Source organism: Microbacterium sp. NPDC055665 (assembly GCF_053618035.1).
Genome location: NZ_JBSHGY010000003.1, coordinates 9,381 through 63,643, shown reverse-complemented (window position 1 = coordinate 63,643; position 54,263 = coordinate 9,381). Strand labels below are relative to the sequence as shown.

59 protein-coding genes and 2 tRNA genes (1 of these 61 only partly in view) are annotated in these 54,263 nt (G+C 68.3%); 29 read left to right on the top strand and 32 right to left on the bottom strand.

The features are described 5' to 3' along the window. Positions 1–191, bottom strand: the 5' end (the start) of a protein-coding gene (locus ACWGO6_RS09535) for a winged helix-turn-helix transcriptional regulator (protein WP_136041176.1). 493 nt of this gene lie to the left of the window's left edge; 191 of the gene's 684 nt are visible here — the first part of the coding sequence; it begins with the start codon at positions 189–191; its stop codon lies off the left edge, out of view. 74 nt (positions 192–265) lie between these two features. Between ACWGO6_RS09535 and ACWGO6_RS09530 the strand changes: the two genes are divergently transcribed. The 3 genes from ACWGO6_RS09530 to ygfZ all read left to right on the top strand — a co-directional run bounded on the left by ACWGO6_RS09530 (position 266) and on the right by ygfZ (position 2,441). Next, a complete protein-coding gene (locus tag ACWGO6_RS09530) occupies positions 266–556 on the top strand; it encodes a hypothetical protein (RefSeq protein ID WP_136041175.1) in 291 nt (96 codons plus the stop codon). A gap of 150 nt (positions 557–706) precedes the next feature. Then, the gene (locus ACWGO6_RS09525; RefSeq protein WP_452326562.1) at positions 707–1,309 is read left to right on the top strand and encodes an FABP family protein; all 603 of its coding nucleotides are present in this window, start codon (positions 707–709) and stop codon (positions 1,307–1,309) included. A gap of 1 nt (position 1,310) precedes the next feature. Then, entirely contained in the window at positions 1,311–2,441 is a 1,131-nt protein-coding gene (gene ygfZ / locus ACWGO6_RS09520; RefSeq protein ID WP_452326561.1) for a CAF17-like 4Fe-4S cluster assembly/insertion protein YgfZ, read from the top strand. Between the two features lie 2 nt (positions 2,442–2,443). Here ygfZ and ACWGO6_RS09515 read toward each other — a convergent pair whose 3' ends face one another. Beyond that, complete coding sequence (locus ACWGO6_RS09515) at positions 2,444–3,271, bottom strand: class I SAM-dependent methyltransferase (RefSeq protein WP_452326560.1); 828 nt, start codon at positions 3,269–3,271, stop codon at positions 2,444–2,446. A gap of 58 nt (positions 3,272–3,329) precedes the next feature. On the opposite strand from ACWGO6_RS09515, the gene ACWGO6_RS09510 reads away from it, so the two are divergent. Continuing rightward, on the top strand, positions 3,330–4,079 hold the full coding sequence (locus ACWGO6_RS09510; RefSeq protein ID WP_136041171.1) for a phosphoglyceromutase: 750 nt from the start codon (positions 3,330–3,332) through the stop codon (positions 4,077–4,079). 92 nt (positions 4,080–4,171) lie between these two features. Here the strand turns inward: ACWGO6_RS09510 and phoU are convergent, their stop codons facing one another. Then, positions 4,172–4,882: a phosphate signaling complex protein PhoU gene (gene phoU, locus ACWGO6_RS09505; protein WP_136041170.1), complete on the bottom strand. Its 711-nt coding sequence runs from the start codon at positions 4,880–4,882 to the stop codon at positions 4,172–4,174. 216 nt (positions 4,883–5,098) lie between these two features. On the opposite strand from phoU, the gene ACWGO6_RS09500 reads away from it, so the two are divergent. Both ACWGO6_RS09500 and ACWGO6_RS09495 read left to right on the top strand, forming a co-directional pair. Further along, positions 5,099–6,322 (top strand): sensor histidine kinase, encoded by a 1,224-nt coding sequence (locus tag ACWGO6_RS09500; protein WP_452326559.1) that lies wholly within the window; start codon positions 5,099–5,101, stop codon positions 6,320–6,322. Next, complete coding sequence (locus tag ACWGO6_RS09495) at positions 6,319–7,002, top strand: response regulator transcription factor (protein WP_029262768.1); 684 nt, start codon at positions 6,319–6,321, stop codon at positions 7,000–7,002. The genes ACWGO6_RS09500 and ACWGO6_RS09495 overlap by 4 nt, the downstream gene beginning before the upstream one ends. A 57-nt stretch (positions 7,003–7,059) precedes the next feature. Here ACWGO6_RS09495 and ACWGO6_RS09490 read toward each other — a convergent pair whose 3' ends face one another. Beyond that, positions 7,060–7,587 (bottom strand): DNA modification methylase, encoded by a 528-nt coding sequence (locus tag ACWGO6_RS09490; RefSeq protein WP_452326558.1) that lies wholly within the window; start codon positions 7,585–7,587, stop codon positions 7,060–7,062. 135 nt (positions 7,588–7,722) lie between these two features. On the opposite strand from ACWGO6_RS09490, the gene ACWGO6_RS09485 reads away from it, so the two are divergent. The 5 genes from ACWGO6_RS09485 (at position 7,723) to ACWGO6_RS09465 (ending at position 12,668) form a co-directional block, all read left to right on the top strand. After that, complete coding sequence (locus tag ACWGO6_RS09485; RefSeq protein ID WP_017201416.1) at positions 7,723–8,205, top strand: CarD family transcriptional regulator; 483 nt, start codon at positions 7,723–7,725, stop codon at positions 8,203–8,205. A gap of 71 nt (positions 8,206–8,276) precedes the next feature. Then, a complete protein-coding gene (gene ispD, locus ACWGO6_RS09480; protein WP_452326557.1) occupies positions 8,277–9,497 on the top strand; it encodes a 2-C-methyl-D-erythritol 4-phosphate cytidylyltransferase in 1,221 nt (406 codons plus the stop codon). 103 nt (positions 9,498–9,600) lie between these two features. Continuing rightward, positions 9,601–11,001 (top strand): cysteine--tRNA ligase, encoded by a 1,401-nt coding sequence (gene cysS, locus ACWGO6_RS09475; RefSeq protein ID WP_452326556.1) that lies wholly within the window; start codon positions 9,601–9,603, stop codon positions 10,999–11,001. Further along, the gene (gene rlmB, locus ACWGO6_RS09470) at positions 10,994–12,004 is read left to right on the top strand and encodes a 23S rRNA (guanosine(2251)-2'-O)-methyltransferase RlmB (protein WP_136041165.1); all 1,011 of its coding nucleotides are present in this window, start codon (positions 10,994–10,996) and stop codon (positions 12,002–12,004) included. Before cysS ends, rlmB begins: the two co-directional genes overlap by 8 nt. A 22-nt stretch (positions 12,005–12,026) precedes the next feature. Beyond that, entirely contained in the window at positions 12,027–12,668 is a 642-nt protein-coding gene (locus ACWGO6_RS09465) for an NAD(P)-dependent oxidoreductase (protein ID WP_452326555.1), read from the top strand. Between the two features lie 108 nt (positions 12,669–12,776). Here the strand turns inward: ACWGO6_RS09465 and ACWGO6_RS09460 are convergent, their stop codons facing one another. Together ACWGO6_RS09460 and ACWGO6_RS09455 are read right to left on the bottom strand one after the other, a co-directional pair. Then, the gene (locus tag ACWGO6_RS09460; RefSeq protein ID WP_452326554.1) at positions 12,777–14,081 is read right to left on the bottom strand and encodes a DUF4032 domain-containing protein; all 1,305 of its coding nucleotides are present in this window, start codon (positions 14,079–14,081) and stop codon (positions 12,777–12,779) included. Between the two features lie 82 nt (positions 14,082–14,163). Continuing rightward, a complete protein-coding gene (locus ACWGO6_RS09455; RefSeq protein WP_029262761.1) occupies positions 14,164–15,267 on the bottom strand; it encodes an ABC transporter ATP-binding protein in 1,104 nt (367 codons plus the stop codon). Between the two features lie 231 nt (positions 15,268–15,498). Here ACWGO6_RS09455 and ACWGO6_RS09450 point away from each other — a divergent pair, with 231 nt between their 5' ends. After that, on the top strand, positions 15,499–16,431 hold the full coding sequence (locus ACWGO6_RS09450; protein WP_136041162.1) for a DsbA family protein: 933 nt from the start codon (positions 15,499–15,501) through the stop codon (positions 16,429–16,431). Between the two features lie 41 nt (positions 16,432–16,472). Further along, a tRNA-Thr gene (locus ACWGO6_RS09445) sits at positions 16,473–16,545 on the top strand. 33 nt (positions 16,546–16,578) lie between these two features. Here ACWGO6_RS09445 and ACWGO6_RS09440 read toward each other — a convergent pair. Continuing rightward, entirely contained in the window at positions 16,579–16,902 is a 324-nt protein-coding gene (locus ACWGO6_RS09440) for a DUF7882 family protein (RefSeq protein ID WP_136041161.1), read from the bottom strand. 202 nt (positions 16,903–17,104) lie between these two features. Between ACWGO6_RS09440 and ppk2 the strand changes: the two genes are divergently transcribed. Together ppk2 and ACWGO6_RS09430 are read left to right on the top strand one after the other, a co-directional pair. After that, on the top strand, positions 17,105–17,962 hold the full coding sequence (ppk2, locus tag ACWGO6_RS09435) for a polyphosphate kinase 2 (RefSeq protein ID WP_452326553.1): 858 nt from the start codon (positions 17,105–17,107) through the stop codon (positions 17,960–17,962). A 45-nt stretch (positions 17,963–18,007) separates the two neighbouring features. Next, entirely contained in the window at positions 18,008–18,961 is a 954-nt protein-coding gene (locus ACWGO6_RS09430; protein ID WP_452326552.1) for an aldo/keto reductase, read from the top strand. A 4-nt stretch (positions 18,962–18,965) separates the two neighbouring features. Here ACWGO6_RS09430 and ACWGO6_RS09425 read toward each other — a convergent pair whose 3' ends face one another. The 5 genes from ACWGO6_RS09425 to ACWGO6_RS09405 all read right to left on the bottom strand — a co-directional run bounded on the left by ACWGO6_RS09425 (position 18,966) and on the right by ACWGO6_RS09405 (position 23,377). Continuing rightward, on the bottom strand, positions 18,966–19,649 hold the full coding sequence (locus ACWGO6_RS09425; protein ID WP_452326551.1) for a response regulator: 684 nt from the start codon (positions 19,647–19,649) through the stop codon (positions 18,966–18,968). After that, positions 19,646–20,923: a sensor histidine kinase gene (locus ACWGO6_RS09420; RefSeq protein ID WP_452326550.1), complete on the bottom strand. Its 1,278-nt coding sequence runs from the start codon at positions 20,921–20,923 to the stop codon at positions 19,646–19,648. The genes ACWGO6_RS09425 and ACWGO6_RS09420 overlap by 4 nt, the downstream gene beginning before the upstream one ends. Before the next feature lie 9 nt (positions 20,924–20,932). Further along, a complete protein-coding gene (locus ACWGO6_RS09415) occupies positions 20,933–21,748 on the bottom strand; it encodes an ABC transporter permease (protein ID WP_452326549.1) in 816 nt (271 codons plus the stop codon). After that, positions 21,745–22,656, bottom strand: coding sequence for an ABC transporter ATP-binding protein (locus ACWGO6_RS09410; protein ID WP_136041155.1), 912 nt, complete (start codon positions 22,654–22,656; stop codon positions 21,745–21,747). The genes ACWGO6_RS09415 and ACWGO6_RS09410 overlap by 4 nt, the downstream gene beginning before the upstream one ends. Positions 22,657–22,750: 94 nt before the next feature. After that, positions 22,751–23,377, bottom strand: coding sequence for an SOS response-associated peptidase family protein (locus ACWGO6_RS09405; RefSeq protein ID WP_136041154.1), 627 nt, complete (start codon positions 23,375–23,377; stop codon positions 22,751–22,753). A 102-nt stretch (positions 23,378–23,479) separates the two neighbouring features. Here ACWGO6_RS09405 and ACWGO6_RS09400 point away from each other — a divergent pair, with 102 nt between their 5' ends. After that, complete coding sequence (locus ACWGO6_RS09400) at positions 23,480–24,391, top strand: DMT family transporter (protein WP_452326792.1); 912 nt, start codon at positions 23,480–23,482, stop codon at positions 24,389–24,391. Between the two features lie 4 nt (positions 24,392–24,395). On the opposite strand, the gene ACWGO6_RS09395 is transcribed toward ACWGO6_RS09400, so the two are convergent. Together ACWGO6_RS09395 and msrB are read right to left on the bottom strand one after the other, a co-directional pair. Then, positions 24,396–24,959: a nitroreductase family protein gene (locus ACWGO6_RS09395; protein ID WP_452326548.1), complete on the bottom strand. Its 564-nt coding sequence runs from the start codon at positions 24,957–24,959 to the stop codon at positions 24,396–24,398. Beyond that, a complete protein-coding gene (msrB, locus tag ACWGO6_RS09390) occupies positions 24,956–25,360 on the bottom strand; it encodes a peptide-methionine (R)-S-oxide reductase MsrB (protein WP_136041152.1) in 405 nt (134 codons plus the stop codon). The genes ACWGO6_RS09395 and msrB overlap by 4 nt, the downstream gene beginning before the upstream one ends. A gap of 71 nt (positions 25,361–25,431) precedes the next feature. Here msrB and ACWGO6_RS09385 point away from each other — a divergent pair, with 71 nt between their 5' ends. The 4 genes from ACWGO6_RS09385 (at position 25,432) to groL (ending at position 29,100) form a co-directional block, all read left to right on the top strand. Further along, positions 25,432–26,424: a DUF2332 family protein gene (locus ACWGO6_RS09385; RefSeq protein WP_452326547.1), complete on the top strand. Its 993-nt coding sequence runs from the start codon at positions 25,432–25,434 to the stop codon at positions 26,422–26,424. A gap of 9 nt (positions 26,425–26,433) precedes the next feature. Beyond that, a complete protein-coding gene (locus ACWGO6_RS09380; protein WP_136041150.1) occupies positions 26,434–26,691 on the top strand; it encodes a DUF3263 domain-containing protein in 258 nt (85 codons plus the stop codon). 87 nt (positions 26,692–26,778) lie between these two features. Beyond that, positions 26,779–27,357, top strand: a complete 579-nt coding sequence (locus tag ACWGO6_RS09375; RefSeq protein ID WP_342589073.1) for a LytR C-terminal domain-containing protein — start codon at positions 26,779–26,781, stop codon at positions 27,355–27,357. 123 nt (positions 27,358–27,480) lie between these two features. Continuing rightward, the gene (gene groL / locus ACWGO6_RS09370; RefSeq protein ID WP_376100369.1) at positions 27,481–29,100 is read left to right on the top strand and encodes a chaperonin GroEL; all 1,620 of its coding nucleotides are present in this window, start codon (positions 27,481–27,483) and stop codon (positions 29,098–29,100) included. A gap of 66 nt (positions 29,101–29,166) precedes the next feature. On the opposite strand, the gene ACWGO6_RS09365 is transcribed toward groL, so the two are convergent. The 3 genes from ACWGO6_RS09365 to ACWGO6_RS09355 all read right to left on the bottom strand — a co-directional run bounded on the left by ACWGO6_RS09365 (position 29,167) and on the right by ACWGO6_RS09355 (position 32,026). Next, complete coding sequence (locus tag ACWGO6_RS09365) at positions 29,167–29,454, bottom strand: WXG100 family type VII secretion target (RefSeq protein WP_136041148.1); 288 nt, start codon at positions 29,452–29,454, stop codon at positions 29,167–29,169. Positions 29,455–29,573: 119 nt separating this feature from the next. Then, complete coding sequence (locus ACWGO6_RS09360) at positions 29,574–31,274, bottom strand: sensor histidine kinase (protein WP_452326546.1); 1,701 nt, start codon at positions 31,272–31,274, stop codon at positions 29,574–29,576. 59 nt (positions 31,275–31,333) lie between these two features. Beyond that, on the bottom strand, positions 31,334–32,026 hold the full coding sequence (locus ACWGO6_RS09355; RefSeq protein WP_136041146.1) for a response regulator transcription factor: 693 nt from the start codon (positions 32,024–32,026) through the stop codon (positions 31,334–31,336). A gap of 94 nt (positions 32,027–32,120) precedes the next feature. Here ACWGO6_RS09355 and ACWGO6_RS09350 point away from each other — a divergent pair, with 94 nt between their 5' ends. Next, on the top strand, positions 32,121–33,137 hold the full coding sequence (locus ACWGO6_RS09350; RefSeq protein WP_452326545.1) for a CPBP family intramembrane glutamic endopeptidase: 1,017 nt from the start codon (positions 32,121–32,123) through the stop codon (positions 33,135–33,137). Between the two features lie 24 nt (positions 33,138–33,161). On the opposite strand, the gene ACWGO6_RS09345 is transcribed toward ACWGO6_RS09350, so the two are convergent. Genes ACWGO6_RS09345 through ACWGO6_RS09335 form a run of 3 tightly spaced genes read right to left on the bottom strand, consistent with a single transcriptional unit; the run spans position 33,162 to position 36,837 of the window. Next, entirely contained in the window at positions 33,162–34,802 is a 1,641-nt protein-coding gene (locus tag ACWGO6_RS09345) for a DNA repair helicase XPB (RefSeq protein ID WP_136041144.1), read from the bottom strand. Positions 34,803–34,838: 36 nt separating this feature from the next. Then, on the bottom strand, positions 34,839–36,551 hold the full coding sequence (locus ACWGO6_RS09340) for a helicase-associated domain-containing protein (RefSeq protein ID WP_452326544.1): 1,713 nt from the start codon (positions 36,549–36,551) through the stop codon (positions 34,839–34,841). Between the two features lie 10 nt (positions 36,552–36,561). Then, positions 36,562–36,837 (bottom strand): multidrug ABC transporter ATPase, encoded by a 276-nt coding sequence (locus ACWGO6_RS09335; protein ID WP_136041142.1) that lies wholly within the window; start codon positions 36,835–36,837, stop codon positions 36,562–36,564. Positions 36,838–36,955: 118 nt separating this feature from the next. Between ACWGO6_RS09335 and ACWGO6_RS09330 the strand changes: the two genes are divergently transcribed. Together ACWGO6_RS09330 and ACWGO6_RS09325 are read left to right on the top strand one after the other, a co-directional pair. Beyond that, entirely contained in the window at positions 36,956–37,336 is a 381-nt protein-coding gene (locus ACWGO6_RS09330; RefSeq protein ID WP_029262737.1) for a cold-shock protein, read from the top strand. After that, positions 37,320–37,916: a DUF3027 domain-containing protein gene (locus tag ACWGO6_RS09325; RefSeq protein ID WP_452326543.1), complete on the top strand. Its 597-nt coding sequence runs from the start codon at positions 37,320–37,322 to the stop codon at positions 37,914–37,916. Before ACWGO6_RS09330 ends, ACWGO6_RS09325 begins: the two co-directional genes overlap by 17 nt. An 11-nt stretch (positions 37,917–37,927) precedes the next feature. Here the strand turns inward: ACWGO6_RS09325 and serC are convergent, their stop codons facing one another. Beyond that, entirely contained in the window at positions 37,928–39,040 is a 1,113-nt protein-coding gene (serC, locus tag ACWGO6_RS09320; protein WP_452326542.1) for a phosphoserine transaminase, read from the bottom strand. Positions 39,041–39,140: 100 nt separating this feature from the next. On the opposite strand from serC, the gene ACWGO6_RS09315 reads away from it, so the two are divergent. The 3 genes from ACWGO6_RS09315 (at position 39,141) to ACWGO6_RS09305 (ending at position 41,759) form a co-directional block, all read left to right on the top strand. Next, positions 39,141–39,842: a metal-dependent transcriptional regulator gene (locus tag ACWGO6_RS09315; RefSeq protein ID WP_029262734.1), complete on the top strand. Its 702-nt coding sequence runs from the start codon at positions 39,141–39,143 to the stop codon at positions 39,840–39,842. Positions 39,843–40,127: 285 nt separating this feature from the next. After that, the gene (locus ACWGO6_RS09310; protein WP_136041139.1) at positions 40,128–40,952 is read left to right on the top strand and encodes a M23 family metallopeptidase; all 825 of its coding nucleotides are present in this window, start codon (positions 40,128–40,130) and stop codon (positions 40,950–40,952) included. Positions 40,953–41,261: 309 nt separating this feature from the next. Next, positions 41,262–41,759, top strand: coding sequence for an HNH endonuclease (locus tag ACWGO6_RS09305; protein ID WP_136041138.1), 498 nt, complete (start codon positions 41,262–41,264; stop codon positions 41,757–41,759). A gap of 168 nt (positions 41,760–41,927) precedes the next feature. Here ACWGO6_RS09305 and ACWGO6_RS09300 read toward each other — a convergent pair. The 9 genes from ACWGO6_RS09300 to idi all read right to left on the bottom strand — a co-directional run bounded on the left by ACWGO6_RS09300 (position 41,928) and on the right by idi (position 49,962). Beyond that, positions 41,928–42,000 (bottom strand) — tRNA-Arg (locus tag ACWGO6_RS09300). 42 nt (positions 42,001–42,042) lie between these two features. Then, complete coding sequence (locus ACWGO6_RS09295; protein ID WP_452326541.1) at positions 42,043–44,229, bottom strand: MMPL family transporter; 2,187 nt, start codon at positions 44,227–44,229, stop codon at positions 42,043–42,045. A gap of 44 nt (positions 44,230–44,273) precedes the next feature. Beyond that, on the bottom strand, positions 44,274–45,167 hold the full coding sequence (locus ACWGO6_RS09290; protein ID WP_452326540.1) for a prenyltransferase: 894 nt from the start codon (positions 45,165–45,167) through the stop codon (positions 44,274–44,276). Next, on the bottom strand, positions 45,164–45,508 hold the full coding sequence (locus ACWGO6_RS09285; protein ID WP_136041135.1) for a lycopene cyclase domain-containing protein: 345 nt from the start codon (positions 45,506–45,508) through the stop codon (positions 45,164–45,166). Before ACWGO6_RS09285 ends, ACWGO6_RS09290 begins: the two co-directional genes overlap by 4 nt. After that, on the bottom strand, positions 45,505–45,852 hold the full coding sequence (locus ACWGO6_RS09280; protein ID WP_136041134.1) for a lycopene cyclase domain-containing protein: 348 nt from the start codon (positions 45,850–45,852) through the stop codon (positions 45,505–45,507). The genes ACWGO6_RS09285 and ACWGO6_RS09280 overlap by 4 nt, the downstream gene beginning before the upstream one ends. Continuing rightward, positions 45,852–47,453 carry a phytoene desaturase family protein gene (gene crtI, locus ACWGO6_RS09275; protein WP_452326539.1) on the bottom strand — a complete coding sequence of 534 codons (1,602 nt, stop codon included), beginning with the start codon at positions 47,451–47,453 and terminating at the stop codon, positions 45,852–45,854. The genes ACWGO6_RS09280 and crtI overlap by 1 nt, the downstream gene beginning before the upstream one ends. After that, positions 47,450–48,358: a phytoene/squalene synthase family protein gene (locus ACWGO6_RS09270; RefSeq protein WP_452326538.1), complete on the bottom strand. Its 909-nt coding sequence runs from the start codon at positions 48,356–48,358 to the stop codon at positions 47,450–47,452. The genes crtI and ACWGO6_RS09270 overlap by 4 nt, the downstream gene beginning before the upstream one ends. Beyond that, positions 48,355–49,437: a polyprenyl synthetase family protein gene (locus ACWGO6_RS09265; RefSeq protein WP_452326537.1), complete on the bottom strand. Its 1,083-nt coding sequence runs from the start codon at positions 49,435–49,437 to the stop codon at positions 48,355–48,357. Before ACWGO6_RS09265 ends, ACWGO6_RS09270 begins: the two co-directional genes overlap by 4 nt. 3 nt (positions 49,438–49,440) lie before the next feature. Continuing rightward, entirely contained in the window at positions 49,441–49,962 is a 522-nt protein-coding gene (gene idi, locus ACWGO6_RS09260) for an isopentenyl-diphosphate Delta-isomerase (RefSeq protein ID WP_136041130.1), read from the bottom strand. An 87-nt stretch (positions 49,963–50,049) separates the two neighbouring features. Between idi and ACWGO6_RS09255 the strand changes: the two genes are divergently transcribed. Continuing rightward, a complete protein-coding gene (locus tag ACWGO6_RS09255) occupies positions 50,050–50,700 on the top strand; it encodes a MarR family winged helix-turn-helix transcriptional regulator (protein WP_136041129.1) in 651 nt (216 codons plus the stop codon). A 27-nt stretch (positions 50,701–50,727) separates the two neighbouring features. Here ACWGO6_RS09255 and ACWGO6_RS09250 read toward each other — a convergent pair whose 3' ends face one another. Beyond that, positions 50,728–51,075, bottom strand: a complete 348-nt coding sequence (locus tag ACWGO6_RS09250; RefSeq protein WP_136041128.1) for a histone-like nucleoid-structuring protein Lsr2 — start codon at positions 51,073–51,075, stop codon at positions 50,728–50,730. A 78-nt stretch (positions 51,076–51,153) separates the two neighbouring features. Then, positions 51,154–52,011: a LuxR C-terminal-related transcriptional regulator gene (locus ACWGO6_RS09245; RefSeq protein WP_136041127.1), complete on the bottom strand. Its 858-nt coding sequence runs from the start codon at positions 52,009–52,011 to the stop codon at positions 51,154–51,156. 108 nt (positions 52,012–52,119) lie between these two features. On the opposite strand from ACWGO6_RS09245, the gene ACWGO6_RS09240 reads away from it, so the two are divergent. Together ACWGO6_RS09240 and ACWGO6_RS09235 are read left to right on the top strand one after the other, a co-directional pair. Then, entirely contained in the window at positions 52,120–52,467 is a 348-nt protein-coding gene (locus ACWGO6_RS09240; protein WP_452326536.1) for a DUF485 domain-containing protein, read from the top strand. Further along, positions 52,464–54,101, top strand: coding sequence for a solute symporter family protein (locus tag ACWGO6_RS09235; protein ID WP_136041125.1), 1,638 nt, complete (start codon positions 52,464–52,466; stop codon positions 54,099–54,101). Before ACWGO6_RS09240 ends, ACWGO6_RS09235 begins: the two co-directional genes overlap by 4 nt. Positions 54,102–54,263: the final 162 nt, after the last annotated feature.

Below are 54,263 nucleotides of genomic sequence, written 5' to 3'. Positions count from 1 at the left end.
AGCAGGCGGCACAGCGACTTCGCCGCCACCAGGTCATGACGACCGTCGACGATCACGACGTCGTACTCCGGGGCGTTGACCAGCTGTGCGGTTTCCGCCGGAATCTGGCGCGCTTTATGGCTCAGCAACTCGAGAGCGGGCAGGACCTGCTCCGAGAGCGGAGCGTTGGTCAGAACCAGGACCAGGGCCACGCGCACTCCTCACCGACGGGGGGATCGACGTCGTGCCGCCATGATACCGGGAGGCGATGCGCAACAATGGTGTCATGACGGATCCAGCACTCGCACCGCGCAACGCGTTCGTCGGCGTGATCGTCGTGTGGGCGGCGGCGTTCGTCGCCACGGTGGCGATCGGCATCTTCGTGCCCGAGGAGTGGCGCGTGCCGTGGATGCTGGTCGGCTTCGGCGGCGTCGTGCTGCTGTCGTTCGCCGTGCAGCTCTGGTACGGGCGCACGCAGGGTTTCATCTTCCGGGTGGCGAGCAGTGTCACGGGCGCCCTGCTGCTGATGGGGCTCATCTCGATCGGGTTCGGCCTGGCGGCGTTGATCCCGTCCTGACGCCGGCGCGGCGCGGTAAGGTGGAGCACATGGACCTCATGGCGCTCGAAATCTTCTTCATCGGCCTGCTGGGCCTCGCGAGCCTCGCTATCGTCTTCGTCTCGGCAGTGGTGCTGCGCAACCTCTTCCGCGGCCAGCGCTGACGCGATCGTGATCGAACTCCCCACCGACCTTCCCGCCGACCTCGCGCCTCTCGCGTGGCTCATCGGCGTGTGGGAGGGCACGGGCGTCATCGACTATCCGGTGGGTGACGAACGTCTGCAGGGCGAGTTCACGCACCGGGTCAGCTTCAGCCACGACGGCGGCCCCTTCCTGAACTACTCCGGTACCGCGACTTTCCTCTCGGAAGACGGCGCACCGGCGGCGGCTCTCCTTGCCGAGACCGGCTTCTGGCGGCTCGCCCGCCCGGCCACGGCGGCAGATCCGGGGCCCGCACTGCTCCCGCCGATGGCCCCCGCCGTCGCACGCACGGTCGACGACGTCGAGGAACTGCGCGCTCCCAGCGGCGGATTCCCGATCGAGGTCTCCGTCGCCCACTCCGACGGTGCGCTCGAGCTCTACCTCGGCGAGATCAACGGACCCCGCGTCGACATCGGCACGGATGCCGTCGTCCGCAGCTCCGGAGCGAAGGTGCACACCGCTTCTTCCCGCATGTACGGCCTGGTCGACGGTCACCTGCTGTGGGCATGGGATGTCGCGGCCCTCGGCACCCCGCTCCGCGCGCACGCCTCGGCGCGACTGGCCAAGGTCTGACATGCCGGGCTTCGGTGAACTCGACGGTGTCGTGTCCGATGGCGACCGGATCATGCATTTCGGTGACGCCTTCCGTGAGCAGCGGCGTCTCGCCGACGGCGCGGCCCTGGCCCCTCTCGGCGACCGGACGATCATCGAGGTGTCGGGGCCGGAGCGTCTGACCTGGCTCGACTCGATCACCTCGCAGTCGGTGGGCCGTCTCGCCGCCGGCGAGAGCACGGAGCTGTTGGTGCTCGACCCGCAGGGGCGCGTCGAGCACGCGGCCGGCGTCCTCGACGACGGCACATCGACCTGGCTCATCGCCGACGCGGGCGATGCCGATGCACTCGCGGGCTGGTTGACGCGCATGAAGTTCCGCACTCAGGCGACGGTCGACGTGCGCTCCGACCTCGAGCTCATCGGCTACATCGACGGGGGTGCGGTGGCCGCGACGGCATCCGCCGCCGCCCTCGCGCCGAACGGCAGCCCCCTGATCTGGGCCGACCCGTGGCAGCGGATCAGCAGCGGAGGGCATCAGTACGCCGAGGTCGCCGAGCATCCTGCCGCGGACTACGCATGGCGGGTCGCGATCCTGAGCGCGGACGCGGCGGATGCGCTCGCCGCATCGCTCGACCGCGATGCCCTCGCCGGACTCCTCGCCGCCGAGGCCTTGCGCATCGCCGCCTGGCGCCCGCGCTGGAGCACCGAGGTCGACGAGCGCTCGCTGCCCCACGAGTCCGACTGGATCCGCAGTGCGGTGCACCTGAACAAGGGCTGCTACCGCGGACAGGAGACCGTCGCCAAGGTGCACAACCTCGGACATCCTCCGCGCCGTCTGGCTGCGCTGCACCTCGACGGCAGCGACGCCGTGCTTCCCGAGCCCGGAGACGCGGTCCTCGCGGGAGACGATGAGGTCGGGCACATCACCTCGGTGGCCCGGCACCATGAAGACGGGCCGATCGCGCTCGCAATCCTCTCCCGTCGCGCGCCGATCGGCGATTTGGTGGTGCGTGCCGACGGCATCGACATCGCCGCGTCTCAGCAGGTGATCGTGCCGGCCGATGCCGGTGCCGTCGCAGACATCCCGCGCCTCACACGACTGTCTCGTCGTCCGTCCGCCCCGGACCCGCGCAGCACCGGCGTCGGCAGCTGACCTCAGCCCGGTAGGGGAGCGACGGCCGCCCAGGGCAGCGTGAGCTCGCCCAGCCGCCAGCGTGTCCGTCCGCCAAGCACCGGCCACCCCTGAGCGCGAAGAGCGCCCACGGCGGCGAGGAAGCGCTGTGTGGCACCGAACGTCGACAGGGGCGCGGCCCGCTCCCACTCGCGGTCGAGCTCGACGAGGAGTGCGTGGATCCGTTCGCCGGGCACGTTGCGGTGGATGAGCGCCTTCGGCAGCCTTTCGGCGACGATGCTCGGCCACTCCAGATCGGCGAGCCGGAGAGAGATCGTGAAGCGCAGCGGCACAGCGTGCGCGTCGACGTCGATCCAGCTCGAGACGCGGCCGATCTCGTCGCAGGTCCCCTCGAACAGCAGGCCGTCCGGTGCGAGGCGCGACGCCATACGCGCCCACGCGGTCGGCACGTCTGGCTCGTCGTACTGGCGCAGCACGTTCATGGCGCGTATCACCGCAGCCTTGCGACCGTCGGGCAGGGGAACCTCGAAGCCGCCGCGCGCGAATGAGACCGGGAGGTCGGGGGCGAAGGAGGTGCGTCCCGCTCGCACCTCGGCGAGCTGGGCGTCGGCCGTCGCGACGCGTGCCGGGTCGATCTCCAGACCTCGCACCTCGACGTCGTCGCGCACCCGGACCAGGCGCGTCGCGAGCTCGAACGCAGTGACGCCGCTGGCACCGTAGCCGAGATCCACGACCAAGGGGTCGGATGCTCGGCGCAGGGCATTGCTCGCCGCGATCCAGCGGTCGTTGCGCCGCAGCCGGTTCGTCCCCGTGGTGCCACGGGTCGGCCGACCGAGGGGAGATGACGCCATGTCTCCATCCTCCCAGCATCCGAATCGGGCGCGGCCCCGGCCCGGATAAACTGGCGACATGACTGCGACGCGCACCCTCATCCTGCTCCGCCACGGCCGGAGCGAATGGAACGAACTGAATCTGTTCACCGGCTGGGTGGACGTCCGCCTCAACGAGCAGGGCCAGAAGGAGGCGCGCCGAGGTGGCGAGCTCCTCGCCGAGTCCGGCATCCTCCCCGACGTGCTGCACACGTCTCTGCTGAGTCGTGCGATCCAGACGGCGAACATCGCTCTCGACGCCGCCGACCGCCTCTGGATCCCGGTGACCCGCTCCTGGCGGCTCAACGAGCGCCACTACGGTGCGCTCCAGGGCAAGGACAAGGCGCAGACCCTCGAAGAGTTCGGTCCCGAGCAGTTCCAGCTCTGGCGTCGTTCGTTCGACGTGCCGCCGCCCGTGCTCGACGATGAGAGCGAGTTCAGCCAGGTCGGCGACGTCCGTTACGCGGGCATCGACGGCGAGGTGCCGCGCACCGAGTCGCTCAAGCTCGTGATCGACCGCCTGCTCCCGTACTGGGAGAGCGCGATCGTCCCCGACCTCGAGGCCGGCAAGACCGTGCTCGTCACCGCGCACGGCAACTCGCTGCGCGGCCTTGTGAAGCACCTCGAGGGCATCAGCGACGAAGACATCGCCGAGCTGAACATCCCGACCGGCATCCCGCTGGTCTACGAGCTGGACGAGAACAACGTTCCCACCGGCCCCGGTCGCTACCTCGACCCGGAGGCCGCTGCCGCCGGTGCTGCCGCCGTCGCGGCGCAGGGCAAGAAGTAAGAGCCCGACACCCCGGGAAGACGCCGAGACCCCGTGCTGCAGATGTCTGCAGCACGGGGTCTCGGCGTGAAAGCGGGGTGTCGCGTGGCGGGTCAGGCGTGGCCGTACTCCTGCTGGCCGAGCTCCTGCTGCTCGACGGCGAGGGGGATGTCCTCCTCCTCGACGGCCCAGTCACCGGTGGCGAGGTAGACGACCTTCTTCGCGACGGCCACCGCGTGGTCGGCGAAGCGCTCGTGGTAGCGGCTGGCGAGGGTGGCGTCGACGGTGGCCGTGGCCTCGCCCTTCCAGTTGTCGCTGAGCACCTTCTCGAAGACGGTGGCGTGGAGCTCATCGACGTCGTCATCCGCATTTCGGATGGCGTCGGCGAAACGCAGGTCCTGGGTGCGCAGCAGCTCCGAGAGCGTACGCGCGACCTCCACGTCGAGCTCGCCCATTTTCACGAAGGTGCCCTTGAGGCCCCTCGGGATGGCCCTCTCGGGGAAGCGGAGCCGGGCGAGCTGCGCGATGTGCTCGGACATGTCGCCCATCCGCTCGAGCGACGCGCTCACACGCAGTGCCGTCACGACGATGCGAAGATCGCGGGCGACCGGCTGCTGGCGGGCGAGGATCTCGATGGCCTGCTCGTCGAGCGCGACGGCCAGTTCGTCGATCTTCGCGTCGTCGGCGATCACCTCTTCGGCCAGGGCGACGTCGCTCGTCGCGAACGCCCTCGTCGCCTTGTCGATCGAGACCGTGACGAGGTCGGCGATCTCCACGAGGCGGGACTGGAGGTCCTCGAGGGACTGGTGGAAGACTTCGCGCATGTTGGGGCGCAACCTTTCATTCGGATCTCGGCCGGGACAGCGCGAGACGGCGGGTCGTCCGCACGAGAGCAGGTCTGTGCTCCCGCACAGGCCCGAAGCGATTGTCTGCTTCGAAGGTTAACGAACGGTGCCCAGCACGTGAATAGTACTTCTCCTGTTCCCGCCAGGGCGCGGAAACCCGCCGGACGGAGGGTGAACGCACTCTACGCTTATGACATGACCTTGCCGCAGCTCGCGCTGTCTTCGCTCGCCATCGGGTTGGTGATCGGCGTCGGCCTCTCCCTGCTCGTGGTGTGGGCCTATCGGGCGCGGGCGCGGGTTCAGGAGGAGACATCGCTGGCGATTCCCTCCGGCATCACCGATGTGCTGCACAGCATGGACGACGCGGCGGGAGTGGTCGATTCGTCCGGGCTGGTGCTCGCGGCCTCGGACGCCGCGAGCCGGTTCGGCATCGATGTCGGCTCGACGCTCGACAACCCGGAGCTGCGCCAGCTCGTGCGCGGCGTCAGGACGGCCGGCGGTTCGGCAACCGAGTCGATGCGCATCACGCGAGGCGGACTGAGCCTCGATCCGCGCCTCGTCTCGGCACGCGCGAGCGCGATCGGCACGCGCCTGGTCCTGCTGATCATCCGCGACGTCACGGAGCAGGAGCGGCTCGATCAGATGCGTCGGGACTTCGTGGCGAACACGAGCCACGAGCTCAAGACCCCGGTGGGGGCGGTGAGCCTGCTCGCCGAAGCGATCGAGTCGGCGGCCGACGACCCGGCGCAGGTACGCATCTTCGCCGCGCGGATCTCTGCGGAGGCAGGGCGGCTCGGCCAGCTCACCGGACGCATCATGAGCCTCTCCCGGCTCCAGGCCGAGGACGGTCTGACCAAGGTGGGCCCCGTCGCGATCGACGAGGTCATCGCCGCCTCCATCGAGGCTCATGTCGTGCAGGCCGACTCCGCGGGCGTGGAACTCGCCAGGGGAGGCGACCGGGGCGTCTGGGTGCGCGGTGACGCGCAGATCCTGATCGAGGCCGTCGGCAACCTCATCGCGAACGCCATCGTCTACTCGCCCCGCGGTTCGCGCGTGGGGGTCGGCGTCCGGGCCGAGGACGGCGTGGTCGAGATCGCCGTCTCCGACCAGGGCATCGGAATCGCCGAGGCGGATCGGGAACGCATCTTCGAGCGTTTCTACCGGGCTGATGAGGCCCGTTCCCGACGCACGGGAGGCACCGGACTCGGGCTCTCCATCGTCAAGCACGCCACGCAGCGCCACGGCGGGGAGGTGCGGCTGTGGTCGCGCCCGGGACGAGGATCCACCTTCACCATCCGACTTCCTCGGATCGACGCCCCGGATCACACCGACACGGGCAAGAAGAGCAAGAAGAAGCGCGCACGCAAAGCGGCCAAGACCGCGGCAGCCGCGCGCGTTCGAAACGGAGAGAGAGCATGACCCGAATCCTTCTCGTCGAAGACGAGCCCGACCTCGCCGACCCGCTCGCGTACCTGCTGCGACGCGAGGGCTACGAGGTCGAGATCGCGGAGGACGGACCCGGCGCGCTCGCGGCATTCCGGGAGCGGGGCGCCGACATCGTGCTGCTCGATCTGATGCTGCCCGGGATGCCGGGCACCGAGGTGTGCCGGCAGATCCGCTCGACGTCGGCGGTGCCCATCATCATGCTGACGGCCAAGGACTCCGAGGTCGACATCGTGGTGGGCCTGGAGCTCGGAGCCGACGACTACATCACGAAGCCCTACTCGTCACGCGAACTGCTGGCCCGGATGCGCGCCGTGCTGCGCCGGGTCGTGCAGGCCGACAGCGAACTCGACGAACGGGTGCTCGACGGAGGCAGGGTCTCGCTCGACATCGACCGGCACACCGTCTCGGTCGCCGGGGAGCAGATCAACATGCCGCTGAAGGAGTTCGAGCTGCTCGAGGTCCTGATGCGCAACTCCGGTCGTGTGCTCACTCGCGGTCAGCTGATCGACCGGGTCTGGGGGAGCGACTACTTCGGTGACACGAAGACGCTCGACGTGCACATCAAGCGCATCCGCTCCCGCATCGAGGAGAACCCGAGCGAGCCCGTGATGCTCGTCACCGTGCGGGGCCTCGGGTATCGCTTCGAGGGCTGAACGAAGAAGAGGCCGGCACCCCGTGGGGTGCCGGCCTCTTCTTCGTTCAGTGCAGGATCAGTCGGCGGGGGCCGGAGCTGCCGTGTCGGTCGGGGTCGGCGTCGGAGTGGGCACCGACTCCGAGGGGACCAGGTCTGCGTAGTAGGGGAGCGAGCCGTCGAGCACGGGCACCTCTGCCTTGACGCCGGTGGAGTCGCCCGACTGGAAGTGGATCTCGACGGTCGCGCCGGGCATGGTGTCGAGGCCGACGATGCGCAGCGGCTCCTCGTCGGCGCCGAGGCTCACGGTGCCGCCAGCCGGAACGGTGACGATGAACGGCTCGCTGTCTGCGAGTGCGATGGTGAGCGTGGCGCTCTCATCGGTCGGGTTCACGATGCCGGCGATGAGGTTGCCGACCGAGCCGTCTTCGTTGGCGATGACGAGAGCGTTGCGCACATCGATCGGGCCGTCGGCGTCGGAGATGTTGACGCCGTCCGAGGCCGCGTACTCGGTCTTCGTGGACTGGGGAGTGATGAACGTGCACCCCGTCGCGCCGAACAGAACGAGAGCGCTGAGCGCAGCAGACGCAACAAGGCGCGATTTCACGGGTCCTCCTGAGGTCCGGCGGGATGTCCGCATCCATTCTATGGGTAAGTCGTGACCGCCCCGAGGTCCAGGGGGCGCGAACCTTAGCGCATCTCCCCTGTGGTATCCTTGAGGTTGCCGAAAGGACACGTTTTTATGCTTTTTGAGGTTGGCGAAACCGTCGTCTATCCCCACCATGGCGCTGCGACCATCATCGAGGTCAAGGAGCGCATCATCAAGGGTGAGGCGAAGAAATATCTGAAGCTCAACGTCACCCAGGGCGATCTCATCATCGAGGTTCCTGCTGAGAATGTCGACCTGGTCGGCGTTCGCGACGTGATCGGAAAAGAAGGTCTCGATCATGTCTTCGAGGTGCTGCGCGCACCCTTCACCGAAGAGCCCACCAACTGGTCTCGTCGGTACAAGGCGAACCTCGAGAAGCTCGCCTCCGGCGATGTGATCAAGGTGAGCGAGGTCGTCCGCGACCTGTGGCGCCGCGACCAGGACCGCGGCCTGTCTGCGGGCGAGAAGCGGATGCTGGCGAAGGCTCGTCAGATCCTCATCTCCGAGCTCGCGCTCGCGGAGAAGACCGACGAGGACAAGGCGGGCGCACTGCTCGACGAGGTCCTCGCCTCCTGAGTTCTCTGCGAAGGGGCGGATGCTTCGGCATCCGCCCCTTCGTCGTACCGGCCACGCGGTAGCGTGAGACGGTGACTCTGCTTCCCGTTCCCGACATCGCGATCATCGTCGTCGCCGCCGGATCCGGCACCCGCCTGGATGCGGGGGCGCCCAAGGCTCTCGTCGGAATCGACGCCCACTCGATCCTCCGCCACGCGCTCGACGGCGTCTTCGCCGCGGCTCCGGCGCAGGTGATCGTCGTCGCCCCGGCCGGGTACGAAGGGGATGCGCTGGCGGAGTTGGAGGCGGCGGCAGGTGATCGACGCGACCTCGGCCGCGTCGTGACCGGAGGCGCCACCCGACAGCAGTCCGTGGCTGCGGGCCTGACCGCACTCTGGGGAGATGTCACGACCGTCCTCGTGCACGATGCCGCTCGCGCCCTCACCCCTCCGGCGCAGATCGATGCGGTCGCTCAGGCGGTCGTCCCGGGGGAGGGGGTGATCCCCGTGCTGCCCGTGGTCGACACGCTCAAGAAGGTGGCGGACGGTGCCGTCGTCTCCGCCGTCGACCGTTCCGAGCTTGCCGCCGCGCAGACACCTCAGGGTTTCCCCCGTGCAGAGCTCGAAGCAGCCTATGAGGCGGCGATGGCCGACGGGATCGAGTACACCGACGATGCTGCCCTGTTCGCGGCCGCCGGAAACAGGGTGCGGCACATCGACGGCTCCGCCCGCGCGTTCAAGATCACCACTCCCGGCGATCTGGAGCGTGCGAGGCACCTGCTGGACGCATCGACTCCGGCCGCTCGCCCGGCATCGATCGAACCCGAGGGCATCCCTCGCGTCGGTATCGGCACGGACGTCCATGCCTTCGGTGGCGACGGGAACCTCTGGCTCGCCGGACTCGAGTGGCCGGGGGAGCAGCCCCTCTCCGGGCACTCCGACGGCGATGCGGTCGCCCATGCGATCGTGGACGCACTCCTGGGGGCGGCCGGCCTCGGCGACATCGGTGAGCATTTCGGCACGTCCCACCCCGAGTACTCCGGCGCGCATGCCGACGTCTTCCTCGCTCGCACGCGTGAAATCCTCGCCGAATCCGGGTTCGCGATCGGGAACGTCTCCGTGCAGTTGCAGGGGAACCGGCCGCGCTTCAGTCCTCGGCGTCACGAGGCGGAGGCGGTCCTGTCGGAGATTCTGGGCGCTCCGGTGTCGGTCACGGCCACGACGACCGACGGCCTCGGATTCCCGGGACGCGGTGAAGGCATCGCCGTCACGGCCATCGCGGTGGTGGTGTCCGACGTTCCGCGGAGCATGTGACGATCGTCGGAGGAATACCCCCGATACGTCGGCGGAACGTCACAACCTCCGCGAATCGTCTGTACGGGGCGGGCGCTCAGCAGTCCCCGAGTAGGCTTGTGCGGTGACCCTCCGCCTCTACGACACCCGCGCACAGCTGCTGCGCGACTTCGTGCCTCTCGATCCCGAGAACATCACGATGTACGTCTGCGGACCCACGGTGCAGTCCGGCCCCCACATCGGCCACGTCAGGGCGGCCCTGAGCTTCGATCTCCTGCGTCGCTGGCTCGAGCACCGGTACGGCCGGGTCACGTTCGTGCGCAACGTCACCGACATCGACGACAAGGTGCTCGCCAACGCGACGGATGCCGAGCCGTGGTGGGCGCTCGCCTACCGGATGGAGAGGGAGTTCACCGCGGCGTATGCCGGCGTCGGCATCCTCCCTCCGACCTACGAGCCGCGCGCTACGGCGTCCGTGCCGCAGATGCAGGAACTGATCGCGCTGCTGATCGAGCGGGGACACGCCTACCCGGCTCCGGACGGCTCGGGAGATGTGTACTTCGATGTGCGTTCGTGGTCCGACTACGGATCGTTGACGCATCAGTCGCTCGACGCCATGGAGGCGGCCGAGGATGCTGATCCCCGCGGTAAGCGGAATCCGCAGGACTTCGCGCTCTGGAAGGGCACGAAGCCGGAGGAGCCGGCGGATGCGACGTGGGCCTCCCCGTGGGGCGCAGGCCGACCGGGCTGGCACATCGAATGCTCGGCGATGTCGAAGCGCTATCTCGGCGCCGAGTTCGACATCCACGGCGGCGGGCTGGACCTCCGCTTCCCGCACCATGAGAACGAGCTCGCGCAGTCGACCGCCGCGGGCGACGGCTTCGCCCGCTACTGGGTGCACAACGGGCTCGTGACCGTCGACGGACAGAAGATGTCCAAGTCGCTCGGCAACTTCACCCTGGCGGCCGACGTTCTCGGCGCGCACGACCCGCTGGTGGTGCGCTACGCCCTCGCTGCGGCGCACTACCGTTCGAGCCTCGACCTCGGCGAGTCGTCGTGGACCGAGGCCGAAGCGGCGCTGGGCCGAATCGGCTCGTTCCTCCAGCGCGCGTTCCGTGACGAGGACGGGGGACGGGGAAGGTCCTACTCGCAGAGCCTTCCCGAGGCATTCGCAGCCGCGATGGACGACGACCTCGGTGTGCCGCAGGCCCTCGCCGTCCTGCATGAGACGGTGCGCGCAGGGAACTCCGCGCTCGATGCGGGCGAGACCGATGCGGCGCTGGATTCGGCTTTTGCCGTTCTGGCGATGACGTCCGTCCTCGGCCTGACCCCGACGTCATCGACGAAGGGCGGCGCATCGGCATCCGCTCTGGACGCACTCGTCCAGACGATGATCACCCAGCGCGCGCAGGCGCGCGCTGACAAGGACTGGGCGGCGGCGGATCGCATCCGAGATGCGATCGCCGCCGCAGGAATCACGCTGGAGGACACTCCGGCCGGAACTCATTGGAGTATCGATGGCTAAGCCAGGGCGCCCCGGCGCGAGCAAGGGAAACAAGAAGGGCCCGACCAAGGGCACCGGCGGACTCGGGCGCAAGGCGCTCGAGGGGCGGGGACCGACGCCGAAGGCGGAGGACCGCGCCTGGCACCCGGCGGGCAAGCGCAAGGCCGCGGCCGAGCGCTACGCCGCAGCGACGGGCGGCAAGGGTCGCCCCGGCGGCAGTCGCCAGGGCTCCGGTGGCGGTTCGAACCGCGCGCCGAAGGCGAAGGCAGGAGACGACACCGAGAACGTCACGGGTCGCAACTCCGTGCTCGAGGCGCTGCGGGCGAAGATTCCGGCGACGGCCTTCTACATCGCGCAGCGCGTCGAGATGGACGACCGCGTGAAGGAGATGCTGGCGATCGCCACGAATCGCGGGATCCCCGTGATGGAGGTCACCCGTCCGGAACTCGATCGCATGGCCGGCTTCGACGGCGTGCACCAGGGCGTCGCGATCAAGGTCCCGCCGTACGAGTACGCGCATCCGCAGGATCTTCTCGAGCAGGTCATCGACAAGGGCGAGGTCCCGCTGTTCGTGGCGCTCGACGGCATCACGGACCCCCGCAACCTGGGTGCGATCATCCGCTCCACCGCGGCGTTCGGGGGCCACGGCATCATCCTCCCGCAGCGCCGCTCGGCCGGTGTCAACTCCGCTGCCTGGAAGACCAGTGCCGGAGCCGTCGCCCGCACGCCCGTGGCGCTGGCGACCAACCTCACCACGCAGCTCAAGGAGTTCAAGAAGCAGGGCGTCTTCGTGCTCGGCCTCGACGGTGACGGCGATGTGTCGCTGCCCGAGCTGCAGCTCGCCGATCGTCCCGTCGTGATCGTGGTCGGCTCCGAGGGCAAGGGCCTGTCGCGCCTGGTCTCCGAGACCTGCGATCAGATCGTCTCGATCCCGATCTCGGCGGCCACCGAGTCGCTGAACGCCGGCATCGCGACCTCCGTCGCGCTCTACCAGGTCGCGTCGCTCCGCGCCGCGAAGAACTAGACCGTCCGAGGAAAGGCAGATCATGGCTCGCATCGTCGTGCTCGGAGGGACCGGTTACGCCGGTCGTCACATCGTCAGCGAGGCGGTGAGTCGCGGCCATGCGGTGATCGCGATCTCCCGCTCCGAGCCCACCGACCCGGTGGCCGGCGCCGCGTATCTGCAGGGCTCCGCCCTCGACCTCGGTCCTCTCGCCGAGGCGTTCGTCGGAGCGGATGCCGTCGTGTCGGCGCTCTCGCCGCGCGGCGACATGGCGGACCGCGCACTCGAGGCGCTGTCGAACGTCGTCGACCGGCTCGCGGGCACGGAGACGCGTCTCGGCGTCGTCGGGGGCGCGGGTGGCAGCCTCGTGGCTCCCGGAGGGCCGCGTCTGTTCGATCAGGACTTCCCCGAGGAGTACAAGCACGAGGCGCAGGTCGGCATCGACTCCCTCGCGCTCCTCGAGGCGACGGGTGCCGACCTCGACTGGTTCTTCATCCACCCCGCTGAGGTGTTCGGCCCGTGGGCCGAAGGCGAGCGCACGGGACACTACCGGGACGGCGGTGACGTGATCGTCCGTGATGCGGATGGGAAGTCGTTCATCTCCGGTGCGGACTTCGCCGTCGCCGTGGTGGACGAGATCGAGCAGGGCAACCACCACCGCGAGCGGTTCACGGTCGGTTACTGACGCTCCGAGTCTCGGCGACTGCACGAGTTTTCGCCGAATGTACGGCTCGTCGACGACTGTATGCGGTGCGCTCGGCAACACCCCGCGCACTCGGCGCGCGTCCGCGCGTCAGACCAGGTCGCGCCAGTCGATGTCCTCGTCCTCGTCGGCAACCGGCGTCACACCGGTGACGACGGGCAGGCTCATCGTCTCGGTGGGCGGCCCCATGATGGTCGCCTCGTCTCGCCGGTGTCGCAGCACTTCGTTGATGTAGCTGGTCAGCACCTCCGCGAGGGGAACCGAGCGCCCCTGCGCCTGCGAGAGGTACCAGCGGTGCTCGAGCACCTGGTGGAAGACCTCGGCGGGCTCGAGCTTGGCGCGCAGCTCGTACGGGATCGCCCGCACCACCGGCTCGAAGACACGGGTGAGCCACTCGTGCGCGTACATCTCCTCGTCGGCCCACTGCTTCGTCGAGCGGGCGCGGAACTCGTCGAGGTCGTTCAGCAGGCGCCGTGCCTGGTTCTCCTCCACATCGAGGCCGGTCAGGCGGATCAGCCGGCGCTGATGGTGGCCGGCATCCACAACCTTGGGTTGGATCTCGACGACGGTGCCGTCGGCGGTCGTCGACATGGACATCTCGTCGATGTCGAAGCCCAGGGCGTTCAGGCGCTCGACCCGCTCGGTGATGCGCCAGGTCTCCGCCGCCGAGAACGACTCCTGTGCGGTGAGTTCGGCCCACAGCGACCGGTACGAGGAGACGATCCCGTCGGCGATCGCCACCGCGTCCACCCCGTGTTCGAGGCGACCGCCCGCGGCGAGGTCCATGATCTCGCCGGCGATGTTCGTGCGGGCCAGGTCGAGGTCGTAGGCGCGCTGCCCGTCGGTCAGGCCCTCCTCATGCAGCTCACCCGTCTCCGCATCGACCAGATATGCGGCGAACGCGCCTGCATCACGGCGGAACAGCGTGTTCGACAGGGAGACGTCGCCCCAGTAGAAGCCGACGTTGTGCAGGCGCACCAGCAGCAGGGCCAGGGCATCCACGAGGCGGGTCGCGGTGTCGGGGCGCAGCACCCGGGTGAACAGGGCGCGGTACGGCATCGAGAAGCGCAGGTGGGAGGTGACCAGGGCGGCCGGAAGAGCCTCGCCTTCGGCATCCGTACGTCCGGCGATCACCGCGACCCGGTCGACGCAGGGCACGTCGAGGCGGGCGAGGTTGCCGAGCATGTCGTACTCGCGCTGGGCCATCTCCGCCGTGGTCTCCTTCACCGCGATCACCCGGCCCGAGAGATCGGCGAAGCGCACGAGGTGACGGGACAGCCCCTTCGGGAGCGACACGATGTGCTCGGACGGCCACTTCGCCAGCGTCGTGGACCAGGGGAGGGACAGCAGTCCCGGATCGATCTTGCTGGCGGTGATCCGCAGCGAATCCTGCATGGTGCTCCCTGGTCGAGATGAGACGGAAAAGAGACGCGGCGCAGGTGACCGAAGTCAGCCTGCGCCGCGTCTGTGGATCCGATCAGGCGGAGACGACCGGCTTGTCGTTCAGACGCTCGCCGGACTCGATGTCGAACGCGTGCACGTGGCCCGGGTTCGCAGCGAGCGTGACCGTCTCGCCGGCGTTCGGGTGGCTGCGACCGTCGACGCGGGCGACGATGTCGCTGCGCTTGCCGTTGATCTCGGTGTGGCCGTAGAGGTAGCCGTCGGCGCCGAGCTCCTCGACGAGGTCGACGACGACCGGGAGGCCCTTGCCGTCGGCCGGTCCGACCGTGATGTCCTCGGGGCGCACGCCGACCGTGACCTGGCTGCCGTTCGCGCGCCCGACCGTGTCGCGGTCGAGCGGGACCACCTCGGAGCCGAAGCGGATGCCGCCGTCGGCGAGGTCAGCGGCGAACAGGTTCATCGCGGGCGAACCGATGAAGCCGGCCACGAAGACGTTGTTCGGCTTCTCGTACAGGTCGCGCGGGGAGCCGACCTGCTGGAGCAGGCCGTCCTTGAGGACCGCGATGCGGTCGCCCATGGTCAGAGCCTCGGTCTGGTCGTGCGTGACGTAGACCGTGGTGACGCCGAGGCGACGCTGCAGCGAAGCGATCTGCGTACGGGTCTGCACGCGGAGCTTGGCATCGAGGTTCGACAGCGGCTCGTCCATGAGGAACACCTGCGGCTGACGCACGATGGCGCGACCCATGGCGACGCGCTGACGCTGACCACCCGAGAGGGCCTTCGGCTTGCGGGTCAGGTAGGGCTCGAGGTCGAGGAGCTTGGCAGCCTCGAGCACGCGGGATGCACGCTCTTCCTTGCCGACGCCGGCGATCTTGAGCGCGAAGCCCATGTTCTCGGCGACGGTCATGTGCGGGTACAGCGCGTAGTTCTGGAAGACCATCGCGATGTCGCGGTCCTTCGGCGGGACGTCGGTCACGTCGCGGTCGCCGATGAGGATGCGGCCGGCGTTGACCTCTTCGAGGCCGGCCAGCATGCGGAGGGACGTGGACTTGCCGCAACCGGAAGGACCGACGAGGACGAGGAATTCGCCGTCACCGACCTCGAGGTTCAGCTTGTCGACGGCCGGACGGGTTCCGCCGGGGTACAGGCGGGTGGCCTCGTCGAAAGTCACAGATGCCATTGTCTTTTCTCCTTCACCGGCAGGTACGTGCCGGACGATCCGTAGTGATGAAGCGGCGGGTGACCCCGCCGTGACCCGTCATTGGGTCGGGATCAGTATGACATGAACGGCGGTACCTGGGTATTTCTCAGCCTCACTGACTACCATCGAACTCGGCCGCGCGCAGCGGCGATCGTCGCCGAGCGGCGGTCGGGGCCAACCCGGACCCCCGTTGAGACTCACAGAGGAACGATGTCGAGCGACGAAACGCCGAACGTCCCGACGCCTCGCAATTCCCGCGAGGTCGTACGGGAGAAGGCTCAGAGAGTGCACGCCCAGCAGTCCAGGGCGCGCCTCATGCGACGGATCATCATCGGCGCGGTAGCGCTCGTCGCGGTGGGCGCGATCGGCACGGCGGTGACCCTCGCGGTGTCCTCCCAGGTCTCCAAGCCGAGGCTCACACCGACCGGCATGGAGTCGGACGGCGTCGTCGTCACCGATCTCGAGTCGTTCGCCGGAACGGGTGCCGTGCCGGAGACCCCGAGTCCCGAAGCGTCCGACGCCGGCGAATCGGCCAGCCCGACGCCTGACCCGACGGCGTCCGAGAAGGTCGACATCCACGTGTACGTCGACTACCTCTCACCCGACGCCGGTGAGTTCGAGCGTGCCAATGCTCGACAGCTCGCCGGTTGGATCAGCGAGGACGCGGTCACGGTCAGCTACCACCCGGTCGCGTTGCTCACCGCCAGCTCCAACGGCACCAAGTACTCGCTCCGTTCGGCCGCGGCTGCGGCATGCGTCGCCACGCACTCGCCCGCACAGTTCTACGCGTTCAATCACGACCTGCTCGACGACCAGCCCGAAGTCGGCAGCGACGGCCTCTCCGACGAGGACCTCGCGAACCTCGCGGGCGCGGTCGGCGTCGACAACGCCAAGGCCGTGCGCTCGTGCATCGAGGACGGCGACTTCGTGGGCTGGGCGAAGGAGGCGACGACCAGGGCTCTGGACGGACCGCTCGCCGGCTCCGACGACCTGGTGCTGACCGCAGCGCCGATGATCGTCGCGAACGGCGAGGCCTACGTCGGGGCGCTGGACGACCCGGCCGAGTTCTCGCAGTTCGTGCTGAGCGTGGCGAGCGATGCCTCCCGCGCGACGGCGACCCCCTCGCCCACGACGACTCCGTAGGTCGAAGCCGGGTCGATGCCATCGCTAAGCTGGTGGCATCCGCCGACTTGGCGCAATTGGTAGCGCACCGTACTTGTAATACGGGGGTTACGGGTTCGAGTCCCGTAGTCGGCTCTTCAATCCCTCACGAGAGTGGGGTTCGCGGATTCACTTCTCGGCGGCGGCCTCGGGTGCGTCGATCACCTCTTCGATGAGGCTGATGCCGCCCGTGGAACTCGCAGACTGCATCAGATCCTGAATCCACTTCGGGTTCAGCTGCGGCGCCTCCGGCTCCTCGAACGTGAAGCGCAACGGTATCGACGGATGCAGCCAGATCGTCGAACGTCCCACCTGCTGGCCTTCGGGGTGCCGCCAGGAGAGGGTGAAGCTCTCGTTGCGGCGGAGCTTCGTGGCGATGACCACCTTCAGGTGCGCGAGGGCGCGGTCCTCGATGTGGATGTCATCCCCGTTGCCGTACTGGATCGTTCCCATGCCAGAACGATAGCGGCCTGGTGGTGACCACGCATTCCGATGTATCGCCTCAGTCAATGATATGTTACACATCAGGCAGGTTTCCTGGCGGGCCGACGGATCGTGCCAGGTAGAAGACGCGCAGGTGGCCGCCTCCCCGCTCCGGCCACCTGCGCTTGCCTGCGCGAATTCGGGGATTCAGAGCACCTGAGAGGGCGAGATCTTGAGCAGCGCACCCGAGACAGCGACGGTCACCCCGGAGTGGCAGCACGACTACCCCTACACGAAGAAGATCTCCACGGCCGAGTACGAACGGGAGAAGCGGCTGCTGCAGATCGAGCTCCTGAAGCTCCAGTCGCACATCAAGCATTCCTCCGAGCGGCTGCTCATCCTGTTCGAAGGACGGGACGCGGCGGGGAAGGGTGGGGCGATCAAACGCTTCATGGAGCACCTGAATCCTCGCGGCGCTCGGGTCGTCGCTCTCGACAAGCCGACGGATGCGGAGCGGACGCAGTGGTATTTCCAGCGCTACATCGCGCATCTGCCCTCCGGCGGCGAGATCGTGATGATGGACCGCTCCTGGTACAATCGCGCCGGCGTCGAACGGGTCATGGGCTACTGCTCGTCCACGGAGTACGAGGAGTTCATGCAGACCGCTCCGCAGTTCGAACGGATGATCGTGAGCTCGGGCATCCGCCTCATCAAGCTGTGGTTCTCGGTGGGAGAGGCGGAGCAGCGTCGTCGGTTCAGACGGCGCAGCGACGACCCCGTCAAACAGTGGAAGCTGAGCCCCACTGACCTCGCCAGCATCGACCGTTGGGCGGATTACACGGCGGCGAAGGAAGCCATGTTCTTCCACACGGACACGCCATCCGAGCCGTGGATCGTCATCAAGTCGAACGACAAGAAGCGGGCTCGACTCGAAGCGATGAGGTGCGTCCTCGCCCGTTTCGACTACCCGGGCAAAGATCCGCTGGTCGCCCACGCTCCGGACTCACGGCTCGTCGGGCGACCCTCGCAGATCTACGACGAGGGCGAGACGCCGAAGACGAACTCGTCCCCCGCCGATGCGGAAACATGACGTCATCCGGGAATGCGTGGATCCCGATCCGCGGTTGTCTTGGTCATGACTCGTATCGGCACCAGTGATCTTGACGTCCTCCCGCTCGCGCTCGGCGGCAACGTGTTCGGCTGGACGGCCGATCGCGATACCTCGTTCGCCGTGCTCGATGCATTTGTGGACGGCGGTGGCGACTTCATCGACACGGCCGATTCGTACAGCTCCTGGGTGCCGGGGAACGAGGGGGGCGAGAGCGAGACGATCATCGGGGAGTGGCTCGCATCCCGTAAGCCGTCCGGTGTCGTCGTGGCCACCAAGGTGAGCCAGCACCCGCAGTTCCGCGGCCTCTCCGGACCGAACGTGCGAAAGGCGGCCGAGGCCTCGCTCCGGCGTCTCGGCGCTGACGAGATCGACCTGTACTACGCGCACTTCGATGACGAGACCGTTCCGCTGGAGGAGACCGTCGCCGCGTTCGGACATCTCGTCGAAGACGGTCTGGTTCGTCACGTGGCGGTGTCGAACTATTCGGCGGAGCGCATCAGGGAATGGATCGAGATCGCGCGGCGCACGGGCGTCGCCGTGCCGGTGGCCGTTCAGCCGCACTACAACCTCGTTCATCGCAATGAGGTCGAGGACACCATCATCCCGGTCGCCGAGGAGTTCGACCTCGGGCTGGTTCCCTATTACGCCCTGGCGAGCGGATTCCTGACGGGCAAGTATCGCTCGACCGACAGCTCGGAGCAGGATTCCCCCCGCGCGCAGGGCGCCGCGAAGTACGCGACTGAGGCCGGGTTGCGGATCATCGGTGCGCTCGAGCAGGTCGCCGATGCTCACGGGACGTCGGTCGCCGCGACGTCTCTCGCCTGGTTGCGGGCGCAGCCGACCGTCGTCGCGCCGATTGCGAGTGCTCGCACGATCGCACAGGTGCCGGACCTGCTGGCGGGTGCTCGACTCGAGCTCTCCGCTGAGGAGGTGCGGCTGCTCGACCGCGTGTCGGAATGGACCCCCGCCGGCGCCTGATGCGTCAGGTCTCGTTTCCGACGAGGCCGAGTCTGTGCGCCAGGATCACGGCGTGGATGCGGTCGCGCGCGTGGAGTTTCGCCAGCACCCGACCGACGTGGGTCTTCACGGTCGATTCGCCGACGTAGAGGGAGCGGGCGATCTCGGCATTGGTCAGTCCGCGCCCGATCGCGAGGAACACGTCTCTCTCACGATCGGTGAGGGATTCCAACGCCGCGCTCTCCGCGGCATCCGGTGTCCGGGTGGACGAGGAGCCGAGCTGCGGGGTGACGTGCTCGAGCAGCATCCGCGTGATCCGAGGGGAGAGCGCCGCGTCTCCGCGGTGCACGGCGTGCACTGCGGAGATCATCTCGTGACGCTGTGCGTCCTTCAGGAGGAAACCGCTCGCGCCTGCGCGGATGGCGCCGAAGGCGTATTCGTCGAGATCGAACGTGGTCAGCACGAGCACCTTGGTCTGAGGGTGGTCTCGCACGATGGCCTCCGTGGCGGCGATGCCGTCCAGCTCCGGCATCCGGATATCCATGAGCACCAGGTCCGGCGCGAGTGCGGCGCTCTGGGCGATCGCCGCCCACCCGTCGCCGGCCTCGCCCACCACGACGATGTCGCCCTCTGCTTCGAGGACCATCCGGAACCCGACGCGGATCAATTCCTGGTCATCCACCAGAAGCACCCTGATCGCATCCGTCATCGGTCGTCCTCCATCGATTCGCTCGGTACGGCCGGGCCGGTCGCCTTCGTCGGCAGCACGGCGTGCAGAACCCATCGTCCTGCACCGGATGGCGCGGACTCGACGCTTCCCTGGACATGGGCGGCGCGCTCGGCGAGTCCGCGCAGACCGAAGCCCTCGGTCCCGATGCCGCCGGACACGCCGTCGTTGACGATGTCGATCGTCACGGAATCCGGTGCGTAGTCCAGTCGTACACCGATGGTCGAGGCGGTGGGGGCATGACGCATCGCGTTCGTCACGCCCTCCTGCACGATGCGTCCGATCGCATGCGCGACGGCGGGGGAGACCTCGGCGTGCCCCACGACCGTGAGCGTCGCGGGGTATCCGGCGCGCTGGGCCGCCTCGACCGTGTCGCGCGGCCGGGCCGGATTCGTGGGGGCCAGGGGCAGCGGAGACGCGTCATCATCCCGCAGCACACCGAGCATGGATCGCATCTCGGTCAGGGCGGCACGAGCGGTGTCCGCCGTGTGGGTCGCCGCCTTGCGTGCCTGTTCGCGGTCGGGCGTCGCCGCGGCGCCTTCGGACAGTGCCACGATCACCGTCAGCGAGTGGGAGACGATGTCGTGCATCTCCCGAGCGATGCGCGCCCGCTCGGATGCGGCGGCGAGCTGCGCCTGCTGGTCACGCTCGACGAGCAGCTGCCGCGAGCGATCGATGACGGCCGACAGATAGCGCTTGCGGCCGCCGACGTTGACGCCGATGAGCGTGCCGATCAGGCCGAGAACGATGTAGCTGAGCGCGGTGTCGAGTCCGTTCTGCATCACGATCACGCCGGTGAGCATCAGGAGTCCGCTGAGCAGGAGGAACCACGCCGCGCCGATTCCGTAGCAGGTCCAGGCCGCGCGCGACGAGCGATAGACCGCGAGACCGTAACAGGCGACGAGCAGCAGGATGATGCCGCTGGACAACCCGGTGAACAAGCCGACCGTTCCCAGGATCACCGCCGCGACGAAAGGACCGAGCGGCGCCCGTCGTCGCCACAGGAGTGTGCTGCACGCCACCACGATCATCGCCAGCGTGGCGATGTTGATCGCGATGTAGGTGGATTCCGGAACGGACTCCTCGGCGAACCGACCCGCCGGGGCGAGGGAGAGGAGCAGGCAGAGCAGCGTCAGCAGGATGTCGGCGAACAGCGGATGCCGCGCCCAGAATCGCCGGAAGAGCCCCGGCGCACGCGGAAGCCGCAGCTCCTCGTCCTCTCGGATCGAGTCGCTGCGGCTTCGCGTTCTGCTCACAGGCCGACTTTACGCGTCGCGGGTGCGCAGCACGCCCCAGGCGACGAGTGCTCCGCCGGCGACCCAGCATGCGAGGGTCAGGAACGCGACCGGTGCATCGAGTGCTGCGCCGTCGCCCGGCAGGATCGCGCTCTGCGCTGCGGCCACCGGGAGGTAGGCGGATGCCTCGATGACCCATGCCCATGCCTCACCGGCGAAGGAGAAGAAGTTCGCCACGATCGGCAGCACGAACAGGACACCGACGGTCGCCGCGATCGCTCCGGCCCCGGAACGGAGGATGAACCCGAAGGAGACTCCGATCAGAGCGAAAACCGCCATGGCGAGGGAGGAGACGACGATGGGCAGGAAGGATGCGGCAGGGTCCGACCATTCGATGCTCTGATCGCGCGGCGCCACGATGAGCGAGACCGCGACGGCCGCGAGGCCGAAGATCACCAGAGACGAGACGAACATGAAGACCGCGAGCACGGTCGACTTGGCCGCGAGCACCGAGCCGCGGATCGGGTTGGCCGTGAGCGTCGAACGGATCATGCCGGTCGAGTACTCGCCCGTCACCGAGATCGCACCGATGATGCCGGCCAGCAGCATCGTGAACTGGATCGGCATGACGACGGCCTGAATCGGCTCGAACCCCGGCATGTCGATCGCCTGCGCGATGAGCACGGCGATCCCGATGGTCAGAGCCGCGGCGATCCCGATGGACCACCATGTCGAACGCAGCGTGGCGAGCTTGATCCATTCGCCGCGGAGCGCGCGGACGAATGTCAGCCGGCGACCGGTGTCGACGCGCGGCCGCGCGGGCGCGGGTGCCTGTGTCGTGGTCATGAGATCTCCTTGGTGCGGTACTCGACGGAATCGCCGGTGAGGGCGAGGTAGGCGTCCTCGAGTGAACCGGTGGTGGGGGTGAGTTCGTGCAGCGGGATGCCGCGGTCCGCGGCGAGGTCGCCGATCCGGGCGGCGGGAAGTCCCACGATGTCGAGGAGGTCGGGAGCCGAGCTCACGATCTCCACGTCCGGGCCGCCGACGGCGGCGGCGAGCTCGGTGGGCCGCGGAGTGCGCACGCGCACCGTGTTCTGTGTCCAGGAGCGTACGAGGTCGGCGAGCGGAGCATCCGCCAGCACCCGGCCGCGACCCATCACGATGACGTGGTCGGCGGTCTGCGCCATCTCGCTCATCAGGTGGCTCGACAGGAGCACGGTTCGTCCTTCGGATGCCGCGTGCCGGACGAACTGGCGCACCCAGCGGACGCCCTCGGGGTCGAGGCCGTTGACCGGCTCGTCGAGGATCAGCGTGTGCGGATCGCCGAGCAGTGCCGAGGCGATACCGAGGCGCTGTCCCATTCCGAGCGAGAACTTCCCGGCACGCTTGCGGGCGACCGACCCGATGCCCGCGAGCTCGATGACCTCGTCGACGCGCGAGGAGGGAATCCCATGGGTCGCCGCCATCGCGCGAAGGTGATTGCGCGCCGTCCGACCGGTGTGCACGGCCTTGGCGTCGAGCAGGACGCCGACCTCGGTGAGGGGTGCGCGAAGCTTGCGATACTCGCGACCGGCGATCTCGGCGCGTCCGGACGTCGGCCGGTCGAGGCCCACGATCATGCGCATCGTGGTCGACTTGCCGGCACCGTTGGGGCCGAGGAAGCCGGTGACGCTGCCCGGCTTGACGGTGAACGACACGTCATCGACGGCCGTCTTGTCTCCGAACCTCTTCGTGAGGCCTTCTGCTGTGATCATGGGTACAACGCTACGGAGGGCTCCTCAGCCGCGCGTCCTCCTCAGGTACCGTCCTTCTGCTCGGGGTGTCCTCCCGGTGGTGGACGGCTAGGACTCAGGAGCGGGGGCGGGCCTGGACTCGCGCGGCCATCTCATCCGACGCGAGGATCGCCTCATCGATGATCTCCCTCGACGGCGGCGCCGTCAGCCAGTCGTGGCTCAATGAGGCCGGAACGAGCAGCGGCATGCGATCGTGCAGCTCGACGAGGTGGTCGGGGGCGGGACGCATCACGATCGAATAGCAGGTGTACCACTCGCCGTCTGCGGTGCGACCCCGTTGGGTGACCGCCGCCATGCCGAAGAGGGTGCCGTCGTCGATGATGAACTCGTTCCACTGCCGGGAGGGCTTCTGCATCTCGTACCAGCTCGTCGCCGGGACGATCGCTCGCGACTTCGCTCCGCCTGGACGCTCCTGCAGGCGTTCCGACCGGGTGTTGATCGACGGGAACTTCGCGGGTTCCCCGTTCACGAGGAAGCCCCACCACGCCGGTTCCAGAGTCGGAGCAGCGTCGGGCTGCACGATCACGGGGTTGAGGTTGCGGAGGTTCTTCCCGGTCGGGCGGATGGTCTCACCCGCATTCTCCTCCGCCCAGACACGCAGGCCCTCGAGCACCGCATCGTCGGCGGCGGCGAGGACTTCCGCATCGGTGAACCGGGGATCGAGACCGTAGCTCGCGCACATGCCGCCAGCGTAGCGCCGGCCGCCGACATCCGTCTCGCCATGGCGGATCCGGGCCTCCGGTAGGGTCGACGGGTGCCAGAATCCCGTCGACTCCCCGCGCCCCTGGCGCTCGGAGGGGCTGTGGCGATCGGCGTCATGACGGCGATCCAGGCCCGGATCAACGGCGTCCTCGGGGTTCGCGTCGACGACGGGATCGTCGCGGGCCTCCTCTCGTTCTCGGTGGGCCTGCTGGCGCTGGTCGCCGTGATCTGCTGCATCCCGTCCGCCCGGCGCGGAGTGGGACGCCTCTGGAGCGGCATCCGACGTCACACCATCCCGTTCTGGATGCTGCTGGGCGGCGCCTGCGGCGCCCTCACGGTCTCCACCCAGGGGCTGACGGCCGGGATCCTCGGCGTCTCTCTGTTCAGCGTCGGCGTCGTCGCGGGGCAGACGCTGCACGGGCTCGTGCTGGATCGGATCGGGTTCGGTCCCGCCGGCGTCGTCGCGGTCACCCCCGGCCGGGTCGCCGGCGGAGTTCTCGCGCTCGCCGCTGTCGCCATCTCGATGTCGGGCGACGTGCTCGCCGCCGCTCCGCTGTGGATGCTGCTGCTGCCGTTCGCCGCCGGAGTCGGTATCGCGTGGCAGGCGGCCACGAACGGTCGCCTCTCGCAGCGGGTCCAGTCGCCGCTCGCAGCGACTCTGATGAGCTTCATCACCGGCACCGTCGTGCTGCTGCTCGCGGCCGGGACGAGCATCGCCTTGCGCGGGATGCCCGATGCCCTGCCGGCCGAACCCTGGCTGTACCTGGGCGGGTTCCTCGGAGCGGCCTACATCCTGCTCGGCGCGTTCATCGTCGCGCACACCGGAGTTCTCCTGATGGGGCTGGGCTCCGTGCTCGGACAGCTCGTGACCTCGGTCGTGATCGACCTGATCTGGCCTCCGGCGGCGGGGCCCGCGCTCTGGCAGGTCATCGCCATGGTCGTCGTCGCGGTGGCGTCCGTGATCGTCGCCGTTCCCCGCAGACGCCGGCGCTGACGCGCTACTTCTTCTTCGCCTTCTTGGCACCGGTCTTCGGCATCCGGGTGATCAGCTCGCGCGCATCCACGGCCTTGCGGCGGCCCGGCTTCTTGCCCGCGGGCTTGCCGCCCACGTACAGCCAGCCGAGGAGCTCCTCGTTCTTGTCGAGGCCGTGGGCCTTCGCGACGGCCTTCGCACGTGTGTAGTGGCCCGTGCGCCAGATGACGCCCCAGCCGGCTTCGTCGAGGAGCAGGCTCAGGGTGTGCGCGACTCCGGACGCCACGGCCTCCTGCTCCCACCGCGGGACCTTCTCGCTTTTGCGGTAGCTGGCGACGACCGCGATCAGCAGTGGTGCGCGCAAGGGCTTCGACGACGGGGTGGAGTCTCCCTGCGCCTTGGCGATGGCGGCGCCGAGCGCCTCGCGATCGGCGCCGCGCAGTTCGATGAGCCGCCACGGACGCAGCGAGGAGTGATCAGCGACGCGGCCGGCCGCGGCGACGAGCGTCAGCAGCTCTTCGCGGCCCGGCGCCGTGTCTTCGACCTTCGACCAGGACTGACGCGCGCGGACCGCGTCGAGAGCACTCACGAGGCGTCGGGGGTGAAGTTCAATGCGATCGAGTTCATGCAGTAGCGATCTCCGGTCGGCGTGCCGAACCCGTCGGGGAACACGTGGCCGAGGTGCGAGCCGCAGTTCGCGCAGCGCACCTCCGTCCGCACCATGCCCAGGCTGTCGTCCTCGATGAGCTCGACCGCATCGGGGCGGATCGACTCGTAGAAGCTCGGCCAGCCGCATCCGGAGTCGAACTTGGTGCCGCTCTTGAACAGCTCCGCGTTGCACGCCCCACAGGTGTAGAGGCCGGCGCGCTCCTCGTCGAGCAGCTCACCCGTCCAGGCCCGCTCGGTCGCGGCCTGACGCAGCACGGCGTACTGCTCATCGCCGAGCTCGCGGCGCCATTCGTCTTCGGTCTTGTCCACGCTGTACGACATGTGTCCTCCTCAGTCGACTCCATTCTCCCTCCTGTGGCGGTGCCTCGGGTGCGTCGCGTCACAATGGACGGATGACCGATGCTGTGCAGGAGCGCTACGCGCGCTTCGCCCGCGATGAGGCGCCGGGCCGGAGCGCACTCTACGCCGAGTGGGCCGCCGGGGTCGCCGAGGATGAAGAGGTGCGGCGCGTCCTGCTCCGCATCCCGGAGACGAGACGCCAGCCCCCGCTCGTGTTCGCCGTCACTCGGATGCTCGGCGTTCCGCTCGACGAGTACGCGCGGTGGCGTGGCTTCGTGCTCCGGCATGCGGACGAGGTCGTCGCCGAGTGCGCACGGAGGTCGCTGCAGACGAACGAGCCGCTCCGTCTCGCGGCGCTCCTGCCGGTACTCTCCGAGATCGAGGGGCCGATCGCGCTGCTCGAGATCGGGGCGTCGGCGGGACTGTGTCTCTATCCCGATCGGTACTCGTATCGCTTCACCGGTGAGGGCGGGGAGCTGCGTGCCGCGCTCGACCCGGCCGACGGCGTCTCCACGGTCGTGCTCGAGAGCCGGGTCACCGGTCCGCTTCCCCTGCTTCGGATGCCGGACGTCGTGTGGCGCGCCGGGATCGACCTGGCACCGCTCGATGCCGCCGACGAGCGTGATCGTCGGTGGCTGCGTGGTCTCGTGTGGCCGGGGGAGTCGGGGCGTGATGAGCGCATCGAAGCCGCCCTCGACATCGCAGCCGGCGACCCTCCTCGTCTGGTGGAAGGGGACGCCGGCACCCACCTCGCCGCGCTGGCGGCGGCGGCACCGCCGCGGGCGACCCTCGTCATCACCACTCCCGGGGTGCTGGTGCACATCCCCCGGGCGGAGCGGACGGCGCTGATCGCGAGGATCACGCGCACGGACGCCCGCTGGATCACGATCGATCCGCCCGCGATCACAGACGTGTGGGATCCGCCGGTCGATGCGGATCGGTGGCCGGGGTTCGTGGTCGCGCTCGACGGGCAGGTGCGCGCGGCCGCGGATCCGCTCGGGCGATGGTGGGAGTGGCGACCCGAAGTGGCGGCGGTTGCGTCCTAACCTGGAGCCATGCTCGGAGATCTCACGGAGCGCGATCGCGCGATCCTCGCCCTGGAAGTGGCGTGGCCGCGCCACAGCGGGGCGAAGGAAGAGATCATCCGCGCGCAGCTCGGGATGAGCGCCGCACGCTACTACCAGCTGCTCGGACGACTGATCGAGTCCGAGTCCGCGCTCGAGTACGATCCGATGCTGGTGCGTCGCCTCCGCCGCATCCGCGATTCGCGCGCGGCACGGCGTACCGCGCGGCTGCCCGGCTTCGTCGGCTGAGCCATCTCGAGCCGATGGCGCAGCGGCACGGAGGGTCCGCTCGTGCGGTGAACCGGATTGACAGGAAGGTGCCGCTAGCATCGAGGGGTGTCAAAGCCCCTCCGCGATCGCTTCGATGATGCGCCCCGTACCTCCGGACGAGTGGGAGCGCACCGCGCCGAAGCGCCGGGGATGAACGGCTGGGTCGTGCTGCTCTGGTCGTTCGTCGCCGCTCTCGTCCTCATCATCGCCGGCATCTTCGGATCCCTGGTGGTCATGGGGCGTGTCTCTCTGTTCCCCGAGGCGGCGCCGAGCGCTGCTCCCACCCCGCAGGAGACCGGCATCGTCGATCCCAGCATCTCGGTGATGATCTTGAACGGCACGCCCGACGAGGGCCTCGATACGCAGATGCGCGACACGCTGATCAACAACGGCTGGGCGGCTGACAACGTGTTCGCCGGCGACAGCTCCAGCCAGGACTTCGCCACCACGACGGTGTTCTACGTCGAGGAGGCAGACGAACTCGCAGCGGTCGGGCTCGCTGACGTCCTCGGCGGTGCGGCGGTGCAGCAGAGCGACTACTACTCCGGGCAGACGGAGGACGGGCAGAAGCAGTTCACCGTCGTGATCGGTCTCGATCGGTCGACCTCGGCACCCGAGACGCCCGACGAGGCGCCCGCCTCCTGACCCGGGGATGCGCCCTCCTCCGGCGGCTTGCACTCGAAGGTGTCGAGTGCCAGAATGGCGTTAGCACTCTCATACTCTGAGTGCTAAACCCAACGTCTACGTCCAGGAGGGACGAAAAAACTCATGGCAAAGATCATTGCTTTCGATGAGGAGGCCCGCCGCGGCCTCGAGCGCGGCCTCAACATCCTCGCCGACGCGGTCAAGGTGACCCTCGGCCCGCGCGGTCGCAACGTCGTCCTCGAGAAGAAGTGGGGCGCCCCCACGATCACGAACGACGGTGTCTCCATCGCCAAGGAGATCGAGCTGGACGACCCGTACGAGAAGATCGGCGCGGAGCTCGTCAAGGAGGTCGCGAAGAAGACCGACGACGTCGCGGGTGACGGCACCACCACCGCCACGGTCCTCGCACAGGCTCTGGTCCGCGAGGGTCTGCGCAACGTCGCAGCCGGCGCCGACCCCATCTCGCTCAAGCGTGGCATCGAGAAGGCCGTCGCTGCGATCACCGAGGAGCTCCTGTCGAGCGCCAAGGAGATCGACTCCAAGGAGCAGATCGCCGCCACGGCGTCCATCTCCGCTGCAGACCCGGCCATCGGCGAGCTCATCGCCGAGGCGATCGACAAGGTCGGCAAGGAAGGCGTCGTCACCGTCGAGGAGTCGCAGACGTTCGGCACCGAGCTCGAGCTCACCGAGGGCATGCGCTTCGACAAGGGCTACCTGAACCCGTACTTCGTCACGGACCCGGAGCGCCAGGAGGCGGTCTTCGAAGACCCGTACATCCTCATCGCGAACCAGAAGGTCTCCAACATCAAGGACCTGCTGCCGATCGTCGACAAGGTGATCCAGGACGGCAAGGAGCTCGTCATCATCGCCGAGGACGTCGAGGGCGAGGCTCTCGCGACGCTCGTGCTGAACAAGCTCAAGGGCATCTTCAAGTCGGTCGCCGTCAAGGCTCCCGGCTTCGGCGACCGCCGCAAGGCGCAGCTGCAGGACATCGCGATCCTCACTGGTGGTCAGGTCATCACCGAAGAGGTCGGCCTCAAGCTGGAGAACGCCACGCTCGACCTTCTCGGCCGTGCGCGCAAGGTCATCGTCACGAAGGACGAGACCACGATCGTCGAGGGCGCCGGTGAGGCCGACCAGATCGAGGGTCGCGTCACGCAGATCCGTCGTGAGATCGAGAACACCGACAGCGATTACGACCGCGAGAAGCTGCAGGAGCGTCTGGCGAAGCTCGCCGGTGGCGTCGCCGTCATCAAGGCGGGCGCGGCCACCGAGGTCGAGCTCAAGGAGCGCAAGCACCGCATCGAGGACGCCGTCCGCAACGCGAAGGCAGCCGTCGAAGAGGGCATCGTCCCCGGCGGTGGCGTCGCGCTGATCCAGTCCGGCACCAAGGCCCTCGACGGCCTGACGCTGACGGGTGACGAGGCGACCGGTGCGAACATCGTCCGCGTGGCGATCGAGGCTCCGCTCAAGCAGATCGCTCTCAACGCCGGTCTCGAGCCGGGCGTCGTCGCGAACAAGGTCTCCGAACTCCCCGCGGGCCAGGGCCTCAACGCGGCCACGGGTGAGTACGTCGACATGTTCGGTGCGGGCATCATCGACCCGGCGAAGGTGACCCGCTCGGCGCTGCAGAACGCAGCCTCGATCGCGGCGCTCTTCCTCACCACCGAGGTCGTCGTGGCGGACAAGCCCGAGAAGGCTGCTGCTCCGATGGGTGACCCGTCGGGCGGCATGGACTTCTGATCCAGCCCTCATGACAGAACGCCCCCGGCTCCGGCCGGGGGCGTTCTGCGTTGTGCCAGGCGCGATTCAGCGGAACAGGCTGGCCGAGTACTGGTCGGCGTCCGCATACTGAGAGGCTGCCGAGCCAAGCGAGGTACCGATCGAGTCGAGCACCTGTTCGACATGGAGCTGCGCACCCTGCCACTGCTCCGCGCAGCCCTGGAACGCAGCAGAAGCACTGCCCACCCAGGAGGACTGCAGCTGGCGCAACTGGGCCATGAGCGTTGCCGACTCGCTCTGCAGCCGCTCGATGGTGGCTCTGGTCGCCCCGTGCGCGGCGTGGACGGCTTCGGTGTCGACGGTGAAGACGGACATGTGAACTCCTTCTGTTGGAGTTCCGACGCTAGGAGACCGGTCGCGCCCGATCCGTCCCGTCGACGCCCGCTCACCGTGGGTGTGCAGAATCCCTACCGACAGTCGATCGTGCAGAGCTGTCAGCTCAGATCGAGCCGGTCCAGGGGCTGGGTGTCCTCGAGAAGGTGCTCGGGCGTGGCGCGTGCGGGCGCGAGCGGAAGCGTGACCGTGAAGGTCGCTCCACCGCCGGGCGTCTCCGAGACCGCGACGCCGCCGTGCAGCGCCTTCATGATCGACGCGACGATCGCGAGCCCGAGGCCGGAACCGCCGGTCTCCCGTGCGCGGGAGGTGTCGGCCCGCCAGAAGCGCTCGAAGATCTGCTCCCGGATCTGTGGGGGGATGCCCTCCCCGTGATCCACGATCGAGATGCTGCCGGTGCCGCGCACCCGGTCCGAATCGACGACGATCTCGATCGGACCGTCCTCGGGGGAGAAGCGGCGGGCGTTGCCCAGCAGGTTCGTGACGACCTGGCGCACCTTGTTCTCCTCGCCGAGAACGATCGGCGGGGTGCGCACGGGGATGTCGGGGATCTCGGTGAAGTCGATCGCCGGAGCCGGCTCGGGCTGCCGTGGGCGACGACGCAGACGCGACAGCGCGGTGCGGGAGAGCCCTCGTGCGGGTGGCGCACTCGTCGGGTCGGGTTGCGGGGAAGACGTCTCCCGCAGCGGGATGGGGGACATCGCCTCGACCGTGCGGTCGATCACCGTCACCGTCCGCCCCGGTGCCGCGGCGCGCAGATCGAGGGCCGCATCCCGTGCGATCGGCCGCAGATCGAGAGCGACGATCTCGGGCTCGCGCTCTTCGTCCAGACGGGCGAGTGCGAGAAGATCCTCCACCAGGACGCCCATGCGGATGGCCTCCTTCTCGATCCGCTCCATGGCTCGGGCCGTATCCTCTTCGCCCTTGATGGCCCCCATGCGATACAGCTCCGCGTAGCCGCGCACGCTCACCAGCGGCGTGCGCAGCTCATGGCTCGCGTCCCCGATGAAGCGTCGCATGTGCTGGACGCTGCGGTCGCGCTGCGCGAGCGAGCCGTCCACGCGATCGAGCATGGTGTTGATCGCCGTGTTCAGGCGCCCGACCTCGGTGGTCGGCTCGAGGTCGGTCAGCCGCTGCCGGAAGTCGCCTGCCGCGATGGACATGGCTGTCGCCTCGACCTGTCCGAGCCGGCGGAAGGTGAGCGTGACGAGCCCTCGGGTGAGAAGGGCCGCGATGAGGATCGTGATCAGCGCGATGGTGATGTAGATCCCGAAGTACTGGCTGATGATGCGGTCGGCGGGCGCAAGCGGAAGGGCGACCAGCTGGATGCGCAAGGCGCCGCCCTCCGATCCCACCACGGCGACCGCGCCGTGAAAGACGGTGCCGTCGGCGCCGGGGATCTCCAGCGGAATCTGATCCGTGTCAGCTGTCGCCTTGGCGAGCGAGTACTCGGAGGGGAAGAGCGGAGCCTGGCCCGACGTGCCGCGAGCAGTGGCACGGAGCACCCCTGTCGCGTCGTAGATCGCGAAAGAGAAGTCCCGCGGCTGCTCCTCACGCGGGGTGTACGTCGTGACCCCGTCTATCGTCGTCGCCTCGAAGTAGCGCTCGACCAGATCGCTGGACACCAGTGCGGGCAGTTGCGCGTCGATGTTGGCGACGAGCGCGTTGCGCAGGATCGGCACGGTTCCGAGCCCCGCGACGAGAAGACCGAGAGCGAGCACGGCCACCGTGACGCCGGTGACCTTCGCGCGCAGGCTGATTCGACGCCACCAGGCGGTGACCGCATCGGGCTTGTGCGCCATGCGGTCCTCCTCGGGCGTTCACCATGCCGCAGGGCGGCGCCGATGGTCGGGGTCGGTCGTCAGACCGACTTGCCGACCTTGAGCATGTAGCCGAACCCGCGCTTGGTCTGGATCAGCGACTCCTCGGTGTACGGGTCGATCTTGCGACGCAGGTACGAGATGTAGCTCTCGACGATCCCGGCGTCGCCGTTGAAGTCGTACTCCCACACGTGGTCGAGGATCTGCGCCTTCGACAGAACGCGATTCGGATTGAGCATCAGGTAGCGCAGCAGCTTGAACTCGGTCGGGCTCAGCTCGATCGGCTCCTTGCCCACATGGACATCGTGTGTGTCCTGATCCATCGACAGTTCGCCTGCGCGGATGATCGACTCCTCGTCGGCCTGCATCGTGCGTCGCAGGATCGCCTGGGCCCTCGCGACGATCTCGTCGAGGCTGAAGGGCTTGGTGACGTAGTCGTCGCCGCCGGCGTTGAGGCCTTCGATCTTGTCTTCGGTGCCGTCCTTCGCCGTCAGGAAAAGGATCGGAGCGGTGAACCCGGCGCCGCGGAGACGCTTGGTGACGCTGAACCCGTTCATGTCCGGGAGCATGACGTCGAGGATGATCAGGTCCGGCTCCTCTTCGAGGACGGCCGAGATCGTGGCGGCGCCGTTGGCCACCGTCTTCACCTGGAATCCGGCGAAGCTGAGACCCGTCGAGAGCAGGTCACGGATGTTGGGTTCGTCGTCGACGACCAGGATGCGCGGAGCAGTCATGTCCCCATTATGGTGACTTCGGCCATGCAGATGCTGACTATTGTCCGGAACGGCGCGCACTCGCACACCTCTGCATCGTTGAGAGGATGGAAGCATGAGCTCGAACGAGGACGCCTCCGCCGCCCCCGCATCCGCCATCGCTCCGGCCCGGTCCTCGCGCGCCGAACAGATCCCCTACCACCGACTGGCGCACCTGCGGCCGAGGTACCGCTGGTGGCGGATGCTCGTGACCGGAGTCGTCGGAGTGGCGCTCTACGTCGCGATGCTGCTGCTCCTGATCGTGCCGCTCGTCGTCGCCTCGGTGCTGGTGCCGGGGTGGGGAGCGGAGATGCAGGTCCTCCTCACGACCGTCCAGTACTTCGACCTCGATCGCCCGTGGCTCTTCCTGGCGCTGGTGGTGCCGCTGATCCTGATGATCCCGGCGCTGCTGCTCGCCTCGCGCATCGTCGAGGGGCGCGGCGTCGGCCTGCTGTCATCGGTCACCGGACGGCTGCGGATGGGCTGGCTCGGCAGGAGCCTGCTGCTGGCACTCGCGGTGTTCGTGATCTACTTCGCCGTCGTGCTCGGCTGGGCGGCCGCCACGGGGGAGGTGATCGCCGTCGACTTCTCCCATCCCGCCTTGTGGGTCATGGTGCTGCTCGTGCTGCTGCTGATCCCGTTGCAGGCCGCCGCGGAAGAGTATGTGTTCCGCGGATATCTGATGCAGCTCGTCGGCAGCTGGCTGCGGCATCCGGCGTTCGCCATCCTGCTTCCGGTGCCGCTGTTCGTCCTCGGCCACGGCTACGACATCTGGGGGGCGGCGAGCGTGGGCATGTTCGCGATCGTCGCCGCGTGGCTGAGCTGGCGCACGGGCGGTCTGGAAGCAGCGATCTCCCTGCACATCGTCAACAATGCGCTCATCTTCCTGCTCGGCACCGTCGGCCTGGTCGATGCCAACGCCGCCACGGGAACGCCGGTCGATCTGCTCGCGTCGACGATCGCGATGGTCGTCTACGCGCTTCTCGCCGATCGTTGGGCGGGCAGGCTCGGCATCGCGCGGACCGCGAGCCGGGCCGCCGTCGCCGACGTCGGAAGCGGCACCCATCGCCTGGACCGGATGCTGCACGGCTGAGCCGTACGACAGCCGAAGCGTGATTCACGCAGCGATGGCGGCCGAATCCATGATCGTGTAGCTGTAGCCCTGCTCAGCGAGGAAGCGCTGACGGTTCTGCGCGTAGTCCTGGTCGATCGTGTCCCGGGCGACGAGCGTGTAGAAGCTCGCCGTGTGCCCGGACTGCTTGGGGCGTAGCAGCCGGCCGAGTCGCTGCGCCTCCTCCTGGCGTGATCCGAACGAGCCGGATACCTGGATGGCGACCGATGCCTCGGGCAGGTCGATGGAGAAGTTCGCGACCTTCGACACGACGAGAAGCGAGATGTCGCCCTCGCGGAACGCGCGATACAGCTCTTCGCGCTCGTCGATCGGGGTCGCGCCCGTGATCTGGGGAGCGTCCAGCGCCGCCGACAGGGACTCGAGCTGATCGAGGTACTGCCCGATCACGAGGATGCGCTCGCCCTCGTGCTTCGCGATCAACTCACGCACCGCCTTGACCTTGGCCGGAGCGGAAGCGGCGAGTCGGTATCGTTCGTCGTCCGTCGCCGCGGCGTACTCGAGCCGGTCGCTCGGCGGGAGGTCCACGCGCACCTCGTAGCAGGCGGCGGGGGAGATGAAGCCCTGGGCCTCGATCTGCTTCCACGGCGCGTCGAAGCGCTTGGGGCCGATCAGGCTGAAAACGTCGCCCTCGCGACCGTCCTCGCGCACGAGCGTCGCGGTGAGCCCGATACGGCGGCGGGCCTGGAGGTCGGCGGTGAGCTTGAACACGGGCGCCGGGAGCAGGTGGACCTCGTCGTACACGATGAGGCCCCAGTCGAGCGCGTCCAGCAGCGCAAGGTGTGCGTATTCGCCTTTCCGCTTGGCGGTCAGGATCTGGTAGGTCGCGATCGTGACGGGCTTGACCTCTTTGGCCTGGCCGGAGTACTCGCCGATCTCTTCCGGGGTGAGGCTCGTGCGCTTGAGCAGCTCGTCGCGCCACTGGCGGGCGGAGACGGTGTTGGTGACGAGGATCAGCGTGGTGGTCTTGGTGGCCGCCATCGCGCCGGCTCCGACGATCGTCTTGCCCGCCCCGCAGGGCAGCACCACGACGCCCGACCCGTCTTTCGAGAAGGCGTCGACGGCGTCCTGCTGGTAGGGGCGGATGTGCCAGCCGTCTTCCGCGAGATCGATCTCGTGCGGAGTGCCCGGCGTGTACCCGGCGAGGTCCTCGGCGGGCCAGCCGATCTTCAGCAGCTCCTGCTTGATCTGCCCGCGTGCCCAGGCGTCCACCACGAAGGTCTCGGGAGTCGGATGCCCGATCAGGAGGGGCTGGATGCGCTTGTTGTTCGCGACCTGAGCGAGGACCGCGGGATCCGTCGAGCGCAGGATCAGCGTCCCCTCATCGTCGCGCTCGATGACCAGGCGTCCGTACCGGTTCACCGTCTCGCGCAGATCGACGGAGACCGACGGCGGGACCGGGAAGCGCGACCAGCGGTCGAGCGTCTCGAGCATGTCCTCCGCGGTGTGCCCGGCGGCGCGTGCGTTCCACAGTCCGAGGCGGGTGATCCGATAGGTGTGGATGTGCTCGGGAGCGCGCTCCAGCTCGGCGAAGATCGCCAGTTCATGGCGGGCGCTCTCGGCGTCGGCGTGGGCGACTTCGAGCAGCACGGTGCGATCGCTCTGGACGATCAGGGGGCCATCAGACATAGCTGTCCAGTTTACCGGTCGCGGAAGGCACTCGGCCTACGGCGCGACGATCGTCGCTGCGAGGATGCTCGACACCGGGAGAGTGCGCTCGACGTCGGCCGCGCGGTCGCGGCCGCGAAGACGGCCGCCGCCCATCCCGGTCGCCTCGAGGAGGAGTTCTCGTGTCGAGCCGTCCGGCATGCCGACTGTGACCTGCAGGACGGATTTCGCGCGCACCGCCGCCTCCAGTTCCCGGTCGAGCCAGGCGGCGTCGGCATCCGGCCCCTGGTGGGAGCGCAGACGCGCGATGAGGGGCGTCAGGTCGGCGGCGTCCGGCTCGGGTTGCGTCGCCGGGGCGGCCGGGTGTCGCTCGCGCACGAGGAGGCCGCCGTCGGCTCCGACCAGTGTCGCCGGATACCGTGCGTCGGTGAGCGCCCAGTACACGGTCTCCCGTCCGACGCGCGTGGTGAGCGAACCGGCGTGCGCGGCGAGTGCGAGGGGGCGCAGAGACTGGTCGACGGCCATGGCCTGGATGAGATGCGAATCCGTGCTCTCGATCCGTGTGCGCCCGGTCTCCTCATCGGTGAACACGCGGACGAGGCCGTGCCGTTGCGCGGTCTGCGCGATCAGGTATCCGAGCGGCTGCGGGATACCCGTCAGGGAGAAGGAACCGAGGAAATCGAGGATCGACTGCTCGGTCTCGCCGGCGACGAAGGCGTGTGCCACCGACTCCGCGGTGAAGCGGTACGAGGAGGCCTGGGCCGCCGATTCGCGGGCGGCGATCGTGCGCAGACGCACGTCGAGCGCGGGCTCGAGGGGCCCGGGGGCGATGGCCGTGAGATCGTTCTGCAGGAAGATCCGGTCCACTTCGGCCGGCAGCAGCCGTACGAGTGCGCGCGGGTCGGCCGCACCTCCGCTGCGCAGGCCGACCGCCCATTCCGGTTCGCTGCCGTCTTCGGCGATCAAGCCGAGCAGTCGCGCAGCCTCGCGCAGGACGCGGGCGCGATCGGGCCAGGTCGGATCCCAGGGATGCGCGTCGCCCCATGCCTGAGGCGCGATCCAGCCGCCGCCGCGCGAACGGACACCGCGTGGGAGGGCGTCCCGGAACGACGTCGCCAGCACGCTCCAGCGTGTGACGGCCGAGGATCGCAGCCAGTCCTCCGCGGCGCGGGTCGACCGCAGTCGGCGGTCCGCCGCGACGGCGAGCCCGGACTCGAGCGCGATCGACACGAGCGTGTCCACGATCTCGACGGGGACGCCGGCTTCGCCGAGCTGTCGTTTCTCGCCGGCGTTCACCCCGCCGCCGGTGAGCAGCGAAAAGGGATTCTCTCTCGCGACGAGAAGCAGATCTGCGAGCACGGCGACGGTCGTGAACGCGCGCTCCGCGGCGTGGGCAGATGCTGTCTCGGACGACGGATCGGCAGCCGGCTGAGCTGCGGAGACGTCCGGAACCGGACGCCCGGCGAGGGCCGCCGCCACGGGAGGATACGGTGTGCCATCCGGGCGGAGCAGGGCGAGCGCTGTCAGGTTCTCCTGCAGGACTCCGGCGCCTTCTCCCGATGCGGCATCCATCAGCGCCCTCGCTTCGGCTGCGGTCAGCGACGGGAGCACCTTCGACAGGGAGGCGGGGTCGAGCAGCGACTCCGCCGCGTCGAAGAAGTCCTGCCAGCTGACGTCCGGTCGCACCCGCCGCGCCGCGAACAGCCTTCGGAGGTCGTCATCGCTCGCAGCCGACAGCCAATCAGCCAGCGGTCGCGCGTGAGTGCTCATGGCCGATGCCTCACGAACGCGAAGACGCGCGGCCCTTCCGGATGAAGCTCATCGTGAGGAGAGCGATGATCATCACGAAGGCGAGGGGCAGTCCCCAATAGGGGATCGCCGCGATGATCGGCCACGCTCCCTCGCCGAAAGCGGCCTGATCCATTCCGACCCAGGTGCCGATGATGATGGCGAAGAAGCACACGACCGACGCTGCAGCGATTCCGAGCGCACCGAAGGCCAGGAAGCGATCGACCCGGCGGATGGGGACATCCGGTTCGGAATTCTGCGTGCTCATCCGTCCCAGCCTACTCGTTCCGCGGCCTTCGGTTCCGCGGCCCGGGCGACCGGTAGGCTGGGGGTACGCGCACGAGCGCGCCCATCGTTCTGCATATCGATTCCAGCGAGGTTCTCCCATGCCCACCGGCAAGGTCAGGTTCTACGACGAAGACAAGGGTTTCGGCTTCATCGCCAGCGATGACGGCCAGGACGTCTTCCTGCACGCCTCAGCGATGCCGACCGGCACCGCTGTGAAGGCGGGTGCGCGCGTGGAGTTCGGCGTGGCCGACGGCAAGCGCGGTCTCCAGGCGCTGTCGGTGCGCGTGCTCGAAGCGCCGCCCAGCCTGTCGAAGGCCAAGCGGAAGCCTGCCGATGACATGGCGATCATCGTCGAAGACCTCGTGAAGCTGCTCGACGGTATCGGCGGGGACCTGCGCCGCGGGCGCTACCCCGCTTCCGGACACGGCCGCAAGATCGCTGCCGTCCTGCGCAAGGTCGCTGATGACCTCGAAGCCTGACGCCGACGCGCGTCTCGTCGGCGCCCACGATCTCGCCCTGGCAGCCCTGGGGGAGATCACGCCGGCGTCCACCGTCGGGCCCGCAGCCGGGTACCTCGTCGAGGAGGACGGCTCGGTGTCGTTGCGGTTCGAGAACCGCCTCGCCGGCTACCCCGGCTGGTACTGGACCGTGACCGTCGCGCAGGTGGACGATGAGGACCCCACAGCCCTCGAGATCGAGCTTCTGCCCGGAGACGGCGCGCTTCTGGCGCCGGAATGGGTGCCGTGGGCGGAACGCCTGGCGGAGTATCGTGCGCATCAGGTCGAGCTCGCGGAGGCAGCGGCCGCCGCGGGGGACGAGAACGCCGACACCCTCGACGATGCCGATGGCATCGATGATGAGGACGCGCTCGATGACGACATCCTCGACGACGACGAGCTCGACGATGACGATGACGATGACGATGACCGTGCCGCGGACATCCTCCACGCGGGCGACCTCGACGGGGTCGACATCGACGAACTCGATGACTCGTCCGACGAAGACGACGACGCCGACGCCCTGGATGCGGACGCCGGCGAGGTCGACGAAGAGGAGTGAATCCCGGGCGCTCAGGCGCCCAGGTTCTCCAGCACGAAGTCGATCGAGCGGGTGAGCTGACGCACGTCGTCCGGGTCGATCGACACGAAGGTCGCGACGCGCAACTGGTTGCGGCCGAGCTTGCGGTACGGCTCGGTGTCGACGATGCCGTTGGCGCGGAGGGTCTTCGCGATCGCCGCGGCGTCGATGCTGTCATCGAAATCGATCGTGGCGACCACAGGAGAGCGATCCGCGGCGTCCGCCACGAAGGGTGTCGCGACCGCTGAGGCTTCGGCCCAGTCGTACAGCACCGACGACGACTCGGATGTGCGGGACGCCGCCCAGGCGAGCCCGCCGTTGTCGAGGATCCACTGGAGCTGGCTGTCGAGAAGGTGCAGCGTCGTGATCGCCGGGGTGTTGAGAGTCTGGTTGAGCCGGGAGTTGTCCACGGCGTTCTTCAGGCTCAGGAACTCGGGAATGTAGCGACCGGATGCCGCGATGCGCTCGATGCGCTCGATCGCGGCCGGCGAAACCGCCGCGAACCACAGTCCGCCGTCCGAGCCGAGGTTCTTCTGCGGGGCGAAGTAGTAGACATCGGCCTGGCTTGCGTCGAAGTCGATCCCGCCGGCGGCGCTCGTGGCGTCGATGACGGTCAGTGCGCCGTCGGCCTCGATGCGCTGGACGGGCGCTGCGACACCGGTCGAGGTCTCGTTGTGGGGCCAGGCGTACACGTCGACACCGGGCACGACCTCGGCGGCGGTCAGGGATCCGGGCTCCGCCTTGCGCACGTCCGGCGCCTCGAGCCAGGGGGCTCCGGCGGATGCGGCGAACTTGCCGCCGAACTCACCGAAGACGAGGTTCTGACTGCGTCGCTCGATGAGGCCGAAGGCCGCCGCGTCCCAGAACGCGGTCGAGCCGCCGTTGCCGACGAGGATCTCGTAGCCTTCGGGGACCCGGAAGAGGGCGGCGAGCTGCTCGCGCACGCTCCCGACGAGGTTCTTCACGGGGGCCTGGCGGTGGGAGGTGCCCAGGATCGTCGCCCCGGATGAGACGAGCGCCTCGAGCTGCGCCGGGCGCACCTTCGAGGGACCGCAGCCGAAGCGGCCGTCAGCGGGCAGGAGGTCACGGGGAATCTCGATCGCCATGGGTTGATTCTAAGGGGGCGCCGGGCGAGGCCCCGACCGTCGGCGGCCGGATGTCCGTCCGGGAATGTAGGCTTGCCTAAGAACCTCGGAGGGCCTGCACATGACCGATCTGATCGACACCACGGAGATGTATCTCCGCACCATCCTCGAACTCGAGGAGGAGAACATCGTGCCGCTGCGCGCGCGCATCTCCGAACGGCTCGGCCACTCCGGTCCCACGGTCTCGCAGACGGTCGGGCGCATGGAACGAGACGGTCTCGTCATCGTCTCGGAGGACCGCACCCTCGAGCTCACCGACGCCGGCCGCCGAAAGGCCGTCGACGTGATGCGCAAGCACCGTCTCGCAGAGCGTCTGCTGTCGGACGTCATCGGACTCGACTGGGCGTACGTGCACGAAGAGGCCTGCCGCTGGGAGCACGTGATGAGCGAACAGGTCGAGCGACGACTGGTGGAGCTGCTCGGTCACCCGACCGAATCGCCGTACGGAAACCCGATCCCGGGTCTCGACCAGCTCGGCGACCTGCCGGCTCGCACTTTCGACGAGGGCGTCATCGGTCTCGTCCAACGACTCAACGCCGCGGGCGAGCCCGTCGAGGGGACCGTGCGCCGCCTCGCCGAGCCCGCACAGGTCGACCCCGAGCTGCTGGAGCAGCTGCGCGACGCCGGGGTGGTTCCCGGGGCGCACGGCGACTTCCGCTTCAGCGAGGGCTACGTCCTCATCCAGATGGACGGCAAGGAAGACGGTCTCGAGCTCCCCGTGGAGCTTGCGTCACACATCTTCCTGGTGGGCGAACCCGCCTGATCCGAGGGGGATTCCGAGCCCGACTGCGGGCGACGGAGCGCTCCACGACCGCCCTCTGCGACGATTGTCAGGTTCCCGGGGTGACATGATCGTTATCTTCCGGTAACCTCGGTCGAGTCGCCAGCGAAGAAGCCCGCTGGAGATGGATCGCGAAGATACGCCTTTGAGGCTCGTCGTCTTCACGGCAGGAACGCGCAAAGTGCCCGAGATGCGTTCATGCCACGAGAGCAGAGTGCCGACGAGCCAGCGCTACCCGAAAGCGCAAGGGCCCAGGAGGACCACGTTTTGGCCGCAGACATCGAACAGCCCGCGAAGAAGACATCTGAAGACCGAGTACTCGCCCGACGCGCAGGTGCGCGGGCGACTGCTCGCAAGGCGGTCAAGCCACTCCGATCGATCGCCATCTTCGGAGCCGTCGGTGCACTGGTCGCCGGCATCGCCCTTCCTGCCTTCGCGCAGTCGAAGCCGAGCGAAGCCGCTCCGACGACCCTGCAGCAGCTCGCCGCCGTCGACGCGCAGTCCCTGGTCGTGGCCTCTCAGGCCACGGCCGCTCCGTTGAGCCGAGGCACTTTCAGCGCGACGACTCCGGAGGAGATCGCGAAGAAGAAGGCCGAAGAGGCTGCTGCCGCCCGCGCTGCCGCCGCGGCGAAGGCATCCACGGCGTCGTCGTCTGGCCAGTTCAACACCGCCGGCTACGCACTGACCTCGCCGGGCTCGGGCGAGGTGCGCTATCCGCTCCCGATGGGCTCCTGGAACGTCAGCCGCACGATCGGCGGCGGCCACAACGGCGCAGACATGCTCGCTCCCGCCGGCACCCCGATCTACGCCGCCGCTGCCGGCGTCGTCCGTGCATCTGCGGAGAGCATCGGCGGATACGGCGTCTGCGTCATGCTCGACAGCGTCGTCGGCGGTCAGCGCGTGCAGACCACCTACGGCCACATGATCTACGGCTCGCGCCAGGTGCAGGTCGGACAGACGGTGGCGGCAGGCCAGCTGATCGGCTACGTCGGCAGCACCGGGCGCTCGACCGCGAACCACCTCCACTTCGAGACCTGGATCAACGGCGGACTCGTCGAGCCCATGTCGTGGCTCTCGGTCAACGCCGGCTGATTCCCGGACACGCCTCGCTCCATTCACCCGCCGTTTCGCCTCGCATGCAGCTGGATGGGTTAGCCTGATCCCGTTGTCGTACAGGTGGGAGAGGCTGATGGAGCGAATACCGACCATCCGAACCATGGATGCCCTCGGTCGTCACGTCCTTCTGCATAGCCCGCGGGGAAGCCACGGCGTTGCCGTGCGCGAAAGGCGCTGTCTTTAGACGGCGCCTTTTTTTGTCCCCACGATCGCTCTGCCATCTGCGCGACCTCGTGTGATTCGAGAGTGCCGGGAAGCCGTCCCGGCGGATCGAGAGGATGACGAATGCGCACACTGGTCCTGAATGCCGGATACGAGCCGCTTGCGATCGTGTCGTTCAAGCGAGCCCTGGTCCTCGTGATGAACGACAAGGCGACCGTGATCGAACGCGTGGAGGACGACCCCGTCTGGGGCACCCACGGCGTGTATGAACGCCCGGCCGTCATCATCCTCGCCCGGTACGTCCGGGTGCCGACGAGCAGACGCGTGCCGGTCACTCGCCGCGGTGTGCTGCGTCGCGACAATCACCGCTGCGGATACTGCGGCAAGGCGGCTTCGACCATCGATCATGTGCTGCCACGCTCACGCGGGGGAGCGGACTCCTGGGAGAACCTGGTGGCCTGCTGCCTTCGATGCAACAACATCAAGAGCGACCGCACCCCGCAGGAGATGCGCTGGCAGTTGCGGTTCACCCCTCGCCCTCCGCACGGCACCGCCTGGACGGTGCGCGGAACCGAGCGCAGCGACCCACGGTGGGAGCCCTACCTGGCACTGGCGGCGTGACGTGCCCTCGAGTCCTCCACCGGCCCCTCCACGCGCCGCGAGTTCGGAGGCGCGGAACGGTGGGAACAGGGGGCGGCGCGTGGAGCCTCCTGGCCGGCGGGGGCCCGCTGACGGGGGCCTGAGACGTCGAAGAGGGGCCACCCTCCGGGCGGCCCCTCCTCGACGTCGTGCCCTCGACAGGATTCGAACCTGCGACCTGCCCTTTAGGAGAGGGCTGCTCTATCCCCTGAGCTACGAGGGCGTGCGTCCAGTCTAGGCGACCGTCCGCACGCCCCCTCGCGCATCAGTCCTTGCCGCGGCGCCACAGCTTGGACGGCCACCAGATCGCCTTGCCGATGTCGTACGTCAGCGCCGGGACGAGCAGCGAACGGACGACGAACGTGTCCAGCAGCACCCCGAACGCGACGATGAACGCCAGCTGCACGAGGAACAGGATGGGGATCACGGAGAGTGCGGCGAAGGTCGCCGCGAGCACGAGACCCGCTGAGGTGATCACTCCGCCCGTGATCGACAGGCCCCGAAGGATTCCCTCGCGGGTGCCGTGCTGCTTCGACTCCTCGCGGACGCGCGTCATCAGGAAGATGTTGTAGTCGATGCCGAGCGCCACCAGGAACACGAACCCGAAGAGCGGAACAGCCGGGTCCGCACCGGGGAAGTCGAAGATTCCGTTGAACACCAGCGCGGACACGCCCATCGCAGTTCCGAACGACAGAACTGTCGTCAGGATCAGCAGCACCGGCGCGAGGATCGAACGCAGCAGCAGCATCAGGATCAACATGATCACAAGGAGGATCACGGGGATGATCAGGTTGCGGTCGTGGATGGAGGCGTCGTTCGTGTCGATCGAGGTCGCGGTGACGCCGCCCACGAGCGCCTCCGTGCCCTGGAGGTCGGATCGCAGCTCTCGCACGGTGGCGGCAGCGGCGTCCGAATCGGCCGCGTCCGTCAACGTGCCCTGAAGCAGCACCTGCCCGTCGACCGTCGTGGGGTCGGGCGCGGGCGTGCCCGGAGGGCCGACAGCGGTGATGCCTTCCTCGGTCACGGGGGCGGTGCCGCTGGGGGAGTCCGCCGCGGTGACGGAGACCGCATCGATCCCGTCGTTCGCGAGAAGGACGTCCGCGGCATCCTGCAGCCGGTCCTCATCGACGACCACGTACACCGGGCTGCCGGATCCGCCGGGGAAGTGCTCGCCCAGCGCCACCTGACCGTCGCGAGCCTCCGAGGCTCCGAGCACCAGGTCGGACTGCGGTACGCCGTTCGCGTCGAGTTGGGTGACACCCGCCGCTCCGGCGACGAGGACGAGGGTCGTCACGATCCAGATGACCCGCGGTCGCCGCTTGATGAAACCGGCCAGCCGCGCCCACAGTCCCGTCGTGCGCATGCCGTGCTCCGCGGCGACGACGTCGGGTTCGAAGCGCGGGCGCCGGGGCCAGAACACGGCCCGACCGAAGAGCAGCAGCAGCGAGGGAAGCAGCGTGAGGGCGGAGAGCATGGCGAACACGATGCCGATCGCCGCCACGGGGCCCAGCGTGCTGTTCGACTTCAGGTCGCTGAGCAGCAGGCAGAGGAGCCCGGCGATCACGGTGCCGCCCGAGGCGACGATCGGTTCGACGGAGCCCTTCCACGCGGCAAGGAGCGCGACGCCCTTGTCCTGTGCGACCCGCAGTTCCTCGCGGAAGCGTGCGACGAGGAGCAGGGCGTAGTCGGTCGCGGCGCCGATCACGAGGATGAACAGGATCCCCTGTGTCTGGCCGCTGAGCAGCAGCACCTCGAACTTCGCCAGCCACCACACCACGAGGAGCGCCACGCAAAGGGCGAACAGGCTCGTCGAGAGCACGACCAGAGGCAGCAGGAACGAGCGGTAGACGAGAACCAGGATGACCAGCACCGCCAAAAGCGCGACACCGAGAAGCAGCCCGTCGATCCCCGCGAAGCCCGCGACCAGGTCGGCACTGAACCCCGCGGGCCCCGTGATGTACACGGTGATGCCGTCCGGTACGCCGTCGCGCAGCTCCTCGCCCAGTGCCGCCGTCGTGTCGGCCAGCTCGGCGTCGCTGTCGATCGGGATGAACGCCTGAACCGCCTGCCCGTCGTCGGAGGGCAGGGCGGGGGACACGTCCTCGCCGACGCCCTCCACCGACGGCGCATCCGCCACAGCATCCGCGATCGCGTCGAGTTCGGTCTGCGTGAGCTCGTCCTCGGACGTGAACACCGCGATCGCCGGGATCGAGTCGCTGTCGTTGAACTCTCCCAGCAGCTGCTGCACCTCGGTGGCCTGTGCAGACTCGGGGAGGTACGTCGTCTGCTCGTTGGAGGAGACCTCATCGACCTTGCCGAACAGCGGGCCGCCGAGGGAGGCGCCGACCAGCCACACGAGGATCAGAGCCACGGGGATGAAGACACGCGCCCAGGAGTGGTTTCGCGAGCGCTCCCTCAGGGGCGGAGTCGGTGGAGAGTCGGGGCGGGACATCAGGTGCCTTTCGGGAGACGGTCGTTCAGAAGCGGAGTCGGCAGTCACGAGACCCAGGCGAGGATGAGGATCATCGTCGCGAGGAATCCGGCGAAGTAGTTGAGGGCGATGAACCGACGCCAGGCGCGATTCGTCGACGCAGAGCCGGCGTCGTCGACGTTCCACCACGGCGCCGCGTTGACGATGTACGGCAGGGCGAGGATGGCGGCGAGCGGGCCGGGCCAGGGGGTGAACAGCATCGCGGCTCCGGCGACCGTCCAGAGGCCGAGGGAGAGCCGCACCGTCGCCCGAGCCCCGATCACGGTGGCGGTCGATGAGATGCCGCCCTCCCGATCAGGGCCGATGTCCTGCACGGCGCCGAAAGCGTGGGCGGCCATGCCCCACAGGAAGAAGGCGGCGAGAGTGATGATCGTGCTGCCCGTCACCGGGGCGCCGACCAGGGCGAGAGCGACGATCGCCGGACTCACGAAGTGCGTGCTCGAGGTGACCGAATCGAGGAACGGCCGCTCCTTGAACCGCAGCACGGGTGCCGAGTAGGCGATCACGGCGAACACGCTGACGGCGAGCCAGAACCAGGATGCCGGGTTCCCGACGACCACGAGGTAGACGAGGAACGGGATGTTCGTGGCGGCGGCCGCCCAGAGCGTGGCGCGGTGGATGCGAGGTGCCAGGAGTGCGCCCTCGATGCCGCCCTTGCGAGGGTTCGCCAGATCGGAGGCGTGGTCGAAGACGTCGTTGATCCCGTACATGGCGAGGTTGTACGGGACGAGGAAGTAGAGGGTCCCGATCACGAAGGTGATGTCGAGCTCTCGGGTGGCGAGGAGATAGGCCGCCGCGAACGGGAACGCGGTATTGATCCAGCTGATCGGCCGCGAGGACAGCACGATCTGCGCGAGATCCCGTCCGAAGGGGCGCTCGGGTGCGGATCGGTCGTTCATCCGCGGACCTCGTCATCCTGGGGGGACGCTTCGCGCGCTCGCCGCCGTGCGCGCAGAGCCGTCCACACGGCCGGGAGGAGCAACGCGCCCGCCAGCGGATAGGCGAAGTCCTCGATGGGAGCGAGGCCGATGTGCAGACCGAGCAGCGGATCCTGCGCGTAGTGGAACAGCCCGCTCGCGATCATCACGGTGTCGAACACGGCCGTGAGGAGGAAGAGCACGAGCACCGTCAGCAGGACGGCCGCGGGCACCGGGCCGCGTCGACGGGAGGCGAGAGCCAGGATCAGACCACCGCCGGCGGCGAAGAGGAGGAAGCAGGCTGCGACGTGGATGTAACTCATGCGCCGTCTCCGTTGGTCCGGAGCCGGTCGCGCCTCCGAGCGAGCAGGCGGGCCGAGCCGGTATAGATGATCATCGTGCACACGACGAGGAAGAGCAGGAACACCGGCTCTTCCACCGGCAGCTCGGGCGCGAGCACCAGCCCCGTCGCGATCGCCGCGTCGCCGCGGAGGAAGATGCCGTTCACGATGCCCGCCACGTCCCACAGGAGGAAGAAGACCAGGCCGACCAGGGTCACGACGGCGGCCGAGACCGCGTCCCTCCAGAAGAACAGCCGGAACCGCCAGTCCAGAAGAAGCATGCAGCCCAGCGAGACCAGCAGCGCAGTCAGATACAACGCGCCCATCAGGAGTCCGCCGTTCCGCCCGCAGCCGGAGCCGCCTCCGGGAGTGGGCCGGGGGAGTGATCACCGCGGAGGTGCTTCAGGACGATCTCGGCGCTGATCAAGCACATCGGCACCCCGACGCCGGGGGCCGTCGTGGCCCCGGCGTAGAAGAGGCCCTGCACGCGCCGAGACGCATTCTGAGCACGGAACATCGCACTCTGGGACAGGATGTGCGCCGGCCCGAGCATCCCGCCCCGCCACGAGCGATAGTCGTCGCGGAAGTCGGCCGGCCCCTTGGTCTCTCGTACGACGATCCGCTCCCGGAGATCGGGGATGCCCGCCCACGCCGCGACCTGGTCGATCGCGGCATCGGCTGCTCGCTCGATCTCCGCTGACCCCGATCCGTCGGATCCGCCATGCCCGAGCTCGACATCTGCCGGAACGGGAACCAGGATGAACAGGTTCTCGTGGTCGGGCGGCGCGACGTCGGGGTCGGACGCGCTGGGTCTGCAGACATATGTCGATGCCGGAGCGGGGATGGACGGGGTGGGGCCGAAGATCGCGTCGAAGTTCGCATCCCAGTCGTCGGTGAAGAACAGGGAATGATGAGGGAGCTCGGGCAGCGCGCCTTTCACTCCGAGCATCACGAGCAAACCGCCGGGGCCGCTGGTGCGACGAGTCCACCACGATTCGGGATAGCTCTGCAGCGATCGCGGTAGCAACCTGGTCTCGGTGTGGTGCAGGTCGGCGGCGGAGACGACGACGTCGGCGTGCTCGACATGCGAGGCTCCCGATCCGTCCACCCAATCGACGCCGGTCACACGTGTTCCGTCGTTCCCGTCCTGGGTGCGGATGCCGGTGACATCGGCGCCGGTCACGATCCGGGCTCCCGCATCGCGGGCCAGGGACTCGATGCGTTCGATCACCCGCCAGAAGCCGCCCTGCGGATAGCTGACGCCCTGGTCCAGGTCGAGGGCGCTCATCAGGTGATACATCGCGGGGGCGCTGCGAGGATCCGTGCCGAGGAACACGGCCGGGTAGCCGAGGATCTGGCGCACGACAGGATGCCGGAAACGCCGCGCCGCGAAGGATTGCAGTCGAGTGCCGAGCAGCGTGAACAAGCGGGGGAGCGCGCGCAGCACCTCCGGCACCAGGAGCGACCGTGTCCGGGTGAACGGGTTGTAGAGGAAGTACTTCTGCGCCATGTCGCCGGCGTGACCTGCCGACTGCAGGTAGGAGTCCAGTGCTGGCGCAGATCCCGGTTCCAGAGCCTCGAAGAGGCGGGTGACTGCCTCCCTGCCTGCGGGTACCGTCACCGCGCCGTGCGCCGCATCCTCAATCGCCGGGTCGCGGAACACGCGGTAGCCGGGATCCAGCCGGGTGAGGTCGAGCTGTTCCTCGGTCGTGGTGCCCATCATCGCGAAGAAATGATCGAACACCTCGGGCATCAGATACCACGATGGTCCGGAGTCGAAACGGAAGCCGGCACGCTCGATCGTTCCGGCCCGCCCGCCGACGCGGTCGTTCTTCTCGAGGACGACGACCTCGTGCCCGTCTCGCGCGAGCAGCCCCGCCGTCGCGAGGCCGGCGACGCCCGCACCGATCACCACCACGCGGCTCATCGGTCACGCTCCACCGCGGTGACGGCGACTGCGCGGGCGGCGAGCAGGGCCTTGATCGGGTCGGGGACGCGCACGCGCCGTCGGTACAGGACCTCGGCGGGCGTCTTCGCGACGCGGCGGGTCAGTGCCGCGAACAGCGCCAGCGCACTGCGCACGGCTGCTCGGGCGTCTTTCGGGAGCAGCGGGATCGCGGCGCGGGCGTCGGCCAGCTGTCGACGGATCGTGTCGACCCAGGCATCCCGGTCGGCGTCGTTCAGACGCGCGGTCCCGCCCAGGTAGCCGCGGTGCAGACGATCCGTGTCGTCGGCGAGGTCGCGCAGGAAGTTCACGTTCTGGAAGGCTGCGCCGAGCTGTCGCGCACCGCGTCGGAGGATCTCGAGCTCCTCGGGGGTGCGGGGCGAGTCGCGCAGGAAGACCTGGAGGCACATCAGTCCGACGACTTCGGCGGATCCGTAGACATAGGCGGCATGGGCGTCGGCGTCGTAGGCGGCGAACCCCGGCTCACGATCGATGTCGGCACTCATCGAATCGAAGAACGGCGTGGTCAGGTCTTCGCCGATGCCGCACTCGCGCGCCGTCCGAGCGAAGGCGTGCAGGATCAGGTCGCTGCTGTACCCGCTGCGCATCGAGCGGTGCGTCGCCTCCACGTAGGAGGCGAGAGCCGCCGACTGCGCCGTGCTGTCCAGCCCGGCCTCGGCCGCGACACCGTCGACGATCTCATCGGCGATACGCACCATGGCATAGATGTTGCGCACATGCTGACGGTGTCTCCGTCCGAGAAGGCGGGTCGCGAGTCCGAAGGATGTCGAGTAGGTGCGGATGACGTCGCTCGTCGCGATCTCCGCCGTGCGGTTGAATCGGCGGAGGGCGGCGTCGTGGGAGGGATCGTGCGGATTCGCGCTCATCGCTCGCGACCGTCGACACGGGAAGCCAGCACGCGGATCGTCCGCGCGGCAGACGTCGGGAGGATGCCCGCGGACTCTGCATCGCCGAGGACGGTCGCTGCGGCCTCGAGGTGCTCGCTGACGAGCCCGCGCACGAACGCCTCGGCGCCGCACTCGCGCAGTCGATCGCGGGCGCGCGAGCCGTCTGCACCGCTGAGATCGGGTCTGCCGAAGTGCTCTTCGATCCCCTCCCAATGACTCGTCATGCGGGCGTAGGAGATGATCGCGGTCTCCTTTCCTTCCCGGAGGTCGGAGAAGGGGTCCTTCCCGTGCTCATCGGGGTCGCCGAACACGGAGAGCAGGTCGTCCTGCAGCTGATACGCGAGTCCGAGGTGTCTGCCGATCGCCGTGAGTCGCTGCTCGGTCGCCGACGACGACCCGGCCAGCACAGCCGCGGCGCGCAGAGGGAGTACGAAGGAATACGTCGCCGTCTTGTAGGCGCTGGTCGCGAGGATCGTCCGCAGATCAGGAGTGATGATGCCGTCGCTGAGAGCGACATCGGCATGCTCGCCGGCGACCGTCTCGAGGATGGTCTGCTCCAACAGCGAGAGCAGACGATCGCGGGCTTGTGTCGGGACTTCCACCCTCGCGAACCCGAGCACCGCCGCGGTCAAGAGGAGATCTCCGAGGAGAATCGCGCTCGAGCGCGCCCAGTGCAGTGCGGACTCGGCCGGGGCTTCGGGGTGATCGGCGACGAGAGCGCCGATGAGGTTCGGGCCGCGCCGTCGGATGAGGTCTCCGTCGATGACGTCGTCGTGCAGGAGGAACGCGAAGTGCAGCAACTCGACCTCGGCCGCGACATCGATCGCGGCTCTGCTCGCCTCTGCGGAGAGCGGTGTCGGCGAGAGCGCCTGCACCAAATCGACGAGCAGTCGCGGTCGGATCAGTTTGCCGCCGAGGGCGTGCTCAGCCGCCACTGCCCAGAGCTCCGTGAACTCGGGGCCGTACTTCTCCGCCGCCGCGGTGTGGGCAGAGAAACGTTGCCGCAACGCTGCTTCGATCTGCGTCCCGAGTGCTTCTTCCGTCGCCGTCGCGCTCATGGCTCAGACCTTGCCGAGCCGTTGCAGTTGCGGAAGCTGCTCGACGAGCCACGGGCTGAAGGCGAACGGTGCGTGTGTGACGGCTTCGATCAGGTCGGAAACTTCCACCCACGCCCACTCGGACACCTCGTCCGGATCGGCCGTGGGCTGCCCATCGATGATCGCGACGTGCACGGGGCACATCTCGTTCTCGACGATCCCGCTCGCATCGACGGCGCGGTAGCGGTAGTCGGGCAATGCGAGGCGGATGTCGGAGAGTCGGATGCCGAGTTCATCGAGGCCGCGCCGCCGAACGGCGTCGACCATCTCCTCGTCGGGGCGCGGATGGCCGCAGAAGCTGTTCGTCCAGACGCCGGGCCATGTCCGCTTCGCGAGGGACCGGCGGGTCACCAGCAGACGCCCACTGGAGTCGAGGACATAGCAGGAGAAGGCGAGATGCAGCGGGGTGTCGCTCGTGTGCACGTCGCTCTTCGGCAACGTGCCGACCGCACTTCCGTCTTCGGCCAGGAGGGTCACGTAGTCCATGGCATCTCCCTTTTCCGAGCCTCTCAAGATTGCTAACTTGGTGAGTAGTCAACTTAGCATGAAACTGTGGGTGTGTAACATGATCGCATGGACACCGAGCCCGGCACCACCCCGCACGCGGGGTCGCAGGCGACGGATCCGCCCGGAGACGGCGATATGAGCGGGGCCGACCGCACGCCGGACGGCTTGAGCCACGCCGCGATCTACGACGTGGAATCCAGCGACCCTCGAAGCGCGCTGGTCGACCGAACGGGCGTGCCGCCGGAGGAGCTACGGCAGATCGCGCGCCTGATGGAGTCGCTCGCGGGGCTGCGAGAAGCCGAGCAGACTCTCTCTCAGGCCTCGCGGCGCTACATGCGGTTGAACGAGACGGACATGCGCGCGCTGCACTATCTGATCGTGTGCGCGAACCGGAACCTGGTCGCGACGCCCGGCGGAATCGCTCACCACCTGGACGTGTCGACGGCTGCGACCACCAAGCTGCTCGATCGGCTCGAGAAGGGCGGGCATATCACGCGCGCACCCCACCCGACCGACCGAAGGGCGCTCAGCATCAGCATCACGAAGGAGACGCGGCTCGCGGCGATGGAGACCGTCGGTCGGCAGCAGGCCAAGCGGTTCTATGCCGCCGCCCGTCTATCCCCTTCGGAACGAGATGTCGTGATCCGATTCCTCACGGACATGACGGACGAGATCACGCTGCGCGACGAAGCCTGGTTACAGCAGACGTCCGACTGAGACTGTTCGGCCCGCGAGGGGCCGAACTCAGTGCGCTGCCTTGTACGCGTCCAGGATCGGGGCCGGGATGCGTCCTCGCTCGGAGAGCGTGTAGCCGTTCTCGTTGGCCCACGCACGGATGGCTGCGACCTCAGGGTTGCGCGCCGGTCGCTTGCGAGAAGAAGAAGAAGTACGTGCGGTGCTGGAGGAGCCGGCGCGACGGCCCGCGGCGATATACGGCTCGAGCGCCTTTCGCAATTCCTCCGCGTGCGCGGCATTCAAGTCGATCTCGTAGGAAGTGCCGTTGACCGAGAAATGCACGGTCTCGCCCTCTCCGACTTCCAGGACGCTGCCATCGATATCGTCGACCAGCTGGTGCACAATTCGTCTCGCCATGCGAGTGACTTTACCCGCATAAGCGCAATGCGACAAGAATTGAATATCGCACCGTCATGATTCACTTCGTCGATGGGCTCAGGGAAGGAGCCCCGCACGCCGCGCCCGGGTGACGGCTGCATGACGCGTGGAAGCGTCGAGTTTCGACATCGCGGTACCGAGGTATGCCTTGACCGTGCCTTCGCGCAGTCCGAGTTGTGCGGCGATCTCCGCGTTGGTCGATCCCAGTGCGGCGCACGCGAGCACGTCGGTCTCACGCGGCGAGAGGTGGACGGTCGGAACAGGAGCGGTCGTCGCGGGCGCCGCGTCCGCGGCGAGAGCGACGAGGCGACGCTCGACCTCCGCGATCCGAGCGCGTATCGCCGCGTCGTCGACGGAAGCCGCGATACTGCGCAATTCGGCGAAGCTCTCCCGGAGCGCCTCTCGTTGCGGGGGCGCCACGACGTCACTTGCGAGCGGACTCGCCTCCAGCCGCCGTTGCACCTCGTCGCGGATCCGCAGTTCATCGGCGACGGACTGCGCCACCTGCATGGCAGGCGCCGTCGTGATGCCGCCTACCTGTTCTTCGTTCCACGCGCCGGCATAGAGCACACCACGGGACCGTCCGTGCACGACGATCGGGAGCGCGAGGAGCGTGCGCAGCCCTTCGCCGAGGACGAAGACATCGTAGTCGTGGGTGATCTGTTGCGACGAGCCGTAGTCGCTCGTCATCCGGGGGCGGAGTTCCATCATCGCCCGCCCGCCGAGACCGCGCTCCGGTCGCACCCGCAGCCCGTCCAGCGATCGCGTTCGGGCCCCGACGATGCTGGTCACGCTCACGACGCCCTCTTCGATGAGGCCACCGAACGCGACAGGGAAACGTGTTCGCCGGGCGAGCTCTCGCACCGCCTGGGCGACGAGCTCCGACTCGGATCCGAGAGGGACTGGTGCGCTCACAACTACCTACTTCCGGGGGTGACGACTGCGTTCCCCGTTTCGTAGCGTCGACTTTAGCATCCGCGCAGTGCCGCTGCACGGGGACCGGACATGTGGCAAGGAGGCCCCATGAGTGATCAGACGCACGCCGATTCGAACGGTCGGATCGACTACATCGCCGTCGAGCAGTCTCCACGGTTCCAGAGTTTGAAACGCACCCAGAGATCGTTTATCTTTCCGCTCGCCGTGTTTTTCCTGCTGTGGTATTTCGCTTACGTGCTCCTTGCAGCATTCGCTCCCGAGTTCATGGGGCAACGGGTGTGGGGTGATATCACCATCGGGCTCCTCCTCGGTCTGGGACAGTTCGTCACCACGTTCGGCATAACGATGGCGTACGTCTCGTTCGCCAATCGAAAGCTCGATCCGCTGGCGACGGAGATCCGTGAAGAACTCGAGAAGGCGCAGGAGAACGCATGAACGCGATCCGCACGGCGGTCGATCCGGTCGCTCTCGAAATCAATCCCGTCTTCAACATCTCGATCTTCCTGGCTTTCGTCGCGGTGACGCTTTTCATCGTCATACGCGCCAGCCGCAACAACAAGACGGCTGCCGATTACTACGCGGCCGGCCGTTCTTTCACGGGACCGCAGAACGGATTCGCCATCGCGGGTGACTATCTGTCCGCGGCGTCCTTCCTCGGCATCTGCGGCGCCATCGCGATCAACGGCTACGACGGCTTCCTCTATTCGATCGGCTTCTTGGTCGCCTGGCTCGTCGCGCTGCTGCTGGTGGCGGAACTGATGCGCAACACCGGGAAGTTCACGATGGCGGATGTGCTGTCGTTCCGTCTGAAGCAGCGGCCGGTGCGCATGGCGGCCGCGATCACGACGCTCGCCGTGTGCTTCTTCTATCTGCTCGCGCAGATGGCCGGCGCAGGTGGGCTGGTGTCGTTGCTGCTCGGCATCGACGGACGGCTCGGCCAGTCGATCGTGATCGCCGTGGTCGGACTGCTGATGATCGTCTACGTCTTGATCGGCGGGATGAAGGGAACCACCTGGGTGCAGATCGTGAAGGCGGTCCTGCTGATCGGCGGTGCCGTCGGCATGACGATCTGGGTGCTCGCGATCAACGGGTTCAGCCTGAACACCCTTCTCGAGGCCGCCGTGGCGAACTCCGACAAGGGCGATGCGATCCTGGCTCCGGGGCTGCAGTACGGCGCGAACCCGTGGGACTTCCTGTCCCTCGGCATGGCGCTGGTGCTCGGGACCGCGGGCCTGCCGCACGTGCTCATGCGCTTCTACACGGTGCCGACGGCGAAGGAGGCACGTCGCTCGGTCGTCTGGGCGATCTGGCTCATCGGCGGCTTCTACCTGCTGACCCTCGTACTCGGCTACGGTGCCGGCGCACTGGTCGGGGCGGATGTGATCGCGGCCGCTCCTGGCGGCGTCAACTCCGCGGCGCCGCTGCTCGCGCTCCGGCTCGGCGGTCCGGTGCTGTTGGGCTTCATCTCCGCTGTGGCCTTCGCGACGATCCTCGCGGTGGTCGCGGGGCTGACGATCACGGCGGCCGCATCGTTCGCGCATGACATCTACGCGAACGTGATCCAGAAGGGGCGCAAGGATGCTGCCGGCAACCCGGTGGAAGCCGACCCGAACGGCGAGGTTCGGGTGGCCCGTCGCACGGTGATCGTGATCGGCATCCTGGCGATCCTCGGTGGCATCGGAGCGCAGGGGCAGAACATCGCGTTCCTCGTCGCGCTCGCTTTCGCCGTCGCCGCCTCCGCCAACCTGCCCACCATCCTCTACTCGCTCTTCTGGCGCCGCTTCACGACGCGCGGCGCGGTGTGGAGCATGTACGGCGGGCTCGGCTCGGCGATCCTGCTCATCATGCTGTCGCCGGTGTTCTCCGGAACGCCGACATCGATGATCCCCGGGATCGACATCGCCGTATGGCCGCTCAACAACCCCGGGATCGTCTCGATCCCGCTGGGCTTCCTTCTCGGCTGGCTCGGAACGGTGACGAGCTCCCGCAAGGAGTCTCCGCAGCTCGCCGCCGAGATGGAAGTGCGCTCCCTCACGGGGTTCGGCGCGGAGAAGGCAGTCGAGCACTGACCGAGGGGTCCGGAGAATCGGACCCGAGCAAGACGTGGGCCCCGCGGCCCCCCCCCCCGGGGCCCCGCCGCGGCCCCGCCCCGCAACCCGCCCCGACGGGGAGCCGGGTAAGCGTGGGCTCCGGGGGGGCGCCCGGCGGGCCCCAGCAGACCGCCCACCCGA

Coding starts and splice junctions, on each gene's coding strand:
- ACWGO6_RS09450 (WP_136041162.1), top strand. CDS start 15,499: ATGTCGAGCGACGAAACGCCGAACGTCCCGACGCCTCGCAATTCCCGC.
- ygfZ (WP_452326561.1), top strand. CDS start 1,311: ATGCCGGGCTTCGGTGAACTCGACGGTGTCGTGTCCGATGGCGACCGG.
- ACWGO6_RS09325 (WP_452326543.1), top strand. CDS start 37,320: ATGACCTCGAAGCCTGACGCCGACGCGCGTCTCGTCGGCGCCCACGAT.
- ACWGO6_RS09250 (WP_136041128.1), bottom strand. CDS start 51,075: ATGGCGAGACGAATTGTGCACCAGCTGGTCGACGATATCGATGGCAGC.
- ACWGO6_RS09430 (WP_452326552.1), top strand. CDS start 18,008: ATGACTCGTATCGGCACCAGTGATCTTGACGTCCTCCCGCTCGCGCTC.
- ACWGO6_RS09495 (WP_029262768.1), top strand. CDS start 6,319: ATGACCCGAATCCTTCTCGTCGAAGACGAGCCCGACCTCGCCGACCCG.
- ACWGO6_RS09385 (WP_452326547.1), top strand. CDS start 25,432: ATGACCGATGCTGTGCAGGAGCGCTACGCGCGCTTCGCCCGCGATGAG.
- ACWGO6_RS09345 (WP_136041144.1), bottom strand. CDS start 34,802: ATGTCTGATGGCCCCCTGATCGTCCAGAGCGATCGCACCGTGCTGCTC.
- ACWGO6_RS09355 (WP_136041146.1), bottom strand. CDS start 32,026: ATGACTGCTCCGCGCATCCTGGTCGTCGACGACGAACCCAACATCCGT.
- crtI (WP_452326539.1), bottom strand. CDS start 47,453: ATGAGCCGCGTGGTGGTGATCGGTGCGGGCGTCGCCGGCCTCGCGACG.
- ACWGO6_RS09465 (WP_452326555.1), top strand. CDS start 12,027: ATGGCTCGCATCGTCGTGCTCGGAGGGACCGGTTACGCCGGTCGTCAC.
- ACWGO6_RS09270 (WP_452326538.1), bottom strand. CDS start 48,358: ATGAGCGCGAATCCGCACGATCCCTCCCACGACGCCGCCCTCCGCCGA.
- idi (WP_136041130.1), bottom strand. CDS start 49,962: ATGGACTACGTGACCCTCCTGGCCGAAGACGGAAGTGCGGTCGGCACG.
- msrB (WP_136041152.1), bottom strand. CDS start 25,360: ATGTCGTACAGCGTGGACAAGACCGAAGACGAATGGCGCCGCGAGCTC.
- ACWGO6_RS09440 (WP_136041161.1), bottom strand. CDS start 16,902: ATGGGAACGATCCAGTACGGCAACGGGGATGACATCCACATCGAGGAC.
- ACWGO6_RS09240 (WP_452326536.1), top strand. CDS start 52,120: ATGAGTGATCAGACGCACGCCGATTCGAACGGTCGGATCGACTACATC.
- serC (WP_452326542.1), bottom strand. CDS start 39,040: ATGGCGATCGAGATTCCCCGTGACCTCCTGCCCGCTGACGGCCGCTTC.
- ACWGO6_RS09285 (WP_136041135.1), bottom strand. CDS start 45,508: ATGAGTTACATCCACGTCGCAGCCTGCTTCCTCCTCTTCGCCGCCGGC.
- phoU (WP_136041170.1), bottom strand. CDS start 4,882: ATGCGCGAAGTCTTCCACCAGTCCCTCGAGGACCTCCAGTCCCGCCTC.
- ACWGO6_RS09510 (WP_136041171.1), top strand. CDS start 3,330: ATGACTGCGACGCGCACCCTCATCCTGCTCCGCCACGGCCGGAGCGAA.
- ACWGO6_RS09425 (WP_452326551.1), bottom strand. CDS start 19,649: ATGACGGATGCGATCAGGGTGCTTCTGGTGGATGACCAGGAATTGATC.
- groL (WP_376100369.1), top strand. CDS start 27,481: ATGGCAAAGATCATTGCTTTCGATGAGGAGGCCCGCCGCGGCCTCGAG.
- ACWGO6_RS09500 (WP_452326559.1), top strand. CDS start 5,099: ATGACCTTGCCGCAGCTCGCGCTGTCTTCGCTCGCCATCGGGTTGGTG.
- ACWGO6_RS09415 (WP_452326549.1), bottom strand. CDS start 21,748: ATGACCACGACACAGGCACCCGCGCCCGCGCGGCCGCGCGTCGACACC.
- ACWGO6_RS09335 (WP_136041142.1), bottom strand. CDS start 36,837: ATGAGCACGCAGAATTCCGAACCGGATGTCCCCATCCGCCGGGTCGAT.
- ACWGO6_RS09530 (WP_136041175.1), top strand. CDS start 266: ATGACGGATCCAGCACTCGCACCGCGCAACGCGTTCGTCGGCGTGATC.
- ACWGO6_RS09280 (WP_136041134.1), bottom strand. CDS start 45,852: ATGGGCGCGTTGTATCTGACTGCGCTGCTGGTCTCGCTGGGCTGCATG.
- ACWGO6_RS09350 (WP_452326545.1), top strand. CDS start 32,121: ATGAGCTCGAACGAGGACGCCTCCGCCGCCCCCGCATCCGCCATCGCT.
- rlmB (WP_136041165.1), top strand. CDS start 10,994: ATGGCTAAGCCAGGGCGCCCCGGCGCGAGCAAGGGAAACAAGAAGGGC.
- ACWGO6_RS09295 (WP_452326541.1), bottom strand. CDS start 44,229: ATGTCCCGCCCCGACTCTCCACCGACTCCGCCCCTGAGGGAGCGCTCG.
- ACWGO6_RS09455 (WP_029262761.1), bottom strand. CDS start 15,267: ATGGCATCTGTGACTTTCGACGAGGCCACCCGCCTGTACCCCGGCGGA.
- ACWGO6_RS09235 (WP_136041125.1), top strand. CDS start 52,464: ATGAACGCGATCCGCACGGCGGTCGATCCGGTCGCTCTCGAAATCAAT.
- ACWGO6_RS09305 (WP_136041138.1), top strand. CDS start 41,262: ATGCGCACACTGGTCCTGAATGCCGGATACGAGCCGCTTGCGATCGTG.
- ACWGO6_RS09265 (WP_452326537.1), bottom strand. CDS start 49,437: ATGAGCGCGACGGCGACGGAAGAAGCACTCGGGACGCAGATCGAAGCA.
- ACWGO6_RS09315 (WP_029262734.1), top strand. CDS start 39,141: ATGACCGATCTGATCGACACCACGGAGATGTATCTCCGCACCATCCTC.
- ACWGO6_RS09405 (WP_136041154.1), bottom strand. CDS start 23,377: ATGTGCGCGAGCTACGGTCTCGATCCCCGGTTCACCGATGCGGAAGTC.
- ACWGO6_RS09330 (WP_029262737.1), top strand. CDS start 36,956: ATGCCCACCGGCAAGGTCAGGTTCTACGACGAAGACAAGGGTTTCGGC.
- ACWGO6_RS09515 (WP_452326560.1), bottom strand. CDS start 3,271: ATGGCGTCATCTCCCCTCGGTCGGCCGACCCGTGGCACCACGGGGACG.
- ACWGO6_RS09340 (WP_452326544.1), bottom strand. CDS start 36,551: ATGAGCACTCACGCGCGACCGCTGGCTGATTGGCTGTCGGCTGCGAGC.
- ACWGO6_RS09255 (WP_136041129.1), top strand. CDS start 50,050: ATGGACACCGAGCCCGGCACCACCCCGCACGCGGGGTCGCAGGCGACG.
- ACWGO6_RS09485 (WP_017201416.1), top strand. CDS start 7,723: ATGCTTTTTGAGGTTGGCGAAACCGTCGTCTATCCCCACCATGGCGCT.
- ACWGO6_RS09380 (WP_136041150.1), top strand. CDS start 26,434: ATGCTCGGAGATCTCACGGAGCGCGATCGCGCGATCCTCGCCCTGGAA.
- ACWGO6_RS09365 (WP_136041148.1), bottom strand. CDS start 29,454: ATGTCCGTCTTCACCGTCGACACCGAAGCCGTCCACGCCGCGCACGGG.
- ACWGO6_RS09460 (WP_452326554.1), bottom strand. CDS start 14,081: ATGCAGGATTCGCTGCGGATCACCGCCAGCAAGATCGATCCGGGACTG.
- ACWGO6_RS09410 (WP_136041155.1), bottom strand. CDS start 22,656: ATGATCACAGCAGAAGGCCTCACGAAGAGGTTCGGAGACAAGACGGCC.
- ACWGO6_RS09290 (WP_452326540.1), bottom strand. CDS start 45,167: ATGAACGACCGATCCGCACCCGAGCGCCCCTTCGGACGGGATCTCGCG.
- ACWGO6_RS09360 (WP_452326546.1), bottom strand. CDS start 31,274: ATGGCGCACAAGCCCGATGCGGTCACCGCCTGGTGGCGTCGAATCAGC.